General features: G+C 34.4%; 55 protein-coding genes and 3 pseudogenes (1 of these 58 running past the window's edge). 48 read left to right on the forward strand and 10 right to left on the reverse strand.

Annotated elements, in window-relative coordinates; translation table 11 throughout:
- Positions 1-126 (forward strand): annotated as a pseudogene (araD, locus tag F5ESL0237_RS00865) (L-ribulose-5-phosphate 4-epimerase); the annotation flags it as partial.
- 45 nt (positions 127-171) lie between these two features.
- Here the strand turns inward: araD and F5ESL0237_RS00870 are convergent.
- On the reverse strand, positions 172-831 hold the full coding sequence (locus F5ESL0237_RS00870) for a hypothetical protein (RefSeq protein WP_122024385.1): 660 nt from the start codon (positions 829-831) through the stop codon (positions 172-174).
- Positions 832-893: 62 nt separating this feature from the next.
- Between F5ESL0237_RS00870 and yaaA the strand changes: the two genes are divergently transcribed.
- The 11 genes from yaaA to F5ESL0237_RS00925 all read left to right on the forward strand — a co-directional run bounded on the left by yaaA (position 894) and on the right by F5ESL0237_RS00925 (position 9,136).
- Positions 894-1,661 carry a peroxide stress protein YaaA gene (gene yaaA, locus F5ESL0237_RS00875; protein ID WP_122021234.1) on the forward strand — a complete coding sequence of 256 codons (768 nt, stop codon included), beginning with the start codon at positions 894-896 and terminating at the stop codon, positions 1,659-1,661.
- A 25-nt stretch (positions 1,662-1,686) separates the two neighbouring features.
- Positions 1,687-2,292 carry a histidine phosphatase family protein gene (locus F5ESL0237_RS00880; RefSeq protein WP_122021235.1) on the forward strand — a complete coding sequence of 202 codons (606 nt, stop codon included), beginning with the start codon at positions 1,687-1,689 and terminating at the stop codon, positions 2,290-2,292.
- A 91-nt stretch (positions 2,293-2,383) separates the two neighbouring features.
- Positions 2,384-2,905, forward strand: coding sequence for a TetR/AcrR family transcriptional regulator (locus F5ESL0237_RS00885; protein WP_122021236.1), 522 nt, complete (start codon positions 2,384-2,386; stop codon positions 2,903-2,905).
- Entirely contained in the window at positions 2,905-3,966 is a 1,062-nt protein-coding gene (locus F5ESL0237_RS00890; protein WP_122024386.1) for an ABC transporter permease, read from the forward strand. Before F5ESL0237_RS00885 ends, F5ESL0237_RS00890 begins: the two co-directional genes overlap by 1 nt.
- A gap of 1 nt (position 3,967) precedes the next feature.
- Positions 3,968-4,645 (forward strand): ABC transporter ATP-binding protein, encoded by a 678-nt coding sequence (locus F5ESL0237_RS00895; RefSeq protein WP_122024387.1) that lies wholly within the window; start codon positions 3,968-3,970, stop codon positions 4,643-4,645.
- 473 nt (positions 4,646-5,118) lie between these two features.
- Positions 5,119-5,340, forward strand: coding sequence for a hypothetical protein (locus F5ESL0237_RS00900; RefSeq protein WP_122021239.1), 222 nt, complete (start codon positions 5,119-5,121; stop codon positions 5,338-5,340).
- A gap of 128 nt (positions 5,341-5,468) precedes the next feature.
- Positions 5,469-6,089, forward strand: a complete 621-nt coding sequence (locus F5ESL0237_RS00905; protein WP_122021240.1) for a TetR/AcrR family transcriptional regulator — start codon at positions 5,469-5,471, stop codon at positions 6,087-6,089.
- Positions 6,090-6,228: 139 nt separating this feature from the next.
- Positions 6,229-6,768 carry an NADPH-dependent FMN reductase gene (locus tag F5ESL0237_RS00910; protein WP_122024388.1) on the forward strand — a complete coding sequence of 180 codons (540 nt, stop codon included), beginning with the start codon at positions 6,229-6,231 and terminating at the stop codon, positions 6,766-6,768.
- Positions 6,769-6,779: 11 nt separating this feature from the next.
- Positions 6,780-7,328 (forward strand): NADPH-dependent FMN reductase, encoded by a 549-nt coding sequence (locus F5ESL0237_RS00915; RefSeq protein ID WP_122021242.1) that lies wholly within the window; start codon positions 6,780-6,782, stop codon positions 7,326-7,328.
- Between the two features lie 85 nt (positions 7,329-7,413).
- On the forward strand, positions 7,414-8,205 hold the full coding sequence (locus F5ESL0237_RS00920) for a tyrosine-protein phosphatase (protein WP_122021243.1): 792 nt from the start codon (positions 7,414-7,416) through the stop codon (positions 8,203-8,205).
- 7 nt (positions 8,206-8,212) lie between these two features.
- The gene (locus F5ESL0237_RS00925; RefSeq protein ID WP_122021244.1) at positions 8,213-9,136 is read left to right on the forward strand and encodes an FAD:protein FMN transferase; all 924 of its coding nucleotides are present in this window, start codon (positions 8,213-8,215) and stop codon (positions 9,134-9,136) included.
- A gap of 67 nt (positions 9,137-9,203) precedes the next feature.
- Here F5ESL0237_RS00925 and F5ESL0237_RS08600 read toward each other — a convergent pair whose 3' ends face one another.
- Positions 9,204-10,136, reverse strand: a complete 933-nt coding sequence (locus F5ESL0237_RS08600; protein WP_122024389.1) for a C39 family peptidase — start codon at positions 10,134-10,136, stop codon at positions 9,204-9,206.
- A gap of 293 nt (positions 10,137-10,429) precedes the next feature.
- The gene (locus F5ESL0237_RS00935) at positions 10,430-10,966 is read right to left on the reverse strand and encodes a CvpA family protein (RefSeq protein WP_122024390.1); all 537 of its coding nucleotides are present in this window, start codon (positions 10,964-10,966) and stop codon (positions 10,430-10,432) included.
- Positions 10,967-11,122: 156 nt separating this feature from the next.
- Between F5ESL0237_RS00935 and rsmG the strand changes: the two genes are divergently transcribed.
- The 14 genes from rsmG to F5ESL0237_RS01005 all read left to right on the forward strand — a co-directional run bounded on the left by rsmG (position 11,123) and on the right by F5ESL0237_RS01005 (position 26,530).
- Positions 11,123-11,845 (forward strand): 16S rRNA (guanine(527)-N(7))-methyltransferase RsmG, encoded by a 723-nt coding sequence (rsmG, locus tag F5ESL0237_RS00940; RefSeq protein ID WP_122021247.1) that lies wholly within the window; start codon positions 11,123-11,125, stop codon positions 11,843-11,845.
- Positions 11,846-11,862: 17 nt separating this feature from the next.
- Positions 11,863-12,711, forward strand: a complete 849-nt coding sequence (noc, locus tag F5ESL0237_RS00945; protein WP_122021248.1) for a nucleoid occlusion protein — start codon at positions 11,863-11,865, stop codon at positions 12,709-12,711.
- 15 nt (positions 12,712-12,726) lie between these two features.
- A complete protein-coding gene (locus F5ESL0237_RS00950) occupies positions 12,727-13,506 on the forward strand; it encodes a ParA family protein (RefSeq protein WP_118896590.1) in 780 nt (259 codons plus the stop codon).
- Entirely contained in the window at positions 13,484-14,371 is an 888-nt protein-coding gene (locus F5ESL0237_RS00955) for a ParB/RepB/Spo0J family partition protein (protein ID WP_090093728.1), read from the forward strand. The genes F5ESL0237_RS00950 and F5ESL0237_RS00955 overlap by 23 nt, the downstream gene beginning before the upstream one ends.
- Entirely contained in the window at positions 14,364-14,639 is a 276-nt protein-coding gene (locus F5ESL0237_RS00960) for a DUF951 domain-containing protein (protein ID WP_090093727.1), read from the forward strand. Before F5ESL0237_RS00955 ends, F5ESL0237_RS00960 begins: the two co-directional genes overlap by 8 nt.
- 25 nt (positions 14,640-14,664) lie before the next feature.
- On the forward strand, positions 14,665-15,765 hold the full coding sequence (gene ychF, locus F5ESL0237_RS00965; protein WP_122024391.1) for a redox-regulated ATPase YchF: 1,101 nt from the start codon (positions 14,665-14,667) through the stop codon (positions 15,763-15,765).
- 9 nt (positions 15,766-15,774) lie between these two features.
- Positions 15,775-16,557: a DUF1129 family protein gene (locus F5ESL0237_RS00970; RefSeq protein ID WP_122024392.1), complete on the forward strand. Its 783-nt coding sequence runs from the start codon at positions 15,775-15,777 to the stop codon at positions 16,555-16,557.
- 151 nt (positions 16,558-16,708) lie between these two features.
- A complete protein-coding gene (locus tag F5ESL0237_RS00975; RefSeq protein WP_122024393.1) occupies positions 16,709-18,433 on the forward strand; it encodes an ABC transporter ATP-binding protein in 1,725 nt (574 codons plus the stop codon).
- Positions 18,434-18,469: 36 nt separating this feature from the next.
- A complete protein-coding gene (locus F5ESL0237_RS00980; protein ID WP_122024411.1) occupies positions 18,470-20,299 on the forward strand; it encodes an ABC transporter ATP-binding protein in 1,830 nt (609 codons plus the stop codon).
- Between the two features lie 256 nt (positions 20,300-20,555).
- Positions 20,556-21,920 (forward strand): DHA2 family efflux MFS transporter permease subunit, encoded by a 1,365-nt coding sequence (locus F5ESL0237_RS00985; RefSeq protein ID WP_122024394.1) that lies wholly within the window; start codon positions 20,556-20,558, stop codon positions 21,918-21,920.
- 390 nt (positions 21,921-22,310) lie between these two features.
- Positions 22,311-22,997 (forward strand): response regulator transcription factor, encoded by a 687-nt coding sequence (locus F5ESL0237_RS00990; RefSeq protein WP_090093716.1) that lies wholly within the window; start codon positions 22,311-22,313, stop codon positions 22,995-22,997.
- Between the two features lie 4 nt (positions 22,998-23,001).
- Positions 23,002-24,150, forward strand: coding sequence for a cell wall metabolism sensor histidine kinase WalK (locus F5ESL0237_RS00995; protein WP_090093715.1), 1,149 nt, complete (start codon positions 23,002-23,004; stop codon positions 24,148-24,150).
- 50 nt (positions 24,151-24,200) lie between these two features.
- Positions 24,201-25,772, forward strand: coding sequence for a UDP-N-acetylmuramoyl-L-alanyl-D-glutamate--2,6-diaminopimelate ligase (locus F5ESL0237_RS01000; protein ID WP_122024395.1), 1,572 nt, complete (start codon positions 24,201-24,203; stop codon positions 25,770-25,772).
- Positions 25,773-25,783: 11 nt separating this feature from the next.
- Positions 25,784-26,530 carry an aspartate/glutamate racemase family protein gene (locus F5ESL0237_RS01005; protein WP_122024396.1) on the forward strand — a complete coding sequence of 249 codons (747 nt, stop codon included), beginning with the start codon at positions 25,784-25,786 and terminating at the stop codon, positions 26,528-26,530.
- Between the two features lie 97 nt (positions 26,531-26,627).
- Here the strand turns inward: F5ESL0237_RS01005 and F5ESL0237_RS01010 are convergent, their stop codons facing one another.
- Genes F5ESL0237_RS01010 through F5ESL0237_RS01020 form a run of 3 tightly spaced genes read right to left on the reverse strand, consistent with a single transcriptional unit; the run spans position 26,628 to position 29,319 of the window.
- Positions 26,628-27,431, reverse strand: a complete 804-nt coding sequence (locus F5ESL0237_RS01010) for an ABC transporter ATP-binding protein (protein ID WP_122024397.1) — start codon at positions 27,429-27,431, stop codon at positions 26,628-26,630.
- A complete protein-coding gene (locus F5ESL0237_RS01015; protein ID WP_122024398.1) occupies positions 27,424-28,326 on the reverse strand; it encodes an ABC transporter permease in 903 nt (300 codons plus the stop codon). The genes F5ESL0237_RS01010 and F5ESL0237_RS01015 overlap by 8 nt, the downstream gene beginning before the upstream one ends.
- A 27-nt stretch (positions 28,327-28,353) precedes the next feature.
- Positions 28,354-29,319 carry an ABC transporter substrate-binding protein gene (locus F5ESL0237_RS01020; protein ID WP_122021256.1) on the reverse strand — a complete coding sequence of 322 codons (966 nt, stop codon included), beginning with the start codon at positions 29,317-29,319 and terminating at the stop codon, positions 28,354-28,356.
- Positions 29,320-29,844: 525 nt separating this feature from the next.
- On the opposite strand from F5ESL0237_RS01020, the gene F5ESL0237_RS01025 reads away from it, so the two are divergent.
- Complete coding sequence (locus F5ESL0237_RS01025; RefSeq protein ID WP_122024399.1) at positions 29,845-32,391, forward strand: sigma 54-interacting transcriptional regulator; 2,547 nt, start codon at positions 29,845-29,847, stop codon at positions 32,389-32,391.
- Positions 32,392-32,459: 68 nt separating this feature from the next.
- Here the strand turns inward: F5ESL0237_RS01025 and F5ESL0237_RS01030 are convergent, their stop codons facing one another.
- Positions 32,460-33,401: an aldo/keto reductase family oxidoreductase gene (locus tag F5ESL0237_RS01030; protein ID WP_122024400.1), complete on the reverse strand. Its 942-nt coding sequence runs from the start codon at positions 33,399-33,401 to the stop codon at positions 32,460-32,462.
- A 188-nt stretch (positions 33,402-33,589) separates the two neighbouring features.
- Here F5ESL0237_RS01030 and F5ESL0237_RS08560 point away from each other — a divergent pair, with 188 nt between their 5' ends.
- On the forward strand, positions 33,590-33,718 hold the full coding sequence (locus F5ESL0237_RS08560) for a hypothetical protein (protein WP_255409379.1): 129 nt from the start codon (positions 33,590-33,592) through the stop codon (positions 33,716-33,718).
- Between the two features lie 25 nt (positions 33,719-33,743).
- Here F5ESL0237_RS08560 and F5ESL0237_RS01035 read toward each other — a convergent pair whose 3' ends face one another.
- Positions 33,744-34,658, reverse strand: a complete 915-nt coding sequence (locus F5ESL0237_RS01035) for a proline-specific peptidase family protein (protein WP_122024401.1) — start codon at positions 34,656-34,658, stop codon at positions 33,744-33,746.
- Positions 34,659-34,818: 160 nt separating this feature from the next.
- Between F5ESL0237_RS01035 and F5ESL0237_RS01040 the strand changes: the two are divergent.
- The 17 genes and pseudogenes from F5ESL0237_RS01040 to F5ESL0237_RS01120 all read left to right on the forward strand — a co-directional run bounded on the left by F5ESL0237_RS01040 (position 34,819) and on the right by F5ESL0237_RS01120 (position 53,570).
- A pseudogene (locus F5ESL0237_RS01040) lies at positions 34,819-35,506 on the forward strand (PAS domain-containing protein).
- 193 nt (positions 35,507-35,699) lie between these two features.
- Complete coding sequence (locus F5ESL0237_RS01045) at positions 35,700-36,149, forward strand: DUF3290 domain-containing protein (RefSeq protein ID WP_118898278.1); 450 nt, start codon at positions 35,700-35,702, stop codon at positions 36,147-36,149.
- A 12-nt stretch (positions 36,150-36,161) separates the two neighbouring features.
- Positions 36,162-36,797 (forward strand): DUF421 domain-containing protein, encoded by a 636-nt coding sequence (locus F5ESL0237_RS01050; RefSeq protein WP_199688754.1) that lies wholly within the window; start codon positions 36,162-36,164, stop codon positions 36,795-36,797.
- Positions 36,798-36,810: 13 nt separating this feature from the next.
- The gene (locus F5ESL0237_RS01055; RefSeq protein WP_118898279.1) at positions 36,811-37,638 is read left to right on the forward strand and encodes a Sir2 family NAD-dependent protein deacetylase; all 828 of its coding nucleotides are present in this window, start codon (positions 36,811-36,813) and stop codon (positions 37,636-37,638) included.
- Positions 37,638-38,591 (forward strand): annotated as a pseudogene (locus F5ESL0237_RS01060) (exonuclease domain-containing protein). Before F5ESL0237_RS01055 ends, F5ESL0237_RS01060 begins: the two are co-directional and overlap by 1 nt.
- Before the next feature lie 95 nt (positions 38,592-38,686).
- Positions 38,687-39,553 carry a DNA/RNA non-specific endonuclease gene (locus F5ESL0237_RS01065; protein WP_122024402.1) on the forward strand — a complete coding sequence of 289 codons (867 nt, stop codon included), beginning with the start codon at positions 38,687-38,689 and terminating at the stop codon, positions 39,551-39,553.
- Between the two features lie 350 nt (positions 39,554-39,903).
- Complete coding sequence (locus F5ESL0237_RS01070) at positions 39,904-40,989, forward strand: ABC transporter ATP-binding protein (RefSeq protein ID WP_122024403.1); 1,086 nt, start codon at positions 39,904-39,906, stop codon at positions 40,987-40,989.
- Positions 40,989-41,855: a carbohydrate ABC transporter permease gene (locus F5ESL0237_RS01075; protein WP_122021265.1), complete on the forward strand. Its 867-nt coding sequence runs from the start codon at positions 40,989-40,991 to the stop codon at positions 41,853-41,855. Before F5ESL0237_RS01070 ends, F5ESL0237_RS01075 begins: the two co-directional genes overlap by 1 nt.
- Entirely contained in the window at positions 41,855-42,679 is an 825-nt protein-coding gene (locus F5ESL0237_RS01080) for a carbohydrate ABC transporter permease (protein ID WP_090093678.1), read from the forward strand. The genes F5ESL0237_RS01075 and F5ESL0237_RS01080 overlap by 1 nt, the downstream gene beginning before the upstream one ends.
- Positions 42,663-43,958: an MBL fold metallo-hydrolase gene (locus tag F5ESL0237_RS01085; protein WP_122024404.1), complete on the forward strand. Its 1,296-nt coding sequence runs from the start codon at positions 42,663-42,665 to the stop codon at positions 43,956-43,958. The genes F5ESL0237_RS01080 and F5ESL0237_RS01085 overlap by 17 nt, the downstream gene beginning before the upstream one ends.
- Positions 43,959-44,007: 49 nt before the next feature.
- Positions 44,008-45,318 (forward strand): extracellular solute-binding protein, encoded by a 1,311-nt coding sequence (locus F5ESL0237_RS01090; protein ID WP_122024405.1) that lies wholly within the window; start codon positions 44,008-44,010, stop codon positions 45,316-45,318.
- A 294-nt stretch (positions 45,319-45,612) separates the two neighbouring features.
- Positions 45,613-46,917 (forward strand): extracellular solute-binding protein, encoded by a 1,305-nt coding sequence (locus F5ESL0237_RS01095; protein ID WP_122024406.1) that lies wholly within the window; start codon positions 45,613-45,615, stop codon positions 46,915-46,917.
- Between the two features lie 108 nt (positions 46,918-47,025).
- Positions 47,026-47,943: a magnesium transporter CorA family protein gene (locus tag F5ESL0237_RS01100; protein ID WP_090093670.1), complete on the forward strand. Its 918-nt coding sequence runs from the start codon at positions 47,026-47,028 to the stop codon at positions 47,941-47,943.
- Between the two features lie 14 nt (positions 47,944-47,957).
- On the forward strand, positions 47,958-48,860 hold the full coding sequence (locus tag F5ESL0237_RS01105; RefSeq protein ID WP_122021270.1) for a serine hydrolase: 903 nt from the start codon (positions 47,958-47,960) through the stop codon (positions 48,858-48,860).
- A 136-nt stretch (positions 48,861-48,996) separates the two neighbouring features.
- Positions 48,997-49,560 (forward strand): TetR/AcrR family transcriptional regulator, encoded by a 564-nt coding sequence (locus F5ESL0237_RS01110; protein ID WP_122021271.1) that lies wholly within the window; start codon positions 48,997-48,999, stop codon positions 49,558-49,560.
- A 14-nt stretch (positions 49,561-49,574) separates the two neighbouring features.
- Complete coding sequence (locus tag F5ESL0237_RS01115) at positions 49,575-52,439, forward strand: MMPL family transporter (protein WP_122024407.1); 2,865 nt, start codon at positions 49,575-49,577, stop codon at positions 52,437-52,439.
- A 129-nt stretch (positions 52,440-52,568) separates the two neighbouring features.
- On the forward strand, positions 52,569-53,570 hold the full coding sequence (locus F5ESL0237_RS01120; protein WP_122021273.1) for a zinc-ribbon domain-containing protein: 1,002 nt from the start codon (positions 52,569-52,571) through the stop codon (positions 53,568-53,570).
- A gap of 42 nt (positions 53,571-53,612) precedes the next feature.
- Here the strand turns inward: F5ESL0237_RS01120 and F5ESL0237_RS01125 are convergent, their stop codons facing one another.
- Together F5ESL0237_RS01125 and F5ESL0237_RS01130 are read right to left on the reverse strand one after the other, a co-directional pair.
- Entirely contained in the window at positions 53,613-54,989 is a 1,377-nt protein-coding gene (locus tag F5ESL0237_RS01125) for an NAD-dependent succinate-semialdehyde dehydrogenase (protein ID WP_122024408.1), read from the reverse strand.
- Positions 54,990-55,071: 82 nt separating this feature from the next.
- On the reverse strand, positions 55,072-55,848 hold the full coding sequence (locus F5ESL0237_RS01130; RefSeq protein ID WP_122021275.1) for an alpha/beta hydrolase fold domain-containing protein: 777 nt from the start codon (positions 55,846-55,848) through the stop codon (positions 55,072-55,074).
- Positions 55,849-56,021: 173 nt separating this feature from the next.
- On the opposite strand from F5ESL0237_RS01130, the gene F5ESL0237_RS01135 reads away from it, so the two are divergent.
- From F5ESL0237_RS01135 to serS, 3 genes are all read left to right on the forward strand, one after another.
- Positions 56,022-56,627, forward strand: coding sequence for a TVP38/TMEM64 family protein (locus tag F5ESL0237_RS01135; protein ID WP_182431376.1), 606 nt, complete (start codon positions 56,022-56,024; stop codon positions 56,625-56,627).
- Positions 56,627-57,160, forward strand: a complete 534-nt coding sequence (locus F5ESL0237_RS01140) for a GNAT family N-acetyltransferase (protein WP_122024409.1) — start codon at positions 56,627-56,629, stop codon at positions 57,158-57,160. The genes F5ESL0237_RS01135 and F5ESL0237_RS01140 overlap by 1 nt, the downstream gene beginning before the upstream one ends.
- A 368-nt stretch (positions 57,161-57,528) precedes the next feature.
- Positions 57,529-57,671, forward strand: the 5' end (the start) of a protein-coding gene (gene serS / locus F5ESL0237_RS01145; RefSeq protein WP_122024410.1) for a serine--tRNA ligase. Its footprint extends 1,165 nt past the window's final position; only the first 143 of its 1,308 coding nucleotides appear in the window; the start codon lies at positions 57,529-57,531; its stop codon lies beyond the right edge, outside the window.

The raw sequence follows: 57,671 nt of genomic DNA on the forward strand, positions 1-57,671 counted from the left end.
TTAACTAGAGCAGATAGTCATGTGCCCCAGTATTTATTAGATAAGCATTACTATCGAAAGCATGGTCAAGGAGCGTATTACGGGCAAAATAATGCCCAGTCGCAGACCCATGCGAAAAGAAAATAACCTATAATAAAGAAAGGCTAGGTGAACCTAACCTTTCTTTTTGGTTTAAAATTTAGTTTCTTTAATATCATCTTCAGGCCGATGTTGTTGCACACGGATAATCTGCCATGGGAAATTACTGCTTGTTGCGGTTTCTAAATTAATAATTAAGCTACCATTTTGATAACTAAAAGTTAATGGTGTACGATTTTCAATCATTTCAATCCGATTAGGTTCTTGAGTAAGACCGTTAACTTTAATTTTTTGGGGGAATGATTTTTGGACATAAATATAATTTTGATAAGGCATATGCCGATTTTGTAAAATGAAGCTATTACCGTCAACCGTAAGATTGCAAGGTGTGCTTTCATTAAAAGCATGCCCAAAAATATGCATCCAGCTATTAATCTGTTCAAGCATCTCTTTAGTAGCTGCACTAAAGCTACCATCACTATTAACAGCAATGTTGATTATAGATGCTTTACCAACTTTACGGTTTTGGACTAATGTTTCAATAATATTTGTTGTAGCTAAATCTTCACCAGTTGCAATAGTAACTAAGTTAATGGAATATTTGGCACAAGGAATTTGTAATTCATTTTCTAAGCGGTCAGCAGCAATTGCCCGCACACCAATATTACGGGCCGTTTTAACTAAAAAGTCCATATCTATCTCTTGGGCATTTTTTAGTTTAAAATTTAGGATGATAGCAAAATCAGGATTCATTAATTCTCTCTCCTTAGTATATATAGTATTAAGTTTAACCTAAAAGGAGGTAAATACGAAAGATGAAAATTATTATTTCCCCGGCAATGAAAATGAAAGTTGACCATGAAGCTTTTTTAGCTCAGTCGCAGCCAAGCATGATCAAAAAGGCTCAAGAATTAGTTGATTTTCTTAAGCAGTGCAGTTTTTTGGAGTTGAAAGCAATTTGGCAAGCTAGTGAAAATACAACCAAAGAAGGACAAGAACAGTTAAAAGTTATCGACCTAAAGCAAAACACGGAGTTAACTCCGGCAATTATTTCTTACTCCGGTATTCAATATCAATATATGGCACCAGACTTGTTTACTCAGCCAGCGCTTAAGTATTTACAGAAAAATGTGCGAATTTTATCAGGACTTTATGGCATATTACGCCCCTTTGATGGTGTTTGGCCTTATCGTTTAGAAATGAAAAATAAAGTTCGCGGCTTTAGTGAGCCTAATCTTTATAAATTTTGGGGTAGTACCTTAGCTGATAACCTGTTTAGCAATGATGATGTAGTGATTAATTTAGCTTCTAAAGAATACTGGTTAAGTATTAAGCCTTATTTAACTAGTCTAAGACAAATGATTACCATTGAATTTCAAGAAAAGAAACAGGGAAAATGGCAGACTGTTGGGGTTCATGCCAAGATGGCGCGGGGCGAGATGGTTCGCTTTATTGCAGAACATCAACTAACTGATCCCCTCGACTTACAAAATTTTAACGATTTTGGCTTTGAATTTGTTCCAGAAGTTAGTAGTCCAACTACATATGTTTTTAGAACAGAATTTGATTTTAAACGACGTTAAGTAAAAAACGGAGGTAATCGCAATCATGGAAATCGTTTTTATACGTCATGGTGAAACAGAATTAAATAAAACAGGTAAGATTCAAGGTGCTTATTTTGACTATGACTTGAATTCCCAAGGTAAAGCTTATGCCCAAAAAGCCGCTGCTGTTTTTAATCCGGGTAATTTTGATGTGGTTTTTTCAAGTCCAATGAAAAGAGCATTGACAACTGCTAGAATTTTTACTAAGGGACAAAAGGAAATTAATATCGACCAACGGCTAGTTGAACATAACTTTGGTGAATGGGACGGGCAACTGCTGTCTGAATTAGGTAAAAAGTACCCTGATGCTGTTGATCCCTGGGGTAAGGCAAGTGCTAGTTATGTTAAATATGCACCTAGTGGTGAAACTTTTGCTGAGCTAAATGAACGGTGCGCAAGTTTTTTAACTGAAATGCAGGAAAAATACGCTAATAAGAAGGTATTGGTTATTTGCCATGGTACATTAATTCGGATGATGTTTGCTCATTACTTTACAGCTGGTGATCTGAATTACTTTCAGACCATTGATAATTGCGCATTAGCTAAAATTTCTTATTGTAATCAAACGCCACGGATAAATTATTATAATCGCTTATTAGCGCCACAATAAGACCGTGCATTTTAATTGACGTAAATTAAATTTAAAAGTATGCTAATTATTAAAGTGACACTGTGTCACTTTTAAAAGAAAGTGTCAACAAATGGTCAAGTCAACTTTTATCAATTTGCCACAGGCAAAAAAAGATTTAATTCAACAGGCCTTATTAAATGAGTTTGGTACCTATCCCTTGCAAGAAGCACAAGTAGCTCGAATTGTAAAAGATGCCGGCATTGCACGGGGAACTTTTTATAAGTACTTTATTGATTTAAAGGATGCCTATCAGTATCTTTATCTTTGTGCTATGGCGGAGCTACATATACCGATCCAACATACTTCAGCTTACAAGCCACAACTTATTTATAATATGGTGGTAGATTTCATTAAGCAAACACAATGTAGTAAATATGTTAATTTAATTAGAATTCATATTCTATATAACGAAAGTATGGTCAATCACCCTTTTCCTAGTGCGCTACTAAGTCAATTAAGTGCACAAAACTGGAGTGCAATGGTCTTAAGTCATGGAGCAATTCGAATGATTTTTGAAAATCCGCAGCAAGAAAAGGTAGTATTAGAACGCTTTAGGTCTGGACTTGAATTATTAGAAAAAGGAGCAAATTAGTGTTTTTAGCAATTAAGGAAATTAAGCGAGAAAAATTACGATATGGCTTAATTATTTTGATGATTTTTTTAATCAGCTATTTAATTTTTATATTATCTTCTTTAGCAGTTGGATTAGCCAGTCAAAATACTCAAGCTTTAGAATCATGGGATATTAGGCAGGTGGTTTTGAATAAAAATGCCAATGTCAATATGAGTCAGTCTGTTTTAAATGAAACGGATTTAAAACATGCTAATTTAACTAAAGATGAAGCTTTACTAGGACAAACCCCCGTAGTTGCCAAAAGTAAAAATAGACCACAAGTTTCAGCACAGTTTATTGGGATTAAAAAAGCGCAGTTTATTTATCAAGACCAAGAAATTATTGCTGGTCGAAAAGCTAATAATAGTAGTGAAGTTGTTGTTGATCAAGCATTTAAAGTTAAAGGCTATCAGCTAGGCGATTATTTACAGTTAAATAATTCAAAGAAAAAATATCAAATTGTTGGTTTTGCTAAAAATGCGAAGATTAACATTGCCCCTATAATTTTTGGTACTTTGGCAACGTGGAAAACTTTGCGTCAAGGAATGCCTAATATGCAAGCGTCAGCAATTATGTCAAGGCGCACTGATTACCGCAATGATCATGGCAACAATAAGACATATACAATTAAATACTTCATTAATAAATTACCGGGCTATACGGCCCAGAATATGACTTTCCAACTGATGATTGGCTTTTTATTTGTTATTTCTCTTATTATTATTGCCGTTTTTTTATATATTTTAACCATGCAAAAAATGCATAACTTTGCGGTAATGCGGGCCCAGGGTATTCCAAGTGCTACCTTAATTAAAGCAACCATTAGCCAAGCGTTAATGCTAGTTATCATCGGCGTTATACTAGGGCTTTTGGCAATGACTTTAACAGCTAAACTGCTCCCTGCAGCTGTACCAATGAGCTTTACGTCTGAAATTGTGTTAAGTGGTACTATTGGAATGATGATAACAGGCTTGATTGGTAGTTTGATTCCGATTAGATCAATTTTGAAAGTTGATCCAGTAAAAGCAATAGGTGAATAAGATGGCAGTGATTGAATTAAATAATGTACAAAAGGTTTACGGCAAAGGGGAAGCTAAAGTTGTAGCTCTTAAAGATATAAATTTTAAAGCGGATGAAGGCGATGTGGTCCTTATCATGGGTCCTTCTGGTGCAGGTAAAAGTACTTTTTTAACAATTGCTGGTTCGCTACAAAAGCCTACTTCTGGTCAAGTTATAGTAGGCGGAGAAGATATTTCTCATCTTTCAGCTACGCAAAGTAATAATTTAAGATTAACGCGTATAGGCTTTGTATTACAGGCATATAACTTAGTTCCTTTTTTAAAGGTAAAAGAGCAATTTCAACTAGTTGATCGGGTTAAAAAAGATAATAATATTAGTCTTGTAGTGCTAAAAAAATTATTAAAGCGATTAAAAATTAGTGATTTAGTTAATAAGTATCCAAATGAATTATCTGGGGGACAACAGCAACGAGTAGCTATTGCTCGCGCACTATACGCGAATCCGGAAATTATATTAGCTGATGAGCCAACTGCCTCACTAGACAGTGAAAATGTTGATGAAGTGGGCCAATTATTTAAAGAGTTAGCCAAGGATTATCATAAAGCAGTCATTTTGGTAACTCATGATCCGCGATTAAAGAAATATGCAGATTATATATATGAAATGATGGATGGAAAAATAGTAAATAATAATAAATAGGCAATAAAAAGTATTCAAACAAAAAAGCCCTAGTTTTTTAATGATTAAAAACTAGGGCTTTTTTGTTTAATAACATATATAGATTACTTATAAAATGAGAGGCTAATTTTGTTAGTTAAGATATCAATTTTAGAAAGCGCTTATCTTTATGATAAATGGCGCTATTTCAATTCAGAAAACGTGTTTTGTTCTTGACAAAGTAGTTTAAAGTTTACTATTCTAAGTATTAGATAATTAATTGTTATTTTTTAAAATCATATGGATAGTAGGCTGTAAAAAGGCAAACTTTTACGGTAAGCAATCTATTAGTGATTAAAAAGGCATAGAATTAAAGTTTATGCCAAAATAACAAGAAATTATAAATGTGTGTTTGTGTTAAATGTGTTACTTTGTACTTTTATCTATTGAACTGTAGCTTGTATAGTTTGGCGGGATGAAAAGTTTATTTGAGTTTGTTTTGATGAGGTATAACAATGAATGAAATTCCAGAAGATAAATCAGTTGAAGTATCAACTGATTATGAAAATCAAAGTATTAATATGAGATTTTCGGAAAACTTAACTGATGATCGTGAACGCGGTTATATTTTATCTGCTGCTTTCTTTTCCTTTTGCGCATCTCAAGGATTAAGCAAGTCTGAAATAATCGATATGGTTTCATCTTATTATGATGAGTTTTTAAAAAATAATGCCTAAACTCCCGTTACATTGCTGAAATAATTTAATTATACTGTTTCAGTATTTGTTTTATAATTTTCTTTTATAAGTGAAACAGGACAAAAAATAAAAGAACAGTCACTTGGGTTAATTAAGGGAAAACCAAAATGGCGAGAAAAAAAGAAATAGGAAGAAATAAAATATTAAATGTTGCTTATAAGATGGTTGTCAAAGATGGCATAGAATGTCTTACTGCCCGTAATATTGCAAAAGCGGGCCATTTTTCAACGCAACCAATATATCTAGAATTTAGTAGTATGGAAGAACTACGTAAAGAGGTTCTGCGAAAAATAGCTAATAATTTAAAGAACAATATTTTACAAAAGGAATATACTAATAAGCCTTTAGTTGATATGGATTTATCTTATATTGATTTTGCTCAAGACCATGAAAAATTGTTTCGGGCAATGTTTGTTGATGGGAAATTTGGTAGTAAAATTATTTCTGATACATTAATTAATCTAGGAATTGAAAAATTTAAGCAACAATATGATGATAATGGTTACAGTAAGACTAAAATTAAAAATATCGTGATTGCTAATTGGATTACTACAATAGGTCTTGCTTCATTGATTGTTAATAAAATTGCTGCTTTTTCACAGTCTCAGATTGTAAACGTCTTAAAAGCACAAGTCAATGACGCAATTCGGAATGATTGGCTTAGCAGAAATGATAATATTTCATTATTTGATGTTGATGACACTAAGACGGAGAAAAAGGCAAGATAATTAGACAAGCGTTAACGTGAATATTTAATTTTTGGCATTTCTTTAAAATGCAGTAATTTGAGTGCAAGTTTATGTAAAATCAATATCAAAAATGTTACAATTATCTAATAGAAGTTAGTTTTCTGAAAGGTGGTTTTTTATGAAAATCCTTGCATTATCTGGCTCAAATGCCAATAATTCGTTTAATGAGGCATTGCTTAAGTATATTACTAAGCATTTTGCTGATAGATATGATTTTAAACTGGTGACAGTTAAAGGATTACCAATGTTTAAAGAGGGTGAAGAGCTCCCCGCAGCTATTCAAAGTTTAAGTGAAGAAATTAAGGCCGCTGATTTAGTCTTAATCGGTTCACCAGAGCAACAACACTCGGTAACTAGCGCTATGAGTAGTGCACTTGAATGGTTATCGAGTTCTACACGTCCTTTTAACGGTAAGCCAATTGTTATTGTGTCAACTTCACCAATGCCTCAAGGTGCTGCTCGTTCCCAAAGCCGGTTAAAGAGTTTGTTGTCTGCACCAGGTTTCAATGCCCTAGTGTTTAATGGTGATGAGTTTATGATGGGCACTGCACCAAGCCAATTTGATGAAAATGGTGACTTAACTAATGAGTCTACTGTTGAATTCTTAGGTCACTTCTTCGATGAAGTTGACGAATGGTACGCACAAATTACTAAGTAGGAGGACCAAGAATGAAATTATTAGCAATTGTTGGTACAAATGCACCTTTTTCATATAATCGCTTTTTAGCTAAATTTATTGCTAAGCATTATGGTGATAAAGCTGATATTGAAGTAAAAGAAATTGATAAGCTAACCCCATTTTGTAGAACAGAAATGGCTGATGAATCAATTAAAGCTTGGATTGAGGACATTAAGAGCGCTGATGGTATTGTAATTACTACGCCGGAATATGATCATACTATTCCAGCTGCTCTAAAGAGTAGTCTTGAATGGCTGGGTTCACATGCTGGTCCAAATGTAATGAAAATGAAGCCAGTTGCTGTAGTTGGGGCTTCAGTAGGTGGCCAAGGTAGTAGTCGTGCGCAAGAAGATATCCGTGAAATTCTTCTTTCTCCTGATATGAGTGCTAATGTTTTACCAGGAAACGAAGTTTTAATTGGTCAAGCAGCAAGTAAGTTTGATAAAGAAACTGGTAACTTGACTGATGAAGCGACTATCAAGCAATTAGATGGTATGATGGACAGTTTCTTTAAGTTTGTTGAACAAGCAAATAAATAATTTTTTGCTAGATTGATTAGCAGAGAGTAAAATAATCGGATAGAAGTAACTATCCGATTATTTTTTTATTAGTAGAGGTATTAGTATGTCTGATCCAGTTGTTTTACCAGTCAAGTCTGTTCGCAACCCACGTGATTTAGGCGGATACGTTGGAATTGATGGAAGAAAAATCAAGTTTCATCGTTTATTAAGAGCAGGTAATTTTAGTAAAATAACTTTAAAGGACGAACAGTTTTTGTTGAACTACGGCTTAAAAAAAATAATTGATCTGCGATCACCGACTGAATGTAAAAAAAATCCTGACCGGAAATTACCAGGTGTCAAACATTATCATTTTCCACTTTCTGATGAAGCTAATTCTGGTGGCAGTAAGTTAGATATGCAAAAAGAATTTGCTAAGTATCGCTGTGATCAATATGCTGGCTTTAAATTGATGTGTCAGCGTTATCATAATCACGTGCTGACTAAAAGAGCGCAAGCTAGTTTTCACCAGATTATACAGACTATCAGTAAAACAGACACAGGGGCTGTCTTATATCATTGCTCAGAAGGTAAAGATAGAACGGGTTTAGTTACGATTTTACTTTTATATATTTTAGGCGTAGATATGGAAACGATTAGATGTGACTACCTATATTCAAACTATTTACTTAATGAATATAGGGCAGTACGTGATCAAAGCTTTAAAGAAAATGGCGAAAATGAAATGTTTCGAGCCAATATGCGTGTATTAGGGTCAGTGGCGAATACATATTTTGACACTAGTTTAATCGCAATTAATAAAAAATATGGTAGTTTGGATTCATACATCGTTAACCAATTAGGCATTGATCATCAGATGCAAGAACTGCTTAGAGAAAAATATTTGGAGAAATAAGAATAAAATGATTGAAGAATTGGCATTAGAACAAGCAGTGGGACAGCATCATGCTTTAGGCACAACCATTACTTTACAAATTTTTGGTACCAAAAAAACTAATATTATCGATAAATCCTTTGATTTAATTGATTATTATGAAGATTTATTAACAGTTAATCGGGATAAGTCTGAGGTAATGAGTATCAACCATGCTGCAGGAAAAAGTGCGGTGCAAGTATCTAGTGCAACTTACGATTTAGTTAAGTTGGCGGTAAATGAAAGTCGCCAAAATTATGGTTTCAATGCCTTAATTGGGCCACTTGTCAAATTATGGTCAATTGGCTTTAAAAATGCGCATGTACCGACGAAGGAACAGATTACCCAAAAAAAACAGTTGATTAATCCTTTTAATGTTGACTTAAATGATACTGATCAAACTATATTTTTACAGCAACCTGGTATGGAACTTGATTTAGGTGGGATAGCCAAAGGTTGGATTGCAGATCGCATTCGTGATTATTGGCGTGCTTTTGGTGTACATGCAGGTATTATTAATTTAGGTGGAAATATTTTATTGGTAGGTAAATCACCTAAACGGGCTAATGGACAATGGGTAGTTGGGGTACAAGATCCTAAAGCAGCTCGTGGTAAAAATATTACCTCGGAAATGGTACCAGAATGCTCAGCTGTAACAAGTGGTACGTATGAACGTTACCTTGAAGTTGATGGACATAAATATCATCATTTAATTGATCCACGAACTGGTTACCCTGTTGAAACTGATTTAGCGGGAGTGACTACTTTTACCAAAACTTCAGTTCAAGCTGAAATTGAATGTAAGCGATTATTTTTTGCGCAGCACCCGATTGACAAGTGGCACGATGACCCTAGTCGAATAGGAGCAATTTTTGTTTATAATGACGGACATCTTGAACGTGACAATTTTTAAAGTAGTAATTTTTATGTTGAAAAAGCCTAGGATATTTAAAATCCTAGGCTTTTTTGTAAAATAATAATTATTTGAGTGTAATTGCTTTATGGCAGAATTCATTTTGTAAAGCGGCTTTGGGTACCCAGGCAATCGCACCGTGGTCATATGCCATGTTTTTGCCACCACTACCAGCACCATCATTTCTAGAATAGTAGAGAGGGTCATAGACACGAAAATCCCCATGACGATAGCCAGTGATTACCTTACAGTGATTACGGACATAATCACCAGGCTTTTGGTATGAAGAAAAGCCGTAAAATAAAACAGGTTTTCCAGCTTGAAGATACATTTTAATATCATTAAGAGTTAGATTTTTTTTAGAAATATTAATAACATTCTTGCCTTTATCAAAAGTACGAGCATACTTACTTAATGCGCCTGGTTGAATTACATAGCCAAAGCCTACGCCAGTGTATACATTGCCTTTTTGACCACCTTTTGTTGGTTGCATTGGTAAATTATCCTGAATTTTTTGCAGTAAACTAGTAGTAATTTCTTGTCCTTGTGAGCCTAAGAGCATTGCCATTGAAGCACCAGCACATCCCCAAGGTGTTTTAACGGGGACATACTGGCTTACATAAGGAACCTTAATTAGTTTACTTTGGTTAGGTTTAGCTACAGCGTTTTGATTAATATAACCAATTGCGGGCTGATTTTTTTTGCTAATCCAGTAATACTTTTTACCATTATGAGTAGAAACATGCGAAACTACAAAATTTTGGTGGAAGTATTTGGCACTGGATTTTTTATTTTCAAATAATCCCTGATATACGCCATAGTTCTTTTTGATAACGGCCACGTTAAAAGGTTTAACCTTTTTAGAAGCTAGTTCAGTAGTTGGAGCTACTGAATCGGCACTAACTTTAGAGATTAAACTGTCATTAGCAACTGGAACATATAGCAGTAAAGCTACGCTGATAGTAATAATCTTTTTTAATATTTGCTTTTTATTCATCATAAATCTCTATCCTTTCTATATGTAGTTTACCTTAATTATTTGAGTTATGCATAAAAACTTTATTGTTCGTTTGTTTTAAATCATAAATACTTGGATCCATTCTAATAGTGCAAAAAATTAAGGTGAATTTTATAAAAGTGCTACTGCTAAATACGCTAAAAATTTATAAGAAAAGTCTTGGGGGCATTAGTAGTTAAAGTATATAAAAAGCAAGTAGAAAAACTACTTGCTCTGTCATAAGCTAGCCATATTTATGAGTTTAATATTCTGTGAGTGAAAAGCATAGTGCTCCATTATGCTGCCGTGCGACTAATGCTAAAAATCATGTTAAACATTCCGTTAGATAGTATTGGAGTATTGTAAATAATAAACCGGATAAATGCTGAATCGAGCGTTTGCTGAATAAACCAAGGATTTTGGAGCGCATTTATCATCGATAAAATAATGTAAACAAAGAAATAACTAGCAAATAAAGAAGCGATCCCGCCTAAGACGCCATCTAAAATAGTACCAAAGCTAGTTGAATGCGGGTTTTTATTTGGAACCCAACTTTTAAAGATTTTAATAATCCATTTGCCAACGAATAAAATGATGAAAAAGGCTAAGAAACGAAATAACATTAAGTTGGTTGCTGGGGTTAAAGTTGTTTGAATATTTTGTCCAGTAATCTGACCATAAATCCAATTGCCTAAAGGATTTTGAAAAAGAATAGCCATGATAAAAACGATGGCCGCAAAAATTAAATTAATAATTAGCTTGGTAAACCCAGTTTGATAACCTTTATATGTCTTAAAGGCTAAGTAAGTCAGAACAATTAAAGTAACAATCATTTTTTTCTCCTTTGAAGCTATTATAGCTTATTTTATGTGTTTAGACTTTGACGACAGTCAAAAAATATTCCATAATTATAGGGATGTATGGCTTTACAATAAGTCGTTTTTAGCGTTAAATTTATAGGGTGTGAAACAAGGTTTCACGGGTGAAAAATGAATCCTGAACAATTTGTCCAAGAATTATCAAAATGTAATTGTAAATTAAATGAAAAGCAAATCAACCAATTTAAGCAATACTTTACTAACTTGGTTGCTGCTAATCGGCATGTTAACCTCACGCGGATAACTGCTGAAAGTGATGTTTATTTGAAGCACTTTTTTGATAGTATTACGCCATTGTTGGTTTTTAACAATATTTTCAAAAATGAAAGTAAGATATGTGATGTAGGTGCCGGAGCAGGTTTCCCATCAATTCCACTTAAGATAGTGCAACCAGAAATTAAAGTTACAATTGTTGATTCATTAGGTAAAAGATTAACTTTTTTACAAAACTTGATTGAACAATTGAAGCTTAAAGACGTAACTCTTGTTCATAGTCGCGCCGAAGATATTGGTCAAGACAAGCTTTATCGCGAGCAGTTTGATATTGTAACGGCAAGAGCAGTGGCTAATATGGCAGTTTTAAGTGAATATTGTTTACCATTGGTCAAAAAAGGTGGTTACTTGGTGGCATTAAAAGGCCCAAAAGCTGAAAGTGAATTAAGTGCGGCTAAAAAAGCTATTGCTTTATTAGGAGGAAAATTGCTAGAAGTAAAAGATTTACAATTACCCAATAGTAGTGAAGAACGAACCTTAATTCTAGTACAAAAAACGAAGGAAACACCTAAAAAATATCCACGACAGGCGGGGACCCCGCACCGCAAACCGATTCACTGATTAGGGAGGATTATTACATGTCATTTTTTTCTTCTTTACGGCATCATGATGAGATTCCTAAAGATAAACAAATTCAAGATATTACATTAAAAGAGATTGAGCCTAATTCGTACCAACCGCGGCATGAATTTTCAGATCAATCAATTCATGAATTAGCGGCAACGCTTGCTAAAGACGGCTTACTTCAGCCAATTATTGTGCGTGAAAAAGGTGAAAAGTACGAAATAATTGCTGGCGAGCGGCGTTTTAGAGCGGCGCAACAATTAGATTGGAATACCATACCAGCTATTGTTAATAATATGACTGATAGTCAAGCTGCTTCACTGGCTTTAATTGAAAATTTACAACGTGAAAATTTGAACCCGATTGATGAAGCACAGGCTTACAATAATCTAATGAAGATGAATAATTTAACACAGACTACTTTAGCGCAAAATATTGGTAAGTCGCAATCTTATGTTGCTAATAAATTGCGCTTATTAAAATTAACGCCTAAAGTCCAAAGTTATTTGATAAGTGGAGAAATAACGCCGCGGCATGGCCGTTGCTTAGTTGGGTTGAGTGAAAAAGACCAGGGTCGGGTTTTAGACGAAATTTTAGCTAATAATTTGAATGTTAGTGATACCGAAAAGATTATAAAAGATGTTGATGGCTATTTTGCCAGTAAAAAAGTTAAAGCGCAGGAAAAGGATGAAGCTGAAAAAACGCAGCGGGCAGTTAACCGAATCCCTAAAGATTTGAAGGTCCAAATTAATACCATCAAACAAGCGGTAAAATTAGCTAAAGACTCAGGGATTAAAGTTAAAGTTAAAGAAAATAATAATCCTGATGATTATAAAATTACAATCGAATTAAAAAGAAAGTAGGAAGGCATGGAGAATATGGTAAGTGTGATTTCGGTGGCTAACCAAAAAGGTGGAGTTGGCAAAACGACAACGACCATTAATTTGGCAGCTTCGATTGCCAAACGTGGCTATCACGTATTAATTGTTGACATTGATCCTCAAGGCAATGCAACTTCTGGGTTAGGAATTGAAAAGTCAGAAATCGATGAAGATATCTACAGTGTTTTAATTAACGATGTACCACTAAAAGACACGATTTTCCATACTTCAACTGCCAAACTAGATTTGGTTCCGGCTACAATTAATTTGTCAGGAGCCGAAACTGAATTGATTAGTATGATGGCTCGAGAAACGCGCCTGAAGTCCGCTTTAGATACAGTAAGTGGAGACTATGATTTTATTTTTATCGATTGTCCCCCGTCTTTAGGGCAATTATCAATCAATGCTTTCACAGCTTCTGATTCTATTCTGATTCCCGTTCAAAGTGAGTATTATGCAATGGAAGGCTTAAGCCAGCTGCTAAATACAATTCGATTGGTTCAAAAGCATTTTAATAAAGATTTGGGTGTTGAAGGCGTACTTATGACAATGCTAGATGCGCGAACCAACTTGGGAGCAGAAGTAGTTAAAGAAGTTAAGTCGTATTTTTCAAATAAAGTTTATCAGACGATTATTCCAAGAATTACTAAGCTAGCTGAAGCTCCCAGCTATGGTGAAGCAATTACTGAATATGCCCCTAATTCACGGGGGGCAAAAGTTTATGATGATTTGGCTAGGGAGGTGCTGAATAACCATGGCAAGAGACTCAAAAAGTAAGGAAACCAAAAGACATGGCGGTTTAGGACGGGGCATCGAGGCTTTATTTGAGGATGAGCCGCAGATTGAAGAAGCTGAAGAGGAAATTCAAGATCTTGCCTTAAGTGAGATTAGACCGAATCCATATCAACCTCGCCGTAATTTTGACGAAAAAACTTTGAAGGAACTAGCTGATTCCATCAAAGAAAATGGAGTTTTTCAACCGATTATTGTGCGTAAATCTGTAAATGGCTATGAAATTATTGCAGGTGAAAGACGTTGTCGGGCATCTAAGATTGCTAAAAAGACTACGGTTCCAGCAATTGTTCGTGCTTTTACTGAAAGCCAGATGATGGAAGTTGCTGTTTTAGAAAACTTACAACGTGAGGACTTGACCCCGCTTGAAGAAGCTCAAGCGTACGATATGCTTCAAAAAAATCTCGGCTTGACACAAGAAGAAGTCTCTAAGCGTATGGGTAAGTCACGTCCATATATTGCCAACTATTTACGCTTATTGACCTTGCCTAATAAAACTAAGCATTTGTTACAGCATGGTGATTTATCAATGGGGCAGGCTCGGACCTTGCTCGGGTTAAAGAATAAGGACAAAATTGATGAAGTAGCCAAACAGGTTGTTAAAGAAGGCATGCCTGTGCGTAAAGTTGAAGCACTTGTTGCCAAATTGAACTCACAAAAAACGCATAAAAAGGCAGTGCAAAAATCAGCGTTTATTAAGGCTAGCGAACATCGTTTAGCTGATAAGTTAGGTTCGAATGTTAATATTTCTGAAAGTAAAAAGGGCAGCGGACGTTTAGCTATCTCTTTTTCTTCTGTTGATGAATTGAATCGAATTCTTGATATTTTAGGTGTTGATCTTGATGAATAAAAATATTCAATACAATTTAGCTGATACTGTATTGATGAAGAAGCCACATGCTTGTAAGATTAATAACTGGGAAATCTTGCGATTAGGTGCGGACATTCGTTTGAAATGTATGGGCTGTGGTCATATTGTTTTGATGCCACGCTCAAAATTTGTCCATAATTTCAAAAAAATTTTGGCTAAGGCTAATGATCCAGTCAATTTGAAAAATGAACAATATGAGCTAAAAAATACAATAGTTCAACCAAATTTAATCCAAGATAATAAGTGATTTTGATAAAAAGAAGAGGATAAATATGTCATTAACTGCTGGAATTGTTGGCTTACCTAATGTCGGGAAGTCTACTTTATTTAATGCAATTACTAAAGCTGGTGCTGAGATGGCTAACTACCCATTTGCTACCATTGAACCAAATGTTGGGATGGTTGAGGTACCGGATAAAAGATTAGCTAGAATCCAAGAATTAGTTCCTGCTAAAAAAATTGTCCATACTACCTTTGAGTTTACTGATATTGCAGGGCTGGTCAAAGGAGCATCTAAAGGTGAAGGACTAGGCAATAAATTTTTAGAAAATATTCGCCAAACTGATGCAATTATCCATGTAGTCCGGTCATTTGAAGATGATAATATTACTTCAGTTACTGGCAAAGTTGATCCTGAAGAAGATATTAATACAATCAATTTAGAATTAGCGATTTCAGATTTAGATGCAGTTAATCGGCGCATTGATAAAGTTAAAAAGTTAGCGCAGCAAAAAGACAAAGAAGCTAAGGCTGAATTACAAGTTTTACAAAAGATTAAGCCCGTTCTAGAAGAAGGTAAAGCGGTACGCTCAATTAGTTTTAATGATGAAGAAGAAAAAATAGTAAAGGGTCTATTTTTGTTAACCGCTAAGCCGGTAATTTACGTTGCTAACATTGCAGAAGAAGCAATGGCTAATCCTGAAGCTGACCAATATTACCAAATTGTAAAAAAGCATGCTGAAAGTGAAAATGCTGGTTGCATTGGTGTTTCTGCAGCAACTGAAGAAGAAATTGCTGGTCTAGATGAGGATGAAAAAGCTGAATTTTTAGAAGCCGAGGGTGTGAGTGAGTCAGGATTGGATCGACTAATTAGAGCAGCTTATCATCTTTTGGGATTGCGCACGTTCTTTACAGCAGGTGGACCAGAGACACGAGCATGGACCTTTCATGAAGGAATGAAGGCGCCCCAAGTTGCTGGTGTAATTCATTCTGACTTTGAACGAGGCTTTATTAGGGCAGAAGTTGTCTCATTTGCTGATTTAAATAAATATGAGACCATGCAGAAGGTCAAGGAAGCTGGTAGGTTGCGTCTTGAGGGAAAAGATTACGAAGTGCAAGACGGTGACATTATTGAGTTTAGATTTAATGTTTAGGAAAAGATAATGGCTGAAAATAAAAATGCTGAGCAAACAAAAATTGATGCAAATCAGCAAGAAAAATTAAAAGAAAAAGTTGCGGTTCAAAATAAAGATGATCAAATTAAACAGATGAGTTCCCAGGAACTGCGAAAAGAACTTAGTAAAAAGAATGCTGATTATATTTTTCGTTTACAAAAGGAGTTAGAAACCCAAGGTAAAATGAGCCAAGAAGAAGCGCAAAAGCGTATTGATTTACTGTTGCCTGAAATAGTGCTAGCGCAACACCATGGGCGACCGGCTTCTAATTTTTATACGATGTCGCCAAAATTAAAAGCAGCTGATTTAATTAAGCCAAAAGAGAAAACAGCTGCAGATATTCCCTTTTGGCAATATGCAGTTGATGGTGCATTAATTTATGTGGTACTTTTTGTTGGTATCTTTGGGGTACTAGCACTCTTTCAGACTAATTCTAAAGCCAATGCACAAATGGGCATTTTAACTTTAATTAGTGTCGGCGCTGGTATGGGAGCACTGATGACCAAATATAATGAATTAATTTTGCCTGCAACTGGTAAAAGCAATAAAATTCCTTGGTCTAAGTTGATTTTAGGTCTAGTGACAATGATTTTAGGGTTACTAGCTTTGATGTGGCTATTGTCGCTACCTGCACTAAAAGTAATAAATCCAATATTACCTGGTGCAGCTAATATTATTATTGCAATTGTTGTTTATGGTATTCGTTGGTTATTTAGAAAACATTATGAACTGATTGGTTCGGTCTTTTCACCAGTAGCCAGAAACAAATAGAGTGCTTTTTGTCAAGAAAAGAGCTATACTTAAATAACTTTATATATAAAAAGGATAAACAGACACCGATGAGTCTGTTTATCCTTTTTAAAATAAATTGCTCTTAGAAAAAGTATAAATGTCATTTTGACTTAATAGAAAGAGGTATTTAATGATTAATACGCTGCGTAAATCTATTAGGCAATACAAAAAATTGTCTTTGCTGTCGCCGCTATTTGTTACCGGAGAAGTTATTATAGAAATGCTGATTCCATATTTAGTTGGTATTTTAATCGATAATGGAATTATGAAGGGTAATATGCCATATATAACTAAGTGGGGTTTGGTTCTGTTTGCAATTACAATTACTTCTCTTATTTTAGGAGCGAGTGCTAGCTATGTTTCGGCTCATGCTGCGGCGGGGTTTGCTGCTAACCTGCGCAAAGATATGTTTTATCATGTACAAGATTATTCGTTCGAAAATATTGACAAATTTTCTAGTGCGAGTTTAGTAACTAGAATGACAACGGATGTTAATAATGTCCAGATGTCATATCAAATATTGATTAGAATTGCAGTTAGAGCACCAATGATGTTAGTCGTTTCCATAATTATGTCATTAATTATTAGTCCACGGCTATCATTAATTTTTGTGGTAATTGCTCCAATTTTTATTCTTCTACTGGCCTTGGTTATCAAAAGTGTTAATCCTTATTTTCCCAAAATATTTAGGGGATACGATCGGATGAATGAAGTTGTGCGTGAAAATGTTCGGGGCATTAGAGAAGTTAAGACTTTTGTGCAAGAAGAGCAACAAACAAACCAGTTCAAAAAAACGTCAGGTTTTATTTATAAATTATTTGCTACAGCGCAAAAGATTATGTCACTCAATTCAATGATTGTTATGGCCGTTTTGAATATTTCTAATTTAGCTATTTGTTGGTTTGGAGCGAAAGAAATTGTTGGCGGTAGCTTACAACCAGGACAACTTATTTCAATGTTTTCCTATTCCAATTCAGTTTTAAATAGTTTAAATATTTTAGCAATGATTTTTACCCAATTAGTTATTTCGGCAGCTAGTGGGCGAAGAATTGCGGATGTAATCAATGAAAAACCATCGATTGAAAATCCACGTAAACCATTAACGCATTTAACTAATGGCGAAGTAATCTTTGATCACGTCAACTTTAAATATAATCAAGAAGATAAGAATTTAGCTTTAAATGATATTAATTTAAACATTAAATCAGGTGAAACTCTTGGTATAATCGGTCGAACAGGGTCTTCAAAATCCACGCTAGTGGCAATGATACCGCGGCTTTACGATACAATTTCAGGAGCTGTCAGAGTTTCTGGGCACAATGTTAAATCATATGATTTAAAAACACTGCGTGATAATGTAGCGATGGTTTTACAAAATAATGTTCTGTTTTCGGGAACGATTAAAGAAAATTTAAAGTGGGGTAATGAAAATGCAACTGATGAGCAGATTTTAGCTGCTGCGAAAATTGCTCATGCAGATGATTTCATTAGTGAAATGCCCAATCAATACGATACAATGGTTGAACAAGGTGGTAGCAATGTTTCTGGTGGACAAAAGCAGAGAATTACGATTGCTCGTGCCCTCCTTAAAAAACCCAAAATTTTGATTTTGGATGATTCAACTTCAGCAGTTGATACTCAAACGGAGCGAGAAATCAGAGAATCTCTAGCTAAAAATATGCCAGATACTACCAAGATTATTATTTCACAAAGAATTGTTTCAATTAAAGATGCAGACCGAATTGTAGTAATGGATGAAGGTAAAATTCAGGATATTGGCACGCATGATGAATTAATGGAACGTAATGATTTATACAGTTCAATTGCAAAATTCCAAGAAGAACAGAAAAAGTAGGTGATAAATTTGGATAAAGCAGTAGAAACTAAGAAGATGACTGGTAAGCGTTCAACCACCTTATTACGGTTGCTTAAATTAGTTGCCAATACCAGTCCCTGGATGCTGATTACGTCAATAATTGCGATTATTTTGTCAGCTGGATCAACCGTTATGGGTTCTTTATTCATTGAACGTTTAATTAATGAATACATAATGCCGTTACTTAAACAATCTCATCCTGATTTTGGTCCTTTATGGCAGGCAATTGTAGTAATGTTTGGCTTTTATGCCATTGGCTTTATTGCTAGCTACTTTTTTACGATGTTAATGGGAGTTTTAGCTCAAAAGGTGCAATATCGCGTTCGTAACGAAATGTTTGAGCATATGGAAATATTACCAATTGCGTATTTTGATGAAAATGATTTTGGCGATATTATGAGTCGTTATACCAATGATATTGATACCTTAATGCAAATGATTTCGCAATCAATTCCACAATTTATGAATTCCTTATTAAATATTGTTTTCGTGTTAGCAGCAATGATTAGTTTGAGTTGGCAGTTAACGATTTTTACTTTGATAATTTTTGCATTATCAATTGGTGTTGTCCGGTTTTTGACGTCACGATCAGCGCATTATTTCCAATTACAACAAAAAGAATTAGGTCAAGTTAATGGTTATAATGAAGAAATGCTTAACGGCTTGAAAGTTATCAAAGTTTTCAGTCATGAACCAGAAGTAGAAGCAGATTTTGAAGTTTATAATAAAGAGCTAGAAAATGCAGCTGGTAAGGCTAATACTTATTCAACGGTTTTATTTCCAATTATGGGTAATATTGGCAACTTGTTATATGTACTAATTGCGGTTATTGGCGGCGCAGTTGCCATTAACCATATTGCACCTCTATCACTAGGTGTTATTGGGGCCTTTTTACAGCTATCTAAACAATTTGCTATGCCAATTGCACAAATTTCTCAGCAGTTAAATTCAATAGTTATGGCTTTAGCTGGTGCAAAAAGAATTTTTGATCTAGAAGATCAACCAGTTGAACTAGATGATGGCGATGTAACAATAACTAAAGATGAAAAGGTTAAGGGCACCTGGTATTGGAATGTGCCACAAAATGATGGAACAGTTAAGCAGGTAACTGTTAAAGGTCACATTGTTTTTGACCACGTAGACTTCAGCTATGCTCCTGACAAACAAATTTTATATGATATTTCGCTAGATGCAAAACCAGGGATGAAGGTCGCTTTAGTTGGTGAAACTGGTGCAGGTAAAACAACGATTTCTAATATGGTCAATCGCTTTTATGAAATTGATTCAGGAACTATTACTTATGATGGTATTCCAATTAAACGGATTAAAAAAGATGATTTACGTCATTCTTTATCGATTGTCTTACAAGAAACGCATATGTTTACAGGAACGGTAATGGACAATATTCGCTTTGGTAATATGAATGCTAGTGATGATGATGTCTATCAAGCAGCTCATTTGTCTCATGCCGATGAATTTATTCATCACTTAGATGAGGGTTACCAAACTGTTATTGATGGTGAAGGCGGAGATTTGTCGCAAGGACAGATGCAATTATTAAGTATTGCGCGAGCAATGATTGCAGATGAGCCAGTAATGATTTTAGATGAGGCAACCTCAAGCATTGATACACAGACAGAGCAGTTGATTCAATCGGGGATGGACAATCTTCTTGCTGGTAGAACAAGTTTTGTTATTGCGCACAGATTATCTACAATCGTTAATTCTGATTTGATTTTAGTACTTGATCATGGTCATATTATTGAAGCAGGTAATCATGACCAGCTGTTAAAGCAAAAGGGCTACTACTACGAATTGTATACTGGTAAAAAGGAAATAGAATAAAAATTATTTAATTAAGGGTCAAGCTCTCTAAGAGTTTGATCCTTTTATAGTGGCTTTTATCTTACTATCTTGCTAAAAGTAATTTTTAGCTAGTAAAGCCTGACTTTGATGCTAGAATATGATTTTTAATTAAATAAAAAACTTACGAAGAAATTTTCTTTTTGATAAGATAATCAAGTTGCGCTTAGAAGCACAAAATGTAAAAGGAGTTTTTTATGGAAAATAATCAAGCAAAGTTCAGCGCCCTTGGTTGGCAATGATGAGTATGATGATAGGCGCCTTTGTGGGCATGCTATCAGAGACCTCATTAAATATTGCACTACCACAATTAATGAAATCATTTCAGCTAAATTCAGGTACTATTCAGTGGCTGGTTACCGGCTATGTGTTAGTAATTGGTGTCATTTTGCCTTTTTCAAGTTTATTAACTAAGTGGTTTTCTACCAGACAAATCGTAATTATTGGTTTGCTGGATTTTATATTTGGCGTCATCATAGCTGCTACAGCACCTAATTTTATAATTTTATTAATAGGTCGAATGATTCAGGGATTAGGGACAGGGCTAATCTTGCCCTTAGTGTTTACAGTAGCGATGCTAATTTTCCCGTCATCTAAAATGGGGACTGCGGTGGGTGCTTGTGCCCTAGTCATTATGCTAGCGCCAGCAATTGGCCCTACTATTACTGGTATTATTTTGGGTAAGTTAACTTGGAATTGGATTTTTTGGTTTTTTATGCCCTTTTTAGTAGTAGCCTTAATTTGTGCTATTATTGGCTTACCCAATACTGGTAAAATTACTCGACCAATGGTAGATATTCTTTCATTATTTGAATCCGTTGTGGGATTTGCTAGTTTAGTAATGGGAGTCAGCTTTGCTTCAAATATGGGCTGGACGGCGCCAACTGTTTTATTAATGTTAGCTATTGCTGCGATTGTTTTATTTCTATACACATATTGTCAATTACATTTAGAACAACCAATTATTAATCTTCACGTTTTTAAGAAATTAGCTTTTGCACAGGGGGCAATCTGTGTTATGTTGGATTTTGCGATTATTTTATCAGCAATGTATTTGTTGCCACAATATTTGCAAAGAGGTCTATTGTTGCCTGTTGCCCTGACAGGAATTATTATGTTACCTGGTGGAATTATCAACGCCTTAGTGTCAGCTTTTGCAGATCGACTATATGATTCTGTAGGAGCAAAAATACCTGCTGTATCAGGTTTTACTATTGCTATTATTGGGCTAATCATGTTAATTTTTTCAAATCCCACTTCAAGTATTATTTATGTTATTGTAACTCATATTATTATAATGATTGGTTGTCCCTTAGCGATGTCCCCAGCACAAACCCATGCTTTGAATGCTTTAAAAGGGGCAGAATCAGCTGATGGCAGTACTATTTTAAATACTATGCAGCAGATTATTGGCGCCGTTGCCACCGCTCTTGCGACTAGTTTTTTAAGTTGGGGCCAAAATACTTACCAAGGCACTAATAAAGCCGCACAATTTACTAATGGTGTACATTATGGCTTATATTTCACTTTGATTTTGGCAGTTATTGGCTTAATTGTTGCATTTACTCTAAAGTCAACTCAGCATGATGGAAATGAAAATTAATGCCTATAATATAAATTAAGGGTTAATTATTAAATTTTATAATTACATGGTAACTGTTAAAGTTAATTATACTTTGGTCTTAACCTAATTAAGCGGCAGATTATTTAATAATTTGCCGTTTTTTAATACTTTAAACTACTTAATAGGTTAACTTTTAAGGATTATTGAATAAGTAACTAAATTATTATCAATTTATAGCTTAGGTATAAGTTGCTTTTGCTATAAATTTTGAGTATCATTTAAAGAATTTTATAAAAAGCTAAAGATAAGTATGAATAATTAGATGTTTCTTGTTAAATAAGCTAAAATATTAGCCAAATTCTGCTACACTATAGGTGAGTATGAATTAAATAAGAATAATTATGCATAAAAGAGAAGGGAATGACCCTGATGAAAATTTTAGTAGTTGATGATGATAAAGAAATTGTTGAATTATTAAGTATTTACCTTAAAAATGAAGGCTATACGCCAATTGTTGCTTATAGTGGTAAAGAAGCGATAACTAAACTCACCACTAGTTCTGATATTTCTTTAATGATTTTAGATGTAATGATGCCCAATATGAGTGGAATTGACGTAATTAAGGAAGTTCGTAAAGATTCCGATATTCCTATTATTATTGTTTCAGCTAAGACAGGCGACATGGACAAAATTCAAGGATTGATAACTGGTGCTGATGATTATGTTTCTAAACCATTTAATCCACTTGAAGTAATGGCACGGGTACGTTCGCTTTTGCGGCGTAGTCAAAAGCAAGTTAAAGACGATGAACCTGATGTATTAGAAATTGGTCCGCTAGTTATTAATCGTGACTCCCATGAGGTAAAGACCATAGCGGGTAAGGATATTCAATTGACTGCGCTAGAATTTGGCATTTTATATTTGCTATCTAGTCATCCTAATCGTGTTTTTTCTGCTGATGAAATTTTTGAACGAGTTTGGCAACAGGAATCAATCGTTTCAGCTAAGACTGTAATGGTTCATGTGTCACATTTACGTGATAAAATTCAAAAAGCAACTGATGGTGAGGATGTGATTCAAACAGTTTGGGGCGTTGGCTATAAGGTTGAGGCTTAAGTAGATGAAAAAAGAACGTGTTAAGCTGACGGCCACAGAAAAAAGTGAGTTGTTTGCTGAAGGCGTAATAACAGTAGTCTTGTTACTATTATTAAATCTGTCAGTTGATATTTTAATAAATTTAACGATTTTACAAAATAAAAGTTTGGCTAATGGCATTTACTTTTTAAAAAAAACCGTCACCTTTGCTGGTGGTCGTCATTTGTGGTCTTGGCAAAATACTTTTTTGGTTATTATGGGTCTGGGTGATTTATTAGTATTATATTGGCGTTTAATCAGACGTTATCACCAAATGCAATTGCGTCATGTTATTTCAGAACTGCATTATATTGCTCAAGGTCATTTTGATCATACGATTTCATTTAAGGTAAAAACAGATTTACAAAAAGTAATTGATTCCATAAATTCATTAGTAGCTAGTACGGTTAACGCAATTAATGAAGAAAAAGCAATCGAAAATTCAAAAGATGAATTGATTAGTAATGTATCTCATGATATTAGAACGCCTTTAACATCTATTATTGGCTATTTAGGGCTTTTAAAGTCAGGTGTAGCTAATCCAGCCGACCAACAAAAATACTTAAATATTGCTTATATGAAAGCAGAACAAATGAAATCATTAGCACATGATTTACTTGAGTATACAACGTTGAAATCAACTAATATTAAACTGCAACTTGCGCCCTTACATATTTATTCAATGTTGGAACAAGTTGCAGCTGGCTTTGAATTTGAAGCGCACGAAAAGGGCATAACTTTTAATATTGAAACTAGACCTAAAGATTTGACAATTCAGGCAGACCCAGAAAAATTGGTACGGGTCTATAACAATTTAATTGCTAATGCCTTAAAATATGGTACAGATGCAACTCAAATCAATTTGATTGCTAATTTAGTTAACAATAATGAAGTTGAGTTACGTGTTGAAAATAATGGTGCAGCAATTCCTGCAGATTCCTTGAAAAAAATTTTTGAACGATTTTATCGGGTAGAGCCTTCACGTAATACACAGACTGGTGGCACTGGTTTAGGCTTATCTATTACCAAGAGTATTGTTGATTTACATCATGGTAAAATTGTTTGCGAATCTAATGATAAGTGGACGCGATTTATCATTTATTTACCATTAAATCCAAAGAATACAAAAAACTGATAGTTAGCTGTGTTATAATTTTGACTAAGACAAAAATGAAGGGGCATAACATGAGTATTTCTTTAAATACCTGTATTTTAATTTTAAAAGAACATCATTTACTTAAATCAAGTGCAGTTCAAGATACGGTTAGAACCAAGATGGAATATGTTTCCTATGATTCACGTGACATTAAAACGGACACTTTGTTTTTCTGTAAGGGGGCAGGTTTTCGTCCCACATATTTATCAATGGCTAAAGCTAATGGGGCTAATTGTTATGTAGCTGAACAACCTTACCCAGAAGGCAAGGGCATGCACGCATTAATTGTACGTGATGTTTCCAAGGCAATGGCATTATTATCTGCTGCTTTTTTCCGATTTCCGCAAGATGACTTATATGTGGTTGCAGTAACTGGTACAAAGGGTAAAACTACTACTGCCTACTTTTTAAAAGGGATGCTAGATCAAATTAATGATGGCAAAACGGCTTTAATTTCTTCTGTTAACAACGTTGTGGGTCAAAAAAAAGTTGATACGTTTAAATCAAGCTTAACAACTCCAGAGTCTTTAGATTTATTTCGTGATATGCGTACAGCAGTAGATAATGGGATGACTCATCTAGTCATGGAAGTTTCTAGTCAGGCTTATAAGAAGAACAGGGTTTTTGGTTTAACCTATGATTTAGGCTTTTTCTTAAATATTTCGCCAGATCATATTGGTCCCAACGAGCATCCTAATTTTGAAGATTATTTACACTGTAAGTTACAATTATTGGTTAACGCGCGTAAATGTATTATTAATGCCCAGACCAACAATTTTAATGAGGTATATGCAGCAGCCACTACTACTACTGCACCAGATAGTATTTATTTATTTGCTGATGAAAATTATACTAATCCAGAATTAAAACATCCGATTGATTTTTGTTACTCTTCGGAAGAAATTGATATGGCTCGGACTAAATTTAAAGTACTTTGTGTTAGTGATAAGGCAAAAGAATTACCAATTGCTGGTGAATATCAGTTAAAGATGTTAGGTGATTTTAATGAGTCGAATGGGACAGCAGCTGTAATTGGCGCGGGATTAGCTGGGATGGCACATGATGACGCTGCTAAAGGAATTAGTACTGTAACAGTTCCAGGAAGAATGCAAACGGAAATTACTGCAAGTCATGGTGTGGTTGTGGTTGATTATGCGCATAATGAGGCATCAATGATGGCCTTAATGGGCTTTATGCGCCGAGAATTTAATAATCCTAAGATTATTGTGGTAGTTGGAGCTCCTGGAGATAAAGGAGTATCAAGACGACCAGGTTTTAGTAATAGCTTAAATGCGTTTGCTGATAAAGTATTTTTGACAACTGACGATCCTGGATTTGAGGATCCTAAGGAAATTGCTGAAGAGATTGATGCAGGAATTGATCATACCAAAGTAGATGTAACAATCGAATTAGACCGACTTAAAGCAATCAATGATGCTATTAGTATGGCAAACAAAGGTGATGTCGTGCTAATTTGTGGTAAAGGAGAAGATGGTTTTCAAAAAATTCGAGGTGTGAATACGCCTTATCCATCGGATATTACGGTTGCTCAGCAAGTGATTAATGAATTAGAAGACCAGAATGGTCACTTTTATAGTTAGAGAATAGTAAAATGAAGCATTTTTTTACAATTATTGGTGGAATGGGAACGATTGCAACAGAAAGCTTTATCCGTTCAATTAATCATCGAATGGAAATTACTTGTGATCAGGATTATTTGAATTACATTTTAGTTAATGATGCGCAAGTCCCTGATCGAACAACTTATATTAAGGATCATACTAAACGGAACTTCTTTACTGCTTTGCGGGAAGACTTTTTGCAACAGGCCACATTGCAACCCGATTTTTTCGTAATGCCATGTAATACGGCACATTATTTCTATGATGACTTAGCTAATTTAACTGATATTCCATTTTTGCATATGATGAGAATTGCGGTACACAATTTCGTGGAAAAATTTCCTGAGCAAAAGAAGATTGGACTTATTGCAACTGAAGGATCAATTTATGATCATCTGTATGTAGATGAGCTAAATAAAGTGAATCGTAGTGCTGAACTTGGTGGTCCAGAGATTCAGCCTCTAGTTACGAAACTAATTTATTCTAATATTAAACAAAAGGGCGTAGTTGATGCTGAATTGTATCATTCCATCTTGCGCAAGATGCATGATGAATATGGTTGTAATGTTATATTACTGGGCTGTACCGAGCTTTCTTTAGCACAGGAACAGGCTCCCAATCATCCATATCAGGTAATTGATCCGCAATCAATTATGGCAGATGTCGTAATTGAACTTGAACTGAAAATCAGAGCAGGTAAGGATCCTAAACAGGTTATTCAAAAATATTTATATTAATTAAAAAAGAGATAGATAAGGCATCCATAAAAGCTTTAACAACAAAAAATAGCTCCTAAAAGTATTACTTTTAGGAGCTATTTTTTATCTAAGTTTATTATCTAAGTAACATTGCATCATCTTCTAGTTTAGAACCAACTTGCTTTTGGAACAGGTCCATTAATTTGGAAACAGTTAAACTTTGTTTTTCTGGTCCAACTAAGTCTAAAGCTACACGTCCTTGATGGAGCATGACTAATCGATTGCCATAATGAATAGCATCTTCCATGTTATGCGTCACCATAAAGGCAGTTAATTTTTGTTCGCTAATTAATTTTTTGGTAAGTTCCATGACTGTAATTGAAGTCTTAGGATCAAGAGCCGCGGTATGTTCATCTAATAATATCAAATCAGGACGTTGCAGGGTAGCCATTAAAAGGGTAATGGCTTGTCGTTGTCCCCCAGAAAGTAACCCAATTTCAGTTTCGAGTCGATTTTCAAGGTTTAAATTAAGTTGTGCAAGTTGTGTTTTAAAAAATTCACGATCTCGCTTGTTAACTCCATTATGAAAACCGCGACGTTTTCCCCGTTTCATTGCCAAAGCGAGATTTTCTTCAACCGTTAACCTAACTGCTGTCCCCATTTTGGGATCTTGAAAAACACGGCTAATATTTTTTGAACGCTTAGTTACAGTTAGCTTACTGATGTCAATATCATTTAGAATAATTTGTCCCTCTTGCACAGGTATAGTTCCAGCAATACTGTTTAGTAAAGTTGACTTACCAGCACCGTTACTACCAATGATAGTTACAAAATCACCAGCATTCAATTCAAGATTAACGCCACGTAAGACCGGATTTTCATTTACAGTGCCGCGACCAAAAGTTTGATGAAGATTCTTAATTTGTAATACTTTAGGCATTTTTCTTTTCCCCCTTAAGATTGCGTGGCAAGTGAAAATTAGGCAAAATTAAGCAAATTACTAAAACCAATGCTGAGGCCAGTTTGGCATCAGAAGGTTCAACATTCATTTGAAAGACTAGTGCTAAAATGAAGCGGTAGATGATGGCACCTAAAACCAATGTAATTAGCCGCTTTCCCAGTGGCAAGTGGTGCAAAATAACTTCAGCAATAATAATTGAAGCAAGTCCAATAACAATTGTTCCAACTCCTGAATTAAGGTCGGCAAAGCCATTATTTTGAGCTAAAAGAGCACCGGAAAGAGCAATACAGCCATTGGAAATCATATAACCTAAAATTTTCATTCTTTGTGTTTTAATCCCGTTAGCTGCACTCATTTCAGGGTTATCACCCGTGGCCCGCATGGCAAGACCAATCTCAGTTTTGAAAAAGATAATTAAGAGGCTAATAATAATTAATGCGATAATTAGCCCCATAACAATAACAGCATTATTACGAGATAGGCCCCAATTCTGGGCGATAGTAAAGAGGGTCTCTTTACCTAAAAGTGATACATTGGCCGCATTGTTCATTACGCGAGAAGTGATAGAATAGAGCCCCGTCATGGTAATAATCCCTGCTAATAGGGAAGGAATTTTTAATTTAGTATTTAAAAATCCTGTGACAAAACCGGCAATCATCCCACCAGCAAATGCAGCAATTGTAGCTAAGATTGGGTTAATCCCATTAATTAAACACATTGTGGCGATTGCTCCGCCTAAGGGAAAACTCCCTTCAGCCGTCATATCAGCTAAATCTAAAATTCGAAAAGTTAAATAAACACCAACTGCCATTAATGACCAGAGCAAACCTTGTGAGGTGGATGAGAGAAATAAATCCCAAAAAGTATTTAACATAATTATACGTTCACGTTACCTTCCTAATTACTTGGGAGCTTTAATAGATTTAGGATTAATACCTAAGGCTTTAGCCATTTCTTTATTAACGACTAAATTCAATTGATTAGCTTTTTCCACTGGCATATCACTTGGCTTGGCTTTACCATCTAAAATTTTAGCTGCCATTTTTCCCGTTTGCTTACCTAATTCTTCATAGTCAATACCGATTGAAGCTAAGCCACCATGCTTAATTTGATCAGTCGAACCGGCAACGAGTGGAATCTTCTTTTCTTTTACTACTTTACCAATGATTGAAGCTGCAGAAGCAAAAGTATTATCTGTTGGGACATAAATTCCTTGAACTTTATTTGCTAATGTTTCAGTAACTTGTTGGACATCGTTAGTAGTATTAGCAGTTTTAACTAAAACTTTAACGCCAGCTTTCTTTAAGGCAGCAATGGCTAAATCAGCTTGAATTTTTGAATTTGATTCACCAGCGTTGTACATAACTCCGATTGTTTTAGCTTTAGGCACAATTGATAGTAATAGCTCAATTTGTTTGTCAATTGAAACCATATCGGTTGTGCCAGTAACATTTCTGCCAGGTTTAGAATTAGAATTAACTAGTTTGGCTGCCTTTAAATCAGTTACTGCGGTGACAACTGTTGGGATATCTTCAGTGGCATTGGCAATACTTTGTGCTGCTGGAGTAGCAATTCCTAAAATTAAATCAGATTTGTCATTAATCAATTTTTCACTCATACTTTTAAGATTATCTTGACTATTTTGTGCATTTTGATAATCAATTTTTAGATTTTTACCCTCGGTGTAGCCGCCCTCTTTTAGTCCTTTTTTGAAACCTTTGTAAGCTTTATCTAGCGAGGGATGTTGAACAACTTGTAGTACACCAACATGCTTAATTTGTGAATGATTATGAGCTTTTTTGCTACATCCACCTAAGAGTAGAAGTCCGGCTAAACTAATCCCTACTACTATTTTTTTAAATTTCATCTGATTTCCTCCGAATAATAATCAAAAATAAGACAATAAAACAATAAAAAATACCCACCAATTCCGAGTGGGTATACATTAATTATCTTTTATTAAGTAATCAATTGCGGCTAACCACTCAGAAGTTATGTGGCTAACCGTAATTAAAAGGGCTTTAGCCATCATAGATAAATTCAAACTAGAACTGTGTTTGAATTCATCTAGATGAATTCAAACTTTATCTAAAATAGCTAAAGTAATAACGGTTATTCAGCTGTAAGTTACAATTTAAATTAATTTTCATTAAAAAATACCTCCAACTTTAAGGAAAAGTATAAAATAACTTTAGAATATTGTCAAGCCTAATGTTTATATTTTAAAGTCAATAAATAATAAGAAAAAGCAAATTGTAGTATATTATTTAAATAATACATGTATAGCATATTTCATTATGCAAACCTAGACGAGAACACAAAATTGTATAGAAAATAAATTTATAATTAGCTATAATTATAAATAAAGAGAACAATTTTGGAGAGATGGATAATGAGTTGGGCTGAAGAAAGAGTTTTAAATAAGATAAAGAATTTACCTGGTAATGATGTAATTAGTACTAGTGAACTGGCAGCAGAATTAAATTTATCTAGATCTGTTGTTAGCCATTATCTAAATCAACTTGCCAAAGAAAATAGAATACAAAAAATCAAAGAACGACCAGTTAAATGGCGCAAAAATTCGATTAATAAAACGACTGATTTATCATTTGCCAGTGTTATCGGTAGTCAGGGATCATTAAAAAGAGTAGTAGAACAGTTATGTGCTGCTGTAATTTATCCACCAAATGGTTTAGATGTATTAATTACTGGTAATACTGGCGTAGGTAAAAGTTATTTAGCTGAAAGATTGGTCGCGTATGCCAAAGAAGTAGGAAGTATCAAAGCTAATGCACCATATTTATGTCTAAATTGTGCTAGTTATGCTGGTAATCCTGAACAAATTACTACTTTATTATTTGGGTCTGCTAAAGCAAGTGCTACACAAGCAAAAGGTTTAATTGAAAAGGCAAATGGGGGTTATTTATTTTTAGATCAAGTTGATCGATTAAGCAATGTTAATCAAGAAAAAATTCTAAATTTTATTGATTCTGGGCAATTTTATAAAGTGGGCGATAATGTTCACCATGTTAAATCTAATGTTCGCTTAATAATGGCAACAACAAAAGATCCAGAAAGAGTATTGCTGCATTCTTTCTTAAGAAAAATACCTGTTCAGGTTAATTTGCCTGATTATGCTAAAAGACCAATTGATGAGCGCTTAGAAATATTACGGTCATTTTTTTACGATGAAGGACAGAGAATTAATAAGAAAATAGTAGTCGATGAAGAGGTTGTTTCAGCACTATTACAAATTAATCATAAAGATAATGTTAGCTATATAAAGAATATAGTTCGGGCGTCATGTTCGGCGGCTTATCATGATTGGTTTAGTTCGAATACAATGTATTTAAAGCTAAAGAACCTTATTCTTGATTATTTACCACCATTTAAAAACTATGGTTCAATTGTTGTTGATCCTGCACTTGTTATTAGATATTCTGAAAGTAAAAGCTTAAATAAAAAATTAACCAATATTTCTCAAGAATTAAAAAAGGTGATTAATGCATTTTCCGATACAAGTTTAAGTAATTGCCGTTTAAGAATTGAAGCAATAAACAAGCTAAATGAATCAAGTTCCCAAGCGTCAGGACTACATGTGCAACATAAACAACTATTTGCTGAAATAATTGAAAAGAAATATGGGCTGGCTAAGGCTGCATATTTAGAATTAACAATTTATTATTTATATGAGCATCATTTTAAACCAGATTGTGATATTGAGAAATTAAGAGCAGTTGTTCTCAAAAAACTACCACGAGCATATCATGTGGCTCGAAGTTTTTATAGCAAATTGCCAATCTTAGATAAGGATAGTCATCAAGGCCTAACATATATATTTGCTATTCTATTAAGCGAATATATCGATGAAAATGTTAAATTACATGGTCTGTTAGTTGGTCATGGTGAAAATACAGCTACCAGTATTCAAGCAGTTGTTAATTCGCTTTGTGGTAACTATATTTTTGATGCAATTGATGTTGCAATTGATGCTGATACAACTACCATGATTAATGCGATTAATAACTTGGTTTTAAATTATAATGCGATAAATGGCCTGGTCTTAATGGTCGATATGGGCTCTTTAAATAAGTTATATAGTGAAGTTGGTTCGAATTTAAATTGTGATTTACTGGTAGTTAATAAATTAACAACTGTAACTGCATTAGATTTAGCTTCTAAAATGAAGCAAAATTTAGATTTTACTAGAATTGCCAGTAGTGCTGAACGGGAATACCAAATAAATGTAAAGTACTATAATGGTTTTTCCCAAACAAAAAATATTCTGGTATCTTGCATTTCTGGTTTAAAAGTTGCTGAACAAATAAGTGAAATTCTGCGACAATATTTGCCAGCGGATATAAAAATAATTCCTTTAGGGTACAATGACTTGAAGGAAAAAATTGTTACTAAGCAGTGGGCTTATTTTGAGCAAACATTATTTTTGTTAACCACTTTTGATATAACAGAAAAAATCAAGTTTAAATATATGAACTTATACGATATTTTAGCGATTAGTGGTGAAAAAAAATTAAAACTTTGGCTGCAACCATATTTAAACCAACAACAATTAACAGATTTAAATAATAAATTATTGTGTTTCTTTTCTAAGGAAGGAATTGCTGAACGCTTAAATTTCTTGAATCCAAGTGTAGTAATAAAAGAGGTTGAAGAAATTAATAAAAAATATGAAGATTTCTATAATTTGGAATTAGATGGCAAAATTAAATTGAATCTTTATATGCATGTTGCCCTGATGATTGAACGAGCTGTCATGCGGAATAATGTAATTGAGGTTCAGCCTAAATCTGAAAAAGAAAAAGCTTTCTTTAAAATAACGCGTACCATTTTCCAACCAGTTGAGTTAAAATATAACGTCACAATTTCAAATTATGAAATTTCTTTATTATATGATTTGTTAAAGCAATATATTAAATAGATGATAATGATGTTTGATTACTAAAAAAGTCATAGTCGAATTTGACTATGACTTTTTTAAAAAATTATTTATGGTAAATCGTTGCCAGCAGCTAAATAAAGGTCATACCATTCTTGGGCACTTAGTTCAATATCGGCTCCCTTGGCACTATCAATAATATGTTCGGGTGTCATGGTACCAATAATTACTTGAATATTAGCGGGATAGCGCAAAATCCAGGCGGCTGCAATTGCATTTTTAGAACACCCTTTTAACTTGGCTAATTTCTCTAAGGTATCATTAACTTGCGGAAATTTTGGATTACCAATAAAGTTACCCTCGATTTGACCGTATTGAAAGGGCGACCAAGCTTGAATAGTCATTTGATGCAGTCTTGAATAATCAAAGATACCGCGGTCATGGTCAATACTGCGATTGTCGGTCATATTAGTATGAATATTAAAATCAATCGGTCCGGTATGCATGATACTGAATTGTAATTGGTTGATTAGTAATTTTTGGCTGATACCAGCTTGTAATAAGTCAACTTGGCGGGGATTGAAATTTGAAACTCCAAAATGACGCACTTTCCCATCTTGTTGCAATTCGTCAAATGCAGCCCCGACTTCTGCAGGATCCATCAAGGCATCAGGACGATGCAAAAGTAAGCTGTCTAAATAATCAATTTGCATTCTAGATAAAATGCCATCGACTGACTTTATAATGTAGTTTTTTGAGAAATCATAACGTGTAGTTTTGTAATTAAGCGTGGGCTCTTCATAAATACCAGTCTTTGATTGAATATAAAAATCTTCTCGTTTAAGGGAAGAATTCTTTAAGGCATTTCCAAAAACTGTTTCCGACTTTCCATGACCATAAACATCGGCTGAATCAATATAATTAATACCAACATCATGCGCTGTTTCTAATGTCTTGACCGCGCTATCAATATTTAATTTGTTCATCCGCATAATTCCTAGTGCAAGCGCTGAACTAGAAAACTCCGTATTACCAATTTTAATTTGTTTCATAATTTGCCTCCTTTCTTAAGTATACGACAAATTTGCTTAAATAATTTGGAAACGATTGCAAACAAATATCCAAGTAAAGTAAAAATAGTTGCCGTTTTTCAAAAATTAATAGTGAATATATTATCTTTTAGAGTTAATATAATAAAAACAATAACTTGAATTTGCTATTTTTAGAAGGGAGTCTTGTAATGACTAAATTAAATGATGATTATATTTTAGGTCTCGATATCGGGACTAATTCTTGTGGTTGGGCTGCTAGTGAATATCAGGTTTTAGATGGTGGTCAGAGAATATTAAAAGAACTCAATTCGCAATGACGGAATTGAGTTTTTTTAACTGATTTTATTTACCTAAAAACTGATTACTTTCAACTTCACGGATAAAGTCGGCCAGGTGCTTGTAATAAACATCTGGATTATCAACCATGTGGTGGTGCCCACCATCTGGCGTAGTTACAAGTTGGGCGTTAGGAATTTCTTTTTGCATAATTTTGGCTGTTGCAATTGGCATGGTTTCATTCTCACCAAAAGTAAGTAAAGTTGGTACTTTAATATTTTTTAATTGCTTTCTAAAGTGCCAGTCTTTCAATTTTCCAGTAATGACAAATTCATTATCGCCTTGAAAAGCATTATAAACAGCACTACCGCCAATATCTTGTAAATGGTAAAGTTTTGATGGCTGCCGCCGATCAACAAAATTAATATTAAGAATATTAACATCTTCTTGGTAACGTTGATTGTCATAATCATTGCTAGCTTCACATTCATGCATAAAGTCAATTTCAGTTTGGGGCAAAATTTCTTGACGACGGCGATTAACAGCGGCAACATATTCATCAATTTCATCGACCATTGACGAAATAATTGCTCCCTTCAAGTGTTTACCATACTTAACTGCATATTCTTGAACCAGCAAACCGCCCCAACTCTGACCAATTAAGTAGAACTTATCTAAGCCTAATTTGTTGCGAACTTCTTCTACTTCATCTAAAAAATATTCATAAGTTAAATATTTGTTAGCAATTTTAGGGTCTGTATAATCTGGTTGATCCGAGTAAAGCGAGCCCAATTGATCATACATTGTAACTTGTACATTAAGCCCCTGCTTTTTCAGTTGCTCAGCCGTGTCTTCCCAATATTCGTGATTACCGCCCGGTCCACCATGTAGAGCTAATAAATGAATATCGCCTTGTCCTTGCGTATTGGTCCATAAGTGATAGCCATTATCTAACGTAATAATTTTAGTGCCAGTTTTCATAGTTTGCTCCTTTATTTTTATAATTTTACTTTTAAGCTTATCATAATTAAGATAAAAAGCACGAAGCTACAAATTAAATTGCTATGTATACCATATATTAGCGCTTTCATGCTATAATTGTTTTAAAAAATAGTTACTTGTCGGGAGGAAAAAGGAAAAAATGACCGAACCCAAATGGCTTAAAGACATGGATAGAGCTGAATATTTAGAGGAAGATTTTGCGGCTAGTGGTAAGAGTAGGTATACTTGTCAGTGGAATTGATAAAGATGATCCAGATTGGTTAGAAAAGGCAGCAGCAAAAACTAATGCGGCAAGTGGTGACGATTACGTCAAACTTGATTGTGGTTTATTAACAGTTAATCAACTTAATTGGATGTTGCGGAATACGATTGGTGAACTAACTTTTGTTGATGATAACAACCAATTTTTATGGTATAACCGTCCAGTTGATGAGCAGGCTAAGATGAAGGCTAAACGAGTACCAGCACAAGTAGGGAGTTCAATGGGCGCGGTGCATCCGCATATTGGTGAGGTGATTCCTGCAGCTAAAAAAGTAGTTCGTGCTTTACGTCATAAACAAGCTGGACATGATGCAGTCTATATGCCTGTACCGACTGGTAATTTGCAAGAACTTATTTTGCACTATTATAAACGAGTTGAGGATGATGAAGGGCACTACGTCGGCATTTATGAATGGGTACAAGATATATACCCCTTAGTTAAATACTTTTGTGAAACTACTGGTCAAAAATTAGTGATTGATGAAGATGCAAATACAGGTGCAACTTACCGGAATAATTCAAAGCCAGATAGCCATACCGGTGCATCAACTAAGGCTGGTAATTAAAATTAAATATTTCTGAGTAGTGAGCAGTACCTGTCTGCTCACTTTTTGTTATACTATTACTATATGTGATTATTAACTTGGCTAATCAAACTTAAATAACTATAGGCTTTTAGAGATGGTTAAATAGTAAGATTAGTTTTAAGCGTATTATTGGGAGTTATCTAGAGAAAATTTTAGCAGAGGTGGAATTATTATGGTTTTTTACACGCTTAAGTATATTGAACAAAATCAAAATACTAATAAAACAATCTTATATGCGTTGATTGCGATTGCAGCACTTACTTTAATTGCTTTTACTGCACTTTATTTGCGACATCGTTTTGATACGCGTTATCGTGATTTGGGGATAATAGCTTTATTGTTTCTCTTATTATTTGTGGGTACTCAATATGAAGAATACGTACAAACTAACTTAGTTAAATCACAGTCGGAACAAATTGCTCCATTCATTAAGTCTGTAGCTAAAGATAATGGTGTGGCTGTTTCTGATGTTTTAGTAAATTCAACAACATTGCAAGATGGCATAATTGTAAGAATTAATTCTAAAGATATTGACTATCAGTTAGAACTGAATAATGATAACAATACATATTCTTTGAAACAAGCTCATGTAATTAACCACGACGTTAATATAAAAGACTAGGAGGCAATCAGGATGGATTATACGCAACTTTTTATTAAATTTGTTTTAGGTGTGGTAACATTAATCTTTCAAATTAATGTTTTCGGTAAAAGTAACATTGCTCCAACTACTGCCTTAGATCAACTGCAGAATTATGTTTTAGGTGGCATTATTGGTGGCGTAATTTATAATGCCAATATTAGTGTATTGCAGTTTTTATTAGTTTTAATCGTATGGACACTAGTAGTCTTTATTTTAAAATTTGCCCGTGAGCATAGTAACTTTGTGCGAACAATAATTGATGGCAAACCTATCCAAATCATCAAAAATGGCAAAGTACTGGTTAAAAACTGCTTGACAGTTGGAATATCTGCCAATGAGCTAATGTTTAAGCTCCGTAGTCAAGGAATATATTCTGTGGATAAGGTTAAAAACTGTATCTTTGAAAAAAATGGACAGCTTACTGTAATTAAAAAGGATGAAAAAAATCTTCATTTTCCGCTTATCAATGATGGCCAAGTTAATGAAGATGCATTAGAATTTTTGAATAAGGATGAAGCTTGGTTAAAACGAAAGATTAAAGCAGCAGGCTACCAGGACTTTAGTGATATCTTTTTAGCTGATATTGAAGATGGTGAGGTTTCTTTTACTGATTACAAGCAAAAATAGAAAAGAGCTCTGAATGGAAAATTTGATTAAAGCGCAACAGCTAGTTAACGAGGCCGAAGTAATAATTGTTATTGCTGGAAATAAGTTTGCTAAATTAGAAGGACTGGATTTGTTAGGACAAGATAGCTTTGACCAAGACTTTCCGTTAATTGCCAAAAAGTATGACGTTCATTCAATTGGTTCAGCATTAGATTTAAAGGAATTAGCCTGGTCTGAAAAGTGGTTTATTTGGAGTCAGTTAATCAATAAGTATTCGCTCATGTATAAACCCAGTGCGACAATGAAACAATTAAAAGAGCTTCTGAACAAGAAAAAGTACTTTATTGCTACTGCTTCATTTGGTAATTTTTTTGAAAAAGCGGGTTTTAATCAAAATCGAATCTTTAACATTTTTGGTAATTGGACTAACATGCAGTGTTCTAGTGGAATTAATCATGGTTTAAAAAATGCGACCAAAGTTGCTACCCAAATTGCGGCAACTACAGTTTTAACAGATATTGAAAAACTTATACCTAAGTGTGCTGTTTGTGGACAACCGCTGGAAATTCATCTGCCAATTACTTCACATTTCTATCCTGATAGTGATGCTAACGCTCGTTTTCGTTGGTTTTTAACTGGAAATGAAGCTACAAAAACTGTTTTTTTAGAGCTTGGCGTTGATGAAACAAGTCCGCAATTATTTGAACCAATTATCCACTTAGTGGACGAATATAAGCAATGGTCATATGTTGCAGCAGATTATACTCAAGCTATGTTGCCGTTAACATTGCAAAACCGTAGTGCCGCTGTTAATACTGATTCAGCTAGCTTAGTTCAAGCTTTAATTGAGGGGAACAAGTAATGAGTATCTTTATTGCGAATGGTATTTTACATGTTTCAGATGCCCAAAACAAATTGCGCGCTAAAGGGTAAGAACAGCCAGCATTTATTGATGATTATACTTTACTAGATATTGAAACCACCGGGCTTAATCCATACCGTGATCATGTAACCGAACTTGGGGCAATTAAAGTTAGAAATAACAAAGTCGTTAATCAATTTAGCCAATTAGTGGTTTATCCGCGGTCTAATCATGTGCCAACTTTTATTACTAATTTAAATGGAATTACCGAAGAATTGCTATGTAGTAAAGGTGTACCAGTAAAGATAGCGATGGCGGAATTTCGACAATTTATTGGTGAGGACATTATTGTGGGCTACAATGTTAATTTTGATTTAAATTTTCTGTATGATTTAACCCAAAAGTTTAACTTGCCGCGCCTCAATAATGATTATGTTGATGTTTTACGTTTAGCTCGTGTTTATTATCCCTTTAAACGTAATCGATTGCTAGATTGTATGCAGCGAGCAGGAATTGCAGAAGTTGAAGAGCACCACGGTTTGGCTGATTCGCTTGCTACCAAAAAAGTTTATGATGACTTTCGCATGCACTTTACTGATCAATTATTAATGAAGGCACAAGCTAAGCTAAAAAATATTGATTTATTAGGACCTAAATTGGCACCAGCGGATCTAGGAATTCATCCTCCAATTAATAATAAAAAAATTGTATTTAGTGACGAGATAAGTATGAGTAAGTCTGAGGCTATCCAGATGGTTAATAATTTGGGTGGCCAAGGGCAAATTGCAGTTCAAGCTGATACGAACTATTTAGTTTTAGCAGATGAAGGATTTTTTAGTAAAAATAATTTTTTGTGGCAGCAAGCACAGAAATATAATCAAGGAGGAGCTAAAATTAAGCGCTTGTCTGAAAGCTACTTTTTAAATATGATTGATGAATGGGCTAGAAGTTAACTAAAAAGCAAAGCATTGCAGCTTTGCTTTTTTGCTGTTGCAAACAAAAGTTCGATTAGATATACTTAACTATTATTAGTTCAAGGAGTATTTGAATGGCACGTAGGCGAAAAAAAAATAGTAGTAATAATAATGACTTTTGGGCTCTAGTAATTATTATCCTATTTTTAGTTTGGTTTGTTATAACTAAGGGTGGGACCGATCCTAGTGGTCACCAGACAATCAACCAATTTACTCAAAATGAGCAACCAAGTGATAATAAAATTGACCATACCAAACCCGCAGCAAAGGCATATGGAGGTTTAGCTAAAGAAGATTATGATAAGTTAGCAAGGATTGATTTTAAAAGTGGCACAGCAGCTTATATACCTGTCAACGGAAATCAATCAACGTTAATTAAGGAGGCCTGGAAGGTCAATCGAGTCATTTATTCAAATTTAGATGATTTAAATCGAACTTCCCACTCTAATACTGCTTTTTTAGAAAAAAGAAACATTGCCAATGGTGAATTTCGGATGCGGCAATTTGTGGCGCCAACCGGTTGGCATTACAATCGCCGTAACGGCAGTCAAATTTATAATCGGGGGCACTTGATTGCTTATTCAATTTCTGCTGGAATTGACGCAGAGGGAAATTATAATCCTGATACTATGACTGGTGATCAAAATAACCCTAAAAATTTATTTACCCAATCAGCTTTTTCAAATCAAAAAGTGCAAACTATTTTTGAAAGTAAGGTTAGACAGGCGTTAAGACAAAGAAAACGCGTTATATATCAAGCAACGCCGATTTTTCGTGGCGAAGAATTAATGGCTCGCGGTATCAATTTACAAGCTATTTCTACCGATAATAGTTTAGATTTTAACGTTTATTTGTTTAATGTTGAACCTGGCTACTCCTTTGATTATAGCGATGGACGAGCAAGGATAAATCATGAAATGCAAGTGAGACAGGTATATTAATTATTTTTATAATTTTATTTTTGCTAATTTCTGTGAAAATAATAAAAAGATGGTAATTGTTCGGATAATCTGACTAATAATAAATAAGCGTAAAAATTAAAGCAGCATTATGAGATGTTGCTTTTTTGTGTAATTTCATGTAGCAAAAATCAGAACATTTACTCCAAAAAAATATTAATAACTCCCCGTTTTAGAAGTTAAAACGAATATTATTACATAGATGTCGGCAATTTTTGGGGGTATAAAACGAACTATTAATGCAAAGACTTAGTTGTATTAAAACCGATTTTATTTTAAAATTGAGTAAAGAAGAGAAGTAATATGATACAAATTGATAGTGGTACAAATTTATGGATAACAACAAATTCGTTGAAGTAAAAAATCTGAGAAAGGTTTATGATAATGGTCACGAGGCGATTAAGAACGTAAGCTTTTCTGTTAAAAAAGGTGATTTGGTCTGTCTTCTAGGACCTTCAGGCTGTGGGAAAACTACTATCTTAAATATGTTAGCTGGCTTACTTAATCCAACTGCTGGTGAGATTCTTTTTGATGGTAAATCGATGGTTAAAGTTGCACCAAAAGATCGCCATATTGGGTATGTTTTCCAAAACTATGCTTTATATCCTCATATGACAGTTTTACAAAATGTAATGTTTCCTTTAACAGTTGGCAAGAACAAGCGCTCTAAAGCTGAAGCTAAAAAAGTAGCACAAAAGTATATGCAATTGACGCAGATTATGGATCTTGCTGATCAAAAGCCAGGTAATTTGTCAGGTGGACAGCAGCAGCGCGTAGCTATAGCTCGTGCTTTAGTTCAAGAACCAAAGATTCTTTTAATGGATGAGCCATTAAGTAATTTAGATGCTAGATTACGTTTAAAGATTCGTGAGGAAATTCGCTCATTAGTTAAATCAGTTGGCATTACTACTTTGTTTGTAACTCATGATCAAGAAGAAGCATTGTCAATAGGCGATAAGATTATCTTATTTAATGATGGGGTCATTCAACAAGATGATTTAGGGCAAAATTTCTATTTGGAACCAAATAATTACTTTGTCGCAAATTTTATCGGCAACCCAGTAATTGATAATTTTAAAGTTATTAAAACAGATCAGGAATTGCGTTCAAGCCAATTCACCATCCCACTTGCTTTGCTTGATGCCTCCCGCTTTAAGCGCAATTTGCCAAACGGTGAATATATATTATCAGTACGTCCTGAAAATATTACGCCCCAAAAAGATGGATTTTTGCATGTTAAAGTTGATGATGTTGAATTAATTGGCCGGGAGCGAATCTTAAAGTTCACCTATGATCAAGTGCAAGCTCGGTCATTGATTAATTTAGAAGAGTCGATTCAACCGGGTGATGAAGTGACCTTACAGCTGAAGTTTGACCGCATATTTATCTTTACACCAGATGGGGAGCGCGTTTACTAATGGAAACAAATCAGAAAAAAGCGTGGCTATTTTTAGCGCCAACCATTATTTTTGTTACGCTATTTAGTATTTATCCCATTCTGCGTGCATTGGGAATGAGTTTTCAAAGCGGATCATTGATTGACTTACATTGGAGCGGTTTAAATAATTATCAGTATATTTTTCATGATCCTGAATTTTGGCTTGCACTTCGAAACACTGCTTTATATGCCATTATTTCTGTCCCACTTGGTTTGGTTATTTCGATTATGCTGGCTTGGATTATTTTTGATAAAGTTAAGCACCAATCATTTTTTGAAACCACCTTTTTTATGCCCTATGTTACCTCGACAATTGCCATTGGGATAGTATTTCGTTATATCTTTAATGGTGATTATGGCATGCTTAACTTTATTTTACGCTTATTGCATTTACCAGCTCCTAACTGGATTGATGATCCTGCTTGGTCATTGGTAACGATTATTATCTTTGGTATTTGGACATCACTAGCCTTTAATATTGTCATTTTAATGGGAGCATTACGTAATATTGACCCTAATTTTTATACCATTGCTGATATGTATGGTGCTAGCGACAAAGATAAATTTTGGCGGATAACTATGCCAGAATTGGTACCCACTCTAGCATTTTTACTAACAATGAATATTATTGGTGCTTTTAAAATTTATACTTCGGTTTATGCCTTATTTAATGGTCAAGCAGGAATTGGTAACTCAGGTACTACAGCTGTTTTTTATATTTATAATAAATTTCAAATTGTCGGTACTCCTGGTGTAGCAATGGCAGCAACAGTAATTTTATTTCTCCTCATTTTGTTTGCTACGTTCTTGCAACGGAAAATGATGAAGAAGATTGGAGAAAATTAATGAAACGAATTCGTTTTGGGGTTTTGATCAGTTACCTCATTTTGTTTATCTTTGCAATAATTACTGTTTTTCCTTTTGTTTATATGATTTTGGGTGGATTAATGAGCTTTCAGGAAACAACTTCAATTCCCCCGACCTTAATTCCGCATCATTTTGAGTGGAATAATTATGCGAAAGTTTTTGCTAGAGCGCCCTTTGCTCGGTACTTTTTTAATACAATTTTAACTGCAAGTGTGACAACTTTGGTTAGTTTATTTAACTCACTTTTAGGTGCCTTTGCGATGGTTAATTTGCGCTTTAAGGGTAAAGGCCTTGTGCAAATGATTTTACTGTCATTATTAATGGTTCCAGGAGAAGCAATAATTTTTACTAACTACAATACTATTGCAAAAATGGGCTTACTTAATACTTATATAGGCCTGGTCCTCCCCTTTTTAACTTCGATTTTTTATATGTATTATTTACAAAGCTATTTTGGGTCAATTTCAACAACTATTTATAAGGCGGCAATGATTGATGGTGCAAGCGATTGGGACTATATTTGGAAAATTCTTGTGCCCATGTCTAAAAGTGGTTTGTTCACAGTTGGCTTATTAAGTTTTATTTCTGGTTGGAATTCCTTTCTTTGGCCATTATTAGTAACTAATGAAGATACAATGCGCTTACTCAATAATGGCTTATCTTCTTTTGCTTCAGATGCAGGTAGTGAGACGCAATTGCAACTAGCTGCAGCTACTTTAACTGTTTTGCCAGTTTTAGTTTTGTATTTCATTTTTAGAAAACAGATTATTAAAGGGGTGGTGCGTAATGACCTTAAAGGATAAAACAACCATTACTTTTTATAATGGGTTAACAACAATTGGCGGACCGATGATTGAGGTTGCTTATAACAAGTCACATGTTTTGTTTGACTTGGGTGAAGTATATCGGCCGGAATTAGAATTGCCGGATGAAAGTTATTCAACGCTAATTAAAAATCAGTTGATTGGGGATGTGCCTAACTTCTATGATCCATTACTTACTGGCCAGCCAATTGATCATCAACGTTGGGAGCACGCTGCAGCATATATGTCGCATTTACATCTTGATCATAGTAAAGCTCTGAATTTTTTAGCTCCAGAAATTCCGCTTTATGCTGGTCCACTTACAGCCCGGTTATTACCTGTTTTAAATGAAAATGGAGATTTTCTTTTGCCAGCAGCAGGGCACAAACCTAATTATACTAGGCCAATTATTGCGGCTAAGTATCAAGTACCAATTCATATCGGAGAAATAACACTAACCATTTGGCCCAGCGATCATGATGCATATGGTGCAACTGGTTTAATTATTACTACTCCCAATCAGACCTTGGCTTATACGGGGGATATCCGATTGCATGGTTATCATCCTGATTGGGTACATCAATTTTTAGCTGCTGCTCGGGGCTGTGATGCGTTAATTGTTGAAGGGACTGGAGTTTCTTGGCCTGAGGAAAAGCAGGTTCAACCTAGTGCAGAATTTACTGGTCCCAGAACTGAAATTGAGTTAACTGACCAAATCATCCAGCTTGAACGAGTTAATGAAAAACGGCAATTAACTTTTAATACCTATCCAACTAATGTAGAACGGTTGTTACGTTTGCTTGAACTTTCACCGCGCAAGGTAGTGCTGCATGCTAAGAGAGCACATTTACTAAAGGAAAGCTTGCAACAGGATTACTTGTATTATTACTTGCCAGGAGAGCAGAAAATTGCAAATTTAAATCCGCAGTTGGCAGTTGATTATGAGAAACTGCTCGCTGATGATCATGAGTATCTCTGGCAAGTAGTTAAAAATTATGGTGATTTGCAAGTAGGAGGTTTATATATTCATTCTAATGCTGAACCACTAGGTGATTTTGATCCAGCATATGAGCCTTTTATACAGACATTAATGGATAGAAAGATTGAATTTAAAGCTTTACGTTGCTCAGGTCATGCGGATGAAAAAGAGCTTAAGCAAATTATTAGCGAGGTTCAACCTAAAGCACTTATTCCGGTGCACACACTGCATCCGGAGCTTGAGGAGAACCCTTTTGGAAAACGGATTTTACCAAAGCGTAATCAAACAATTACGCTTTAGTTAATCAAAAACTTGTTGTTTAATTTTTATTTTTGGGGAGGTTTACCAAATGAAGTTTAGTAAAAAAATTATAGCAGCCTTTGCTGCTGGTATGGCTTTGATCGGGACTGCTGCTTGTTCTAATGGTAGTCATTCGTCTTCGTCATCTAGCACCGATAATTCTGAAAAAATTGCTAAAGTAACTAAGCAAACTAATATTGTTTTTTGGCACGGAATGACAGGTGTCCAGCAAGAAACGCTTAAGGGTTTAACTAAGGAGTTTGAAAAAGAAAATCCAAAGATTAAGGTTAAGTTGGAAAATCAGGGTGCCTATAATGACTTGCAGGCCAAGATTAATTCGACCTTGCAATCACCTAATAACTTACCAACAATTACCCAGGCTTATCCTGATTGGCTTTATACAGCTGCTAAGAATAAAATGTTGGTTGATTTAACGCCGTACATTAATAACAAAGCTGTTGGTTGGGGTGGTAGCAAAGCTTCTAATATCAAGCCAGCCCTACTTGATGGTTCCAAAATCGCAGGTACGCAGTACGGCATCCCATTTAATAAATCGATTGAAACTTTGACTTATAATGCAGATATTTTTAAAAAATATGGTATTAAAAAGGCACCGACAACAATGGCTGAATTGAAACAGGATGCTGAAATAATTTACAAAAAGAGTAATCACAAAGTTGTTGGTGCTGGTTTTGATTCATTGTCAAACTACTACACTTTGGGAATGAAAAATGAAGGAGTCGACTTCTCAAGTAAGATTGATTTTACCAGTCCTACTTCAAAGAAGGTAATTAACTACTATGCCGACGGTATTAAGGCTGGTTACTTCAGAGTGGCTGGTTCAGAACACTATCTTTCAGGTCCATTTGCTAACCAAAAGGTAGCAATGTTTATTGGTACCTCGGCTGGTGAAGGTTTCGTTAAGCAAGGTGTTGGCGATAAGTTTACTTATGATGTTGCTCCTCGTCCTGGAAAATACACAATGTCACAAGGAACAGATATTTACATGTTTAATCATGCAACAGCTGAACAAAAAGCTGCTGCATTTACATACATTAAGTTTCTAGTTTCTAAAGCTAGTCAACTTAAGTGGGCTAATGCAACTGGGTACATTCCAGTTAATCATGCAGCTGCTGATGCAACTGAATACAAAGATAATAAGCAGATTAAACTTCCGGCTAAGTTAGAAGATGCCATGAAGAATCTTTACAGCGTTCCAGTTGTTAAAGATGCCGGGGCTGCATATGGTCAACTTAATCCAATTATGCAAAATATTTTAGCTGCTGCGCAGAAGAAGCAAGATGTAGATAACGCAATTAATTCGGGTAAAGCAAAATTTGCGGCTGCTTGGAAACAATAAAAATTAAATAGCAATTAATTTAAAAACTAATAAGCCCTAAAAGTGAGACACTTTTAGGGCTTATTAGTTTTTAAATACTTAATTATTAAGATGAACAGGCAATGGTGTATAAAAGATATATTTTATGTAAACGCATAAAAAGCGAACTTTATTATTGGATAAGGGTATTAAATACAAATAAATACGAATTTTATTGTGATTTTAATTGTAATTTAACCATTATTGCTTTACAATAAACAAGACTTGGATTTTACTAAGTTTAATTAAATATAGATAAATTTTGGAGGAAATAATATGAACTTTGCTAAAAAGCTAGCGACTTTTATCGTTGCTAATTTAGCTTTATTTGTAACTACAGCTTGCTCAAGCAATAAGCCATCCTCAACCGTTGATTCCAATAAAATTCCGAAAATAACAGAAAAGACTACGGTAACTTTTTGGCATGGGATGCAGGGAGCACAAGAAAATACTTTAAAAAGTTTAGTTCAGGATTTTGAAGAAAAGAATCCCCAAATAAAAATAAAACTTGAACAACAAGGAAATTATGATGATTTGCAAGCTAAATTAACGGCAACTTTGCCATCTCCTAAAAATTTACCAACAATTACTCAGGCCTATCCAGGTTGGTTACAAAGCGCTGCCCAAAATAAAATGCTTCAGAATCTAGCTCCATATATAAATAACAAAGATGTTGGTTGGGGCAGTAGCCAAGCTTCTGAAATTAAGCCAGAATTACTGGATAGTGCCAAAATTAATAACATCCAATATGGAATTCCATTTAACAAATCAATTGAAGTGCTTGTCTATAATCCAAAACTGCTGAAACAATATGGCATTAATAAGGTGCCAACAACGATGGTTGAATTAAAGCAGGCTGCCCAGACTGTTTATGAAAAGAGTCACCACCAAGTTGTTGGGGCAGGCTTTGATAATTTAAATAATTACTATGTATTAGGAATGAAAAATCAAGGACAAGCTTTTTCAAGTAAAATTGATTTTACAGGTAAAGAATCAAGTAAAGTTATCAATTACTTTGTTGCTGGTGAAAAAGAGGGTTATTTTAGAATGCCCGGTTCGGATAAGTATCTATATATTCCGTTTGCTAATCAAAAATTGGCAATGCTGATAACATCATCATCTACGGAAACTTGGATTAAGCAGGCTAGTAAAAAGGGTTTAACCTATGATATAGCAGCTCGGCCGGGAAAGTATACTTTGCAGCAAGGAACAGATATTTATATGTTCAGCCGTGCTAGTGCAATGCAAAAAGCAGCCGCCTTTAAATTTATGAAGTTTTTAACTGCTAAAAATAGCCAATTAAAATGGGCTAAAGCAACTGGATATATTCCAGTTAATCAAAAGGCGGTTCAGGCTGATAGCTATCAAGCTAATAGTGAATTTAAATTACCAGCTCATTTAAATGAGCTTATGAATACCAACTCCTTATATAGTGTTCCTGTAATTAAAAATGCAAATGCAACTTTTGGTCAGTTAACACCAATTATGCAATCGATTTTAGTTGCTGGTCAAAAAAATCGAAATGTTGAACAGACTATTAGAACCGGTAAAATCAAATTTAATGCTGCTTGGCAGCAATAAAAAGCAGGCTAATGCCTGTTTTTTATTTAGTGTTTTTTTACTTGAATGGTAAGATAATATTGTTATAAAAATCTACTAATTGCTTAACTAAATAGCCAGGGGTGAAAAATGATAAAAGAGCAAAAATTTCCAGTAGCAACTAAATATAAATGGTTTGATATCAATAATTTAAGTGAAGATGATAGTGAAAAGCTACAAGATGATTTCAATTTTACTTCTGATATGATTTCATATATTTCTGATCGGCATGAGCGACCACATTATGACTACGACACTTATACAAAAATCCATTTATTAATCTATGACGTACCAATTTGGCCTACGCAAGTAATTAAACATTTTACGGCGCATCCCATTACTTTTTTAGTATCTGGAGAAAATATTTTTACTTTCCATACTGAAGCAACTGGTTATGTATTTGACGAATTTAATGATTATGCAATGCGACGAGAATTATCCAATTCTCAAGATGTGACTGAGTTATTAATGAAATTTATGTTATATGCCACACAATATTTTCAAAGAGCAATCACGCAGCTTGATGATGAGCGCAATAGTCTTGATAAAAAATTATCAGGAGATATTAATAACAAGGACTTAGTGGAATTATCAAATATTGAAAAGAGTTTAGTCTATTTATCTAGTTCAATCCAAACTAATTCAATGATGATTCATAGCTTAAAATTATCAGAATTAGATTTCACTAAAAAAGCACGCGAAAGTCTTGACGATGTTTTAATTGAATCAAATCAAGCCGCCGAAATGGTTAAAATTTCGCAGCAAGTAACAAAAACTTTGTCAGCTACATCCAATAATATGATGAATAATAATTTAAATGATACGATGAAGTTTTTAACTGTCTGGTCATTAGTTTTAACGATTCCAACAATTTTAACGGGCTTTTATGGCATGAATGTCAGTTTACCAGTAGGGCATAGTTCTTTGGACTGGGTAATAATTATCGTATTGACAGTTTTATTGATGGTTTGGCTAATTGTTCTAATGAAACGTCATCATTTTTTCTAAATTGAGGTAAATTTATGAAAAATAAAGTATTTGTTGGATCAATTATTACAACTTTACTAGCCTTTATGCTTTATACTGTTAATTTAAAACAAACTAAAAATGCAGATATTAAAATTATTGGACAAAGTCAAAAAAGAAATGGTAATAAGTCTAAGTCGATAAAAGAACCACATACTGCAGAAATAGAATATCCGCGCGAAGTTAAGATTACGGGTGGTAGTAAGCTGGTCTGGGCTAAAAAAATAAAGCAGACAATGGGTAAAAAGCAAAGTTACCAAGTTTATTTAAAGGATCTTAATAATAATCAATTTGCTCAAGTTGCTAACATTTCCAAGGCCCACAGTGTTAATTCGGTTAGTCGCTTGTTTTTATTATTAACTATTTATTATCAAGAGCAACACCATAAATTATCTAGTAAAACGGTTATTAAGGTAAAGAAAGCAGATGTGGTAAAAGATGAAAAAATATTGCAACCAGGAATCGGCTATGGCATTACCTATTTAAGACAGGCAATGATGAATGGCAGTCAAACAGCCACTAATGTACTTTTAAGAAAGGTAAAACTAACCCAAGTTAATTTTGTTATCAAAAAAATGGGTTTAGTGGATACTAAAGTGAAACCCAAGTTTGTTGCAATAACCACAGCTAAAGATCTGGCTCAAATTATGATAAATCTTTATCAAAATAAGACCTTGAATAGGCAATACTCTAACCGGGTTTTAGGTGTCTTAAGTTCAGTTAAAAATAAGCCCAAAATTGGACCAACAGGTAGTGGCTTAATTTATGCTATCGGTGACAAAAAAGCTAATGTTGCTCTGATTCAAATGGGTGGGCATACATACTGTATGGCTATTTTAAGTAATAGTGATCATAATTTTAGTCAGTTAGGTAAAGTAGTTAATAAATTTTTTAAATAGTTTAATAAAAAAGAATTCAGTTTTTGAATTCTTTTTTATGTTATTAAGGATCTTAAAAATAATTTACAGCTTGTAGATTGTATTCTTCAATGTGTAGTGCTATATTATTCACTATGCCGTAAAAGGAGGAGTGAAATTGGTAAAAAAAAGAAGTCTTGACCTGGATAAAATAATTGCTAAGGCAACTGAATTAATTGCTCAGCGAGGTCTATCTGCTACTACCTTACCTAATTTAGCTAATGAATTAGGTGTTCGTTCACAATCTTTGTATCACTATGTATCAGGACGTAAGCAATTGTTATCTTTAGTTGGTGCGAACCGAATTAAAGTTATGATTACTGTGTTAACAGATAGTTTAATAGGTCTATCGGGTAAGGAAGCATTGCTTAAATTTGCTGATATTATTCGCAACTTTATTTTAAATGACCCAGCACTATTTAGTATCTTGTATCATTTGAATGAATATCAACAAGACGATGCGATTACACAAGAAATTATGAATGTAATTGCATTGGCTGATAAATTACATTTACGCAGTGACAGTACAGTTTCACTCCATTCTTTAATTGGCGCAGTTTTGGGTTATGTTTTTCTGGATGTTTCGGCATCGTTTGTTGGTGAAACTAGTGCCCAAGCTGATCAAGGTTATCATGAATTAGTTTTACAGTTAGTTCAGCCGAAAAATATTTTACAAAATTAGAAAGGAAAAGTAGAGTGCAAAAACTACTAAAAAATCATATTTTTTCATTAATTGCATGGATTTTAATTTTAATTATTTCTGTTGTGGCTTTGCCAGATATTACTGGGTTAACGCGCGAGCACTCGAATGTTTCCCTGCCACAAGACGTTCAAAGTGAAGTAGCTCAATCAATTCAGAATGACTGGGGTCCAAAACAAAAAAATACCTATCAAATTGCGGTTGTTTTCAATAAAAAGAAGGGCACGATATCAGCGGATGATAAAAATGCGATTAATCAAACTGTAGCCAAGCTTAAAAACAACCAGGATGACTATGGTATTAAGCAAATATTGGCTCCTGATGATAACATTGCAACTAAGAATAAACTGAAGTCTAAGAATAATAAAACTTGGATTATGCAGATTAATGTTGCTAAAAATCACGCGCCAATTAATGAAGTAGAAAAAGAATTGACTAGTGCAGTTAAGACTAATGGCGTTAGAACTTATATCACTGGTGCAGATGTCTTACAAAATGCTTTTTCTAATTCGATTCAAGAAGGAATTAAAAAGACTGAAGCAATTACGATTGTCTTTATTTTTATCGTGTTGATTATTGTCTTTAGGTCACCAATTGTACCGTTAATCTCATTATTAACAGTTGGCGTATCCTTTATTACTTCTTTTTCAATTGTAACTAACTTAGTCAAATATCAAAATTTCCCATTCTCGAATTTTACACAAGTCTTTATGATTATTGTTTTATTTGGAATAGGTACAGACTACAATATTTTACTCTATGATAAGTTTAAAGAAGATTTGGGTTTGGGTCTAAACCGTTATGAAGCGATGAAAAATGCGCTAAAAGTTGCTGGTAAAACAATTTTATATTCGGGATCATCAATTTTAATCGGCTTTTCTGCCTTAAGTTTAGCTAATTTTTCTATTTATCAGTCTGCGGTTGGAGTTGCAGTTGGGGTCGCTGTCTTATTAATCGTTTTGTTAACGTTAAATCCATTCTTTATGGCGGTTTTAGGCAAAAAAATGTTTTGGCCAGTAAAGCAGTTTACTGGTGAACATGAAGATAAGTTATGGCATGGTATTTCTAAAGGAACGTTAGCCCATCCAATTATTTATTTACTTGTTTTAGCAGTAGTAGTTACTCCTTTTGCTTTAATGTACTCGGGCAATTTGAATTACGATGATACTGATGAAATTGAAAATAGCGTTCCAGCTAAGGCTGGAATGCTAGTTGTTGAAAAAGACTTTTCTAAGGGAATGGCTGAGCCATCGGTTCTTTATATTAAGAGTAAGCATCGATTAGATAATGAAGCAGATTTGCGCCTGTTAGATCAGTTAACTAGGCAATTACAGGCTTCAAAAGATGTATCTTTTGTAACCTCGGTTACCCAACCGTATGGCGAAAGTATAGATCAGTTATATGTAAAGAACCAGTTGGATACTGTTAATCAAGGGGTTGATCAGGCACGTGCTGGTTTAGGTAAATTGAGTCAAGCATCAAAAAAAGTTTCTGCTGGGGCTAGCCAATTAGCTAATGGGACCAGTCAATTGCAAACTGGTACTGGTCAACTTCAAAGTGGAGCTGGTCAATTGCAGACTGGTACTGCGCAAATGAGTAGCGGTCTTAATCAGTTGAATTCTCAATTACAAAGTGGGACGCAAGGACTAGAAGGTGCGCAACAACAGACTAAAGCGACCTTAGAGCAAAGCTATAAGGCCAATTTATCTAAAAGCATTGGTAGCTTACCTGGCTTAACAGCACAGCAAAAAATGGCTGCTATGCAAGCTGCAGGTGCTGCTCTTGAAAAATCATGGGCGCAAGCTTCAGCTTCAATGCCAGATGTTTCCGGACAAATGGGTCAATTACAGTCTGGTGTTGGACGTTTAGCCTCGGCTTCTGGTCAACTTAATACCGGAGCTACCACTTTAAATGGTGGAATTGGTCAATTACATTCAAGTGTTGGTCAATTAGATTCTGGAGCTAACCAATTAGCTTCAAGTACCCCTAAGATTACTAATGGTGTTGATGAAGTTAACAGTGGCTTAGGCCAGGGTGCTACTTACTTGACTGGACTAGCGAGTTCGTCTGCAGCAGATACCTTTTATATTCCCAAGGAATTTATTAAAAACGATACTTTCCAAACGTCAATTAAAAATTATCTTAGTCCTGACAAAAAATCAGCAATGTTAATGATCGTCTTTAAGTCTAATCCAAGTGGCACTGAAGCAACTAAAAAAGCCCAAGATTTAAGTTTAATGGCTGAAAAATCATTTGCTGGAACGCGCCTTAAAAATGCAGTAGTGGCAATGGGCGGCGAAAGCTCAAAAATTGCTGACGTTAAGGAAGTTGCTAATAAAGATTTCATTAGAACAGCAGCTATTATGCTGATTGGAATTGGGATTGCCCTGATTTTTGTAACTAGATCTTTGTTACAACCGATTTATATTTTGGGCACATTATTGATTGCTTACTTCTGCTCATTATCAATTAGTGAATGGGTAGTTAAAGCAGTTCTAAATAAAGACATGATAACTTGGAATACGCCATTCTTTGGGTTCATTCTTTTGATTGCTCTGGGTGTTGATTATAGCATTTTCTTGATGACACGTTACCGTGCTCTGGAGGGTAATAGACCTAGTGACCGCATGCTTAAAGCTTGTGGAATTATTGGAACAGTTGTTATTTCTGCTGCAATTATTCTTGGCGGTACTTTTGCGGCATTAATTCCATCTGGTATACCAACTTTAATCGAAGTTGCTTTAACTGTAATCATTGGTTTGATCATTTTGGTCTTTATTATGCCAATCACTTTGTCTGCTGCAGTTAAGTTGACTTATGAAGGAATTTCAATGAAAAAGAATAGACGGGTAAAGGATTAATTTAACCAAGTCTTTTGAGAAGTAGGAATTATTAAATTAAGTAAAAAAGTACGATAAAGAAATTTTCTTTATTGTACTTTTTGTTTTATGATAAAGGTAACAAATATTATGTACAAAAGGGTGCGTGTTATGACTACTTGTCCAAATTGTAATCGACCAATTACTGATAATGATAAAATTTGTCCTAAATGTCATTTTGATTTACAAAAATATCGGGATACTTTTTTTACTGATAAACATTTACAAGCAAATTATGAAAATGATAAAACTGGTGAAAGAATTGCTAGTCGCAAATTATACCGGCAAGAATTTTATCCCCAAAAACAAAATCTAGTTGTGCAAAAGATGTTAGAATGGTTACGCGTCAATAGTATGATAGTCATGCTTTTAGGAATTATATTATTAATACTTATGAGCTTTTCACGCAGTATCGGTTGGATTTGCTTTTTTGCTTTATTAGTCTGGCTTTATGTAGTTTGTATCCGTAGTGAAAAAATTGAGCGCTACACTGTTGATCGGCGCCTAACTGAAAAAGTCAATCAAATATTTTCTAATACCTTTAATAGTGTTGCAAATTCCAAACGAAAGGTTATAAAAAATAGAGGACAACAAGCAAACCAAGAGGCCTTTAGTAAGCAACATTACGGTTATAGCCAACTTTTAGTTATTTTAATGGCCGTAATTAATTTAATTGTAATGTTTGCTGGCTCAGGTGCTTCGATATCCGATGTTACTTATACGGGAAAAATGTCAATTACGCGGGTTATTTTTCGGTTAGCAGGGCATCTATTTTCTTCAGGTGAGACAAGACTTTCAGGTGTATTACTTTGTTTAATTTGGTTATTAATTGTTTTAATTCCATTGAGTATTATTTACAGTACCTTGAAAGACAACAGGAAAAGACGTTTATTAGCATTCAGTTTATCTTTACTTGAATCAATTTTCTTAATTTATTTGATTATTAGACTTTCTAGTATTAGTGTTGCAGGTAAGGGACTTTTGAAAAATATTACTAATGAATTTTTGCTTTATGCTGTTTCGGTTGGTACCTCGACGTATTTTTTGATTTTATCCAGTATTATGACAACTTTTTTAACAGGTTATAATTTGATAAGAGAAAAATTGCGGTAATAAAAAAGCAGGACTATGCGTCCTGCTTTTTATTATTGTTAATTATTTTGCCGGCATATCGATAACTAAGTGTTCGTTAACAAAGGCTAGCAAACCTAAATTGCTAAGTTCACGACCATAGCCTGATTTTTTAATACCACCAAAAGGCAATTCACCTGAACTAATCCAAGTTCCGTTGATCACGGTCATTCCAGTTTCGATTTGTGCGGCAACGCTACGGGCATGGTCAGTGTTTTTACTAATAATAGATGAACCAAGCCCATAACTTGAGTCGTTTGCTAAAGCAATTGCTTCAGCTTCATCGTTAACTTCATACACAATTGCCACGGGACCAAAAAATTCCTGATCGTATGCTGGATTATTTTTGGTGACATTGGTTAGGATGATTGGCCTGAAAAAGGCACCGGTTGAATTTATTTCTGGATATTGATAAAAAATTTTAGCGCCATTAGCAACTGCTTCTTCAACTTGACTAGTTAATTTTTCTTTAGCGATGTATGAGTTCATTGGCGCTAAAGTTGTTTTACTATCTAATGGATCACCAGCAGATAAGCTTGAGAAGGCATCCTTTAATTGAGCTAAAACCTCTTTATATTTAGACTTAACAGCGATAATTCTTTTGGAAGAAGTGCATACTTGGCCGGTATTATAGGTTCTAGCCGAGTAAAGTAATTGTTTTAAAATTTTTGAATCAGCATCTTCTAGTACAATAAAGGCATCGTTACCTCCAAGTTCCATAGTGGCTTTTTTTAAATTTTTACCAGCATTTTCAGCGACTGCAGCTCCGCCACGTTCTGAACCAGTTAAAGCAACGCCTTGAATACGTGAATCAGCCATAACTTTATTTAATTGATCATAATTTAGATAAAGATTGATCAAACTACCTTCAGGTGCGCCAGCCTGTTTAATAATTTTTTCAATTAAAGCAGCAGATTGTGGTACATTGTGGGCATGCTTAAGTATAATCGGGTTACCAACTACAAAGTTAGGAGCAAAAACCCGAATTACTTGGTAAAGTGGAAAGTTCCATGGTTCACAAGCCAAGACAACTCCAGTTGCTTGCTTTAAATAATAGGCTTGGCCCAGATTAGAATTAATGGGTTCGGGGTTAAGCATCTCAGCACCATGCTCGGCATAGTAATCACATATTTTAGCGCAGAGTTTAACTTCATGATTGGCTTCAGTGATTAATTTTCCCATTTCCTGGGTCATAATTTCGGCCATTAATTTTTGCTTTTTATATAAATTATTAGCAATTTCATGTAAAGTTTTTGCTCGACTGCTTGGTGCTTCGTGACGCCATTTTTGGTATAAAGCATGAGCCAAACTAATAGCATCCTCAACTTGCTCTGCTGTAGGGTTGCTAAATGTTGCCAAGACTTCATTAGTATATGGATTAATTGATTGATATTTAGCCATAATTATCTCCTTAATTTTAATTATACTTTTTAACATATTATAAATCGCTTTCAAGCTAAAGGTACGGTGTAATTACAAGAAATTATTCAGTGATTTTGATTAAATAGTTAATTGATTCATCAAGATATTGTTTTGAATAGGACATAGCATGCTTAGAGCCAGCTATCAATTTAAGATCTATACCATGATTTTGTTGGGCTAAAGTTGCAATAAAATCAAGTAAGTCTTGGGTTGCAACTAATTCCGTAGTTGAATTAATCATTAATAATTGATGTAAATTTTGGTAATTGTATGATGCAGCATCAAGCTTTTGCAGGACGGTTGTATCACTTGATCCTGCATATGTTAGGGTGAAAAATTTGTAAAAAGCATCATTAATATCGTTTAGTGTTGTTAAACCCAGTTCTTTTTGGGCATTTTTTGCCGGCTTGACTTTGGGATGATTTTTTATCCAAGAAGAATAGCTGACTGGTGCTGACCAAGTAACAGTTGGGAAGCCGTATTTACCAGCTAGATAAAGTGCAATTGTGCCACCACTACTTGCGCCTATTTGTGTAATGGTTGTGTCTGAATTGGTATATTTGCTATTAAATAGCCATTTAACAAACTTGTTGCTATCAGTGTGAGCAGTGGGGAAAGTAGATGCCGGCGCAAGTGAATAATTTGGTGCAAATACTAAAAATCCGTGTGTTGCTACTTTAAGACATAATAGTTTTAGTTCGCTTTTATCGCCGCGAAACCAACCTCCACCATGCCAAAAAATCAAAATTTTGTTTGTAACGGGCATTTCTGGTATATAAAGGTCAACAGTTAATTTTTTTGAGTTATCGTAAATAAGATTATTTAGAATTTGAGTCATATTATAACCTCCCAATATATTGTATAACATGTATATAATTGTTTAGAATATAATTACAATAGCTATTTAAGCCAAATCTTTAAAATCTTTAAAACATTATCCTTAATTAACTAAAAATGAATCAATTAGATTAGTTTTTTGGTAGAATGAGAACTAATAAATGGAGGTAAATTATGCATTTGTCAGCTAAAGCCAGTCGAAGATTGATTAATATTCTGACCATTGTCAGTGCGATTGTTATTATTCTTTTGTGTATTTATTGGTATCGCTTAGGAATTTTTACTAGTCAAGCTAAAATGAAAGCATATTTAGCTGATAAAAGAATCAGTGGACCGATAATTTTTGTTTTAATTCAAATTATGCAAGTTGTTTTCCCAATAATTCCTGGAGGTGTATCACTTTTAGGTGGTGTGGTCTTTTTTGGTCCACTTGCAGGGTTTATTTATAATTATGTTGGTGTTTGTATCGGATCAATCATTGACTTTTTTTTAGCCAGATTTTATGGTAAACCGTTTATTTTACATATTGTTTCAGAAAAGACTTTTGATAAATATATTAAATGGACAGAAAACCAACGCAAGTTTAATTGGTTCTTTGGTATTTGTATTGTTGCCCCGATGGCCCCTGACGATGTTCTTTGTTTACTTGCCGGATTAACTGAAATGAAGTTTTCAACTTATTTTTGGATTATAGTTTTAGGTAAACCTTGGACTATAGCTGCTTATAGCTTTGCTTTAATGTTTGGGATGGATTGGCTTTTAAAACTGGTTGGTAAGTGATGGCTAACAGAGTTTATTTACGTTCGTTTGAACTAACAGATGCACCGACAATTTTAAAGTGGGGTCAAGATCAATATTATCAAGATGCGGCTGGCTTTCAATCTTATCAAGACTTAAAGCAGGCCCGAGTAGCAGTTAACCAATACATTAATCGGCAATATAGCTATGGAATTTGTTTGAGGCAAGGCAAGCAATTAATTGGTTTGGCTGAATTATATGAACGAGGAACTAATGAAGCTGATTTGTTAAAGACAAAAGAGGTCGGCTTTTTATTGGATAAAGAATATACTGGACATGGCTATATGACTGAAGCATTGACGATGTTATTTGACTTGGCTTTTAATCAACTTAGGCAAGAAGAAATTTGGGCAGGTACATTTACAAATAATGTAAAATCACAAAATTTACTTAAGCGTTTGGGCTTTCATTATCAGTATGAAATTGATTTGAATAAAATTAATCCTTTATTTACGTACAAAGAAAAATATTTTTTACTTAAAAAAGCAGAGTGGCTTAAGACTGAGTTGAATTGATTTGAGTTAATAGTTCTTTTAACTATCTAAGTTATTAAAGGGCAGTAATATATGACAAGTATAAAAATTTAAAATTACAAATAATTACTATTTGCGTAAAGAAGCAGAATAGCTTAAAATAAACACAAACACGGAGTCCTAAGATGGTTTTTAGAGAGTTTGCGTTGTGGTGAAAGCGAATAACTGTCGTTTCCAGACTTCAATGATGTGGGTAATTAAGAGTTACACGGAAAAGGGCACCGTTATCGCCATTTTAATTAAGTGCAGTTGCTAATGCAATTGAAACTGGGTGGCACCGCGAAGACATGTATTGAGCTGATTCGTCCCAATTTAGGGATGAATCAGCTCTTTTTTATGGAGGGAAAATTATGTTAGATATCAAAGTGATACGTGATAATTTAGATTGGGCAAAAGATAAGCTGGCTAGACGTGGTGTTAAGCCAGCAGAATTGGACGATTTAATTGCTATTGACCAAGAACGTCGTGAGGACTTGAATCAAAGTGAACAATT

The sequence above is a fragment of the Lactobacillus sp. ESL0237 genome (genome assembly GCF_003692985.1).
Lineage (GTDB): Bacteria > Bacillota > Bacilli > Lactobacillales > Lactobacillaceae > Lactobacillus > Lactobacillus bombicola.

What these genes read in the sequence shown, in the direction of transcription:
- F5ESL0237_RS00870 (WP_122024385.1), bottom strand. Translation starts at nt 831, where the DNA reads ATGAATCCTGATTTTGCTATCATCCTAAATTTTAAACTAAAAAATGCC.
- yaaA (WP_122021234.1), top strand. Translation starts at nt 894, where the DNA reads ATGAAAATTATTATTTCCCCGGCAATGAAAATGAAAGTTGACCATGAA.
- F5ESL0237_RS00880 (WP_122021235.1), top strand. Translation starts at nt 1,687, where the DNA reads ATGGAAATCGTTTTTATACGTCATGGTGAAACAGAATTAAATAAAACA.
- F5ESL0237_RS00885 (WP_122021236.1), top strand. Translation starts at nt 2,384, where the DNA reads ATGGTCAAGTCAACTTTTATCAATTTGCCACAGGCAAAAAAAGATTTA.
- F5ESL0237_RS00895 (WP_122024387.1), top strand. Translation starts at nt 3,968, where the DNA reads ATGGCAGTGATTGAATTAAATAATGTACAAAAGGTTTACGGCAAAGGG.
- F5ESL0237_RS00900 (WP_122021239.1), top strand. Translation starts at nt 5,119, where the DNA reads ATGAATGAAATTCCAGAAGATAAATCAGTTGAAGTATCAACTGATTAT.
- F5ESL0237_RS00905 (WP_122021240.1), top strand. Translation starts at nt 5,469, where the DNA reads ATGGCGAGAAAAAAAGAAATAGGAAGAAATAAAATATTAAATGTTGCT.
- F5ESL0237_RS00910 (WP_122024388.1), top strand. Translation starts at nt 6,229, where the DNA reads ATGAAAATCCTTGCATTATCTGGCTCAAATGCCAATAATTCGTTTAAT.
- F5ESL0237_RS00915 (WP_122021242.1), top strand. Translation starts at nt 6,780, where the DNA reads ATGAAATTATTAGCAATTGTTGGTACAAATGCACCTTTTTCATATAAT.
- F5ESL0237_RS00920 (WP_122021243.1), top strand. Translation starts at nt 7,414, where the DNA reads ATGTCTGATCCAGTTGTTTTACCAGTCAAGTCTGTTCGCAACCCACGT.
- F5ESL0237_RS00925 (WP_122021244.1), top strand. Translation starts at nt 8,213, where the DNA reads ATGATTGAAGAATTGGCATTAGAACAAGCAGTGGGACAGCATCATGCT.
- F5ESL0237_RS08600 (WP_122024389.1), bottom strand. Translation starts at nt 10,136, where the DNA reads ATGATGAATAAAAAGCAAATATTAAAAAAGATTATTACTATCAGCGTA.
- F5ESL0237_RS00935 (WP_122024390.1), bottom strand. Translation starts at nt 10,966, where the DNA reads ATGATTGTTACTTTAATTGTTCTGACTTACTTAGCCTTTAAGACATAT.
- rsmG (WP_122021247.1), top strand. Translation starts at nt 11,123, where the DNA reads ATGAATCCTGAACAATTTGTCCAAGAATTATCAAAATGTAATTGTAAA.
- noc (WP_122021248.1), top strand. Translation starts at nt 11,863, where the DNA reads ATGTCATTTTTTTCTTCTTTACGGCATCATGATGAGATTCCTAAAGAT.
- F5ESL0237_RS00950 (WP_118896590.1), top strand. Translation starts at nt 12,727, where the DNA reads ATGGTAAGTGTGATTTCGGTGGCTAACCAAAAAGGTGGAGTTGGCAAA.
- F5ESL0237_RS00955 (WP_090093728.1), top strand. Translation starts at nt 13,484, where the DNA reads ATGGCAAGAGACTCAAAAAGTAAGGAAACCAAAAGACATGGCGGTTTA.
- F5ESL0237_RS00960 (WP_090093727.1), top strand. Translation starts at nt 14,364, where the DNA reads ATGAATAAAAATATTCAATACAATTTAGCTGATACTGTATTGATGAAG.
- ychF (WP_122024391.1), top strand. Translation starts at nt 14,665, where the DNA reads ATGTCATTAACTGCTGGAATTGTTGGCTTACCTAATGTCGGGAAGTCT.
- F5ESL0237_RS00970 (WP_122024392.1), top strand. Translation starts at nt 15,775, where the DNA reads ATGGCTGAAAATAAAAATGCTGAGCAAACAAAAATTGATGCAAATCAG.
- F5ESL0237_RS00975 (WP_122024393.1), top strand. Translation starts at nt 16,709, where the DNA reads ATGATTAATACGCTGCGTAAATCTATTAGGCAATACAAAAAATTGTCT.
- F5ESL0237_RS00980 (WP_122024411.1), top strand. Translation starts at nt 18,470, where the DNA reads ATGACTGGTAAGCGTTCAACCACCTTATTACGGTTGCTTAAATTAGTT.
- F5ESL0237_RS00985 (WP_122024394.1), top strand. Translation starts at nt 20,556, where the DNA reads ATGATGAGTATGATGATAGGCGCCTTTGTGGGCATGCTATCAGAGACC.
- F5ESL0237_RS00990 (WP_090093716.1), top strand. Translation starts at nt 22,311, where the DNA reads ATGAAAATTTTAGTAGTTGATGATGATAAAGAAATTGTTGAATTATTA.
- F5ESL0237_RS00995 (WP_090093715.1), top strand. Translation starts at nt 23,002, where the DNA reads ATGAAAAAAGAACGTGTTAAGCTGACGGCCACAGAAAAAAGTGAGTTG.
- F5ESL0237_RS01000 (WP_122024395.1), top strand. Translation starts at nt 24,201, where the DNA reads ATGAGTATTTCTTTAAATACCTGTATTTTAATTTTAAAAGAACATCAT.
- F5ESL0237_RS01005 (WP_122024396.1), top strand. Translation starts at nt 25,784, where the DNA reads ATGAAGCATTTTTTTACAATTATTGGTGGAATGGGAACGATTGCAACA.
- F5ESL0237_RS01010 (WP_122024397.1), bottom strand. Translation starts at nt 27,431, where the DNA reads ATGCCTAAAGTATTACAAATTAAGAATCTTCATCAAACTTTTGGTCGC.
- F5ESL0237_RS01015 (WP_122024398.1), bottom strand. Translation starts at nt 28,326, where the DNA reads ATGTTAAATACTTTTTGGGATTTATTTCTCTCATCCACCTCACAAGGT.
- F5ESL0237_RS01020 (WP_122021256.1), bottom strand. Translation starts at nt 29,319, where the DNA reads ATGAAATTTAAAAAAATAGTAGTAGGGATTAGTTTAGCCGGACTTCTA.
- F5ESL0237_RS01025 (WP_122024399.1), top strand. Translation starts at nt 29,845, where the DNA reads ATGAGTTGGGCTGAAGAAAGAGTTTTAAATAAGATAAAGAATTTACCT.
- F5ESL0237_RS01030 (WP_122024400.1), bottom strand. Translation starts at nt 33,401, where the DNA reads ATGAAACAAATTAAAATTGGTAATACGGAGTTTTCTAGTTCAGCGCTT.
- F5ESL0237_RS08560 (WP_255409379.1), top strand. Translation starts at nt 33,590, where the DNA reads ATGACTAAATTAAATGATGATTATATTTTAGGTCTCGATATCGGGACT.
- F5ESL0237_RS01035 (WP_122024401.1), bottom strand. Translation starts at nt 34,658, where the DNA reads ATGAAAACTGGCACTAAAATTATTACGTTAGATAATGGCTATCACTTA.
- F5ESL0237_RS01045 (WP_118898278.1), top strand. Translation starts at nt 35,700, where the DNA reads ATGGTTTTTTACACGCTTAAGTATATTGAACAAAATCAAAATACTAAT.
- F5ESL0237_RS01050 (WP_199688754.1), top strand. Translation starts at nt 36,162, where the DNA reads ATGGATTATACGCAACTTTTTATTAAATTTGTTTTAGGTGTGGTAACA.
- F5ESL0237_RS01055 (WP_118898279.1), top strand. Translation starts at nt 36,811, where the DNA reads ATGGAAAATTTGATTAAAGCGCAACAGCTAGTTAACGAGGCCGAAGTA.
- F5ESL0237_RS01065 (WP_122024402.1), top strand. Translation starts at nt 38,687, where the DNA reads ATGGCACGTAGGCGAAAAAAAAATAGTAGTAATAATAATGACTTTTGG.
- F5ESL0237_RS01070 (WP_122024403.1), top strand. Translation starts at nt 39,904, where the DNA reads ATGGATAACAACAAATTCGTTGAAGTAAAAAATCTGAGAAAGGTTTAT.
- F5ESL0237_RS01075 (WP_122021265.1), top strand. Translation starts at nt 40,989, where the DNA reads ATGGAAACAAATCAGAAAAAAGCGTGGCTATTTTTAGCGCCAACCATT.
- F5ESL0237_RS01080 (WP_090093678.1), top strand. Translation starts at nt 41,855, where the DNA reads ATGAAACGAATTCGTTTTGGGGTTTTGATCAGTTACCTCATTTTGTTT.
- F5ESL0237_RS01085 (WP_122024404.1), top strand. Translation starts at nt 42,663, where the DNA reads ATGACCTTAAAGGATAAAACAACCATTACTTTTTATAATGGGTTAACA.
- F5ESL0237_RS01090 (WP_122024405.1), top strand. Translation starts at nt 44,008, where the DNA reads ATGAAGTTTAGTAAAAAAATTATAGCAGCCTTTGCTGCTGGTATGGCT.
- F5ESL0237_RS01095 (WP_122024406.1), top strand. Translation starts at nt 45,613, where the DNA reads ATGAACTTTGCTAAAAAGCTAGCGACTTTTATCGTTGCTAATTTAGCT.
- F5ESL0237_RS01100 (WP_090093670.1), top strand. Translation starts at nt 47,026, where the DNA reads ATGATAAAAGAGCAAAAATTTCCAGTAGCAACTAAATATAAATGGTTT.
- F5ESL0237_RS01105 (WP_122021270.1), top strand. Translation starts at nt 47,958, where the DNA reads ATGAAAAATAAAGTATTTGTTGGATCAATTATTACAACTTTACTAGCC.
- F5ESL0237_RS01120 (WP_122021273.1), top strand. Translation starts at nt 52,569, where the DNA reads ATGACTACTTGTCCAAATTGTAATCGACCAATTACTGATAATGATAAA.
- F5ESL0237_RS01125 (WP_122024408.1), bottom strand. Translation starts at nt 54,989, where the DNA reads ATGGCTAAATATCAATCAATTAATCCATATACTAATGAAGTCTTGGCA.
- F5ESL0237_RS01130 (WP_122021275.1), bottom strand. Translation starts at nt 55,848, where the DNA reads ATGACTCAAATTCTAAATAATCTTATTTACGATAACTCAAAAAAATTA.
- F5ESL0237_RS01135 (WP_182431376.1), top strand. Translation starts at nt 56,022, where the DNA reads ATGCATTTGTCAGCTAAAGCCAGTCGAAGATTGATTAATATTCTGACC.
- F5ESL0237_RS01140 (WP_122024409.1), top strand. Translation starts at nt 56,627, where the DNA reads ATGGCTAACAGAGTTTATTTACGTTCGTTTGAACTAACAGATGCACCG.